Annotated in this window: 46 protein-coding genes (2 of these 46 running past the window's edge); 28 read left to right on the plus strand and 18 right to left on the minus strand. The window is 65.6% G+C overall.

All coding sequences use genetic code 11. The features are described from left to right. Positions 1-804, plus strand: partial view of an APC family permease gene (locus ACSE4D_RS16370; RefSeq protein ID WP_425119592.1) — the end only. Its footprint begins 1,101 nt before the window's first position; the window shows 804 of its 1,905 coding nt (coding positions 1,102-1,905); the start codon falls outside the window, past its left edge; the stop codon is at positions 802-804. Between the two features lie 7 nt (positions 805-811). Continuing rightward, positions 812-2,155 (plus strand): class I SAM-dependent RNA methyltransferase, encoded by a 1,344-nt coding sequence (locus ACSE4D_RS16375; RefSeq protein WP_135541242.1) that lies wholly within the window; start codon positions 812-814, stop codon positions 2,153-2,155. A 69-nt stretch (positions 2,156-2,224) separates the two neighbouring features. On the opposite strand, the gene ACSE4D_RS16380 is transcribed toward ACSE4D_RS16375, so the two are convergent. Next, on the minus strand, positions 2,225-2,419 hold the full coding sequence (locus ACSE4D_RS16380) for a hypothetical protein (protein WP_135541240.1): 195 nt from the start codon (positions 2,417-2,419) through the stop codon (positions 2,225-2,227). Between the two features lie 310 nt (positions 2,420-2,729). Between ACSE4D_RS16380 and acnA the strand changes: the two genes are divergently transcribed. Continuing rightward, positions 2,730-5,414, plus strand: a complete 2,685-nt coding sequence (acnA, locus tag ACSE4D_RS16385) for an aconitate hydratase AcnA (protein WP_436326296.1) — start codon at positions 2,730-2,732, stop codon at positions 5,412-5,414. Between the two features lie 390 nt (positions 5,415-5,804). Beyond that, positions 5,805-7,745, plus strand: a complete 1,941-nt coding sequence (gene dxs / locus ACSE4D_RS16390) for a 1-deoxy-D-xylulose-5-phosphate synthase (protein ID WP_425119591.1) — start codon at positions 5,805-5,807, stop codon at positions 7,743-7,745. Between the two features lie 104 nt (positions 7,746-7,849). Here dxs and ACSE4D_RS16395 read toward each other — a convergent pair whose 3' ends face one another. Next, positions 7,850-9,001 (minus strand): ribonuclease D, encoded by a 1,152-nt coding sequence (locus ACSE4D_RS16395; protein ID WP_240689975.1) that lies wholly within the window; start codon positions 8,999-9,001, stop codon positions 7,850-7,852. Positions 9,002-9,018: 17 nt separating this feature from the next. Next, a complete protein-coding gene (locus tag ACSE4D_RS16400) occupies positions 9,019-9,633 on the minus strand; it encodes a DUF3000 domain-containing protein (protein WP_135541232.1) in 615 nt (204 codons plus the stop codon). Positions 9,634-9,793: 160 nt separating this feature from the next. On the opposite strand from ACSE4D_RS16400, the gene hemE reads away from it, so the two are divergent. The 3 genes from hemE to hemQ are packed head-to-tail and all read left to right on the plus strand — an operon-like array spanning position 9,794 to position 13,040. Beyond that, positions 9,794-10,840: a uroporphyrinogen decarboxylase gene (gene hemE / locus ACSE4D_RS16405; RefSeq protein WP_425119590.1), complete on the plus strand. Its 1,047-nt coding sequence runs from the start codon at positions 9,794-9,796 to the stop codon at positions 10,838-10,840. A gap of 4 nt (positions 10,841-10,844) precedes the next feature. Then, the gene (gene hemG, locus ACSE4D_RS16410; protein ID WP_425119589.1) at positions 10,845-12,269 is read left to right on the plus strand and encodes a protoporphyrinogen oxidase; all 1,425 of its coding nucleotides are present in this window, start codon (positions 10,845-10,847) and stop codon (positions 12,267-12,269) included. Between the two features lie 60 nt (positions 12,270-12,329). Next, positions 12,330-13,040 (plus strand): hydrogen peroxide-dependent heme synthase, encoded by a 711-nt coding sequence (hemQ, locus tag ACSE4D_RS16415; RefSeq protein WP_135541226.1) that lies wholly within the window; start codon positions 12,330-12,332, stop codon positions 13,038-13,040. Positions 13,041-13,178: 138 nt separating this feature from the next. Here hemQ and ACSE4D_RS16420 read toward each other — a convergent pair whose 3' ends face one another. Beyond that, a complete protein-coding gene (locus ACSE4D_RS16420; protein WP_425119588.1) occupies positions 13,179-13,433 on the minus strand; it encodes a hypothetical protein in 255 nt (84 codons plus the stop codon). Between the two features lie 135 nt (positions 13,434-13,568). Here ACSE4D_RS16420 and ACSE4D_RS16425 point away from each other — a divergent pair, with 135 nt between their 5' ends. Next, positions 13,569-14,045, plus strand: coding sequence for a MarR family winged helix-turn-helix transcriptional regulator (locus ACSE4D_RS16425; protein ID WP_240689973.1), 477 nt, complete (start codon positions 13,569-13,571; stop codon positions 14,043-14,045). A gap of 2 nt (positions 14,046-14,047) precedes the next feature. Here the strand turns inward: ACSE4D_RS16425 and ACSE4D_RS16430 are convergent, their stop codons facing one another. Next, entirely contained in the window at positions 14,048-14,638 is a 591-nt protein-coding gene (locus ACSE4D_RS16430; RefSeq protein WP_436326297.1) for a GNAT family N-acetyltransferase, read from the minus strand. Further along, positions 14,631-15,062 carry a peptide-methionine (R)-S-oxide reductase MsrB gene (gene msrB / locus ACSE4D_RS16435; protein WP_135541345.1) on the minus strand — a complete coding sequence of 144 codons (432 nt, stop codon included), beginning with the start codon at positions 15,060-15,062 and terminating at the stop codon, positions 14,631-14,633. Before msrB ends, ACSE4D_RS16430 begins: the two co-directional genes overlap by 8 nt. A gap of 125 nt (positions 15,063-15,187) precedes the next feature. On the opposite strand from msrB, the gene ACSE4D_RS16440 reads away from it, so the two are divergent. Beyond that, positions 15,188-16,387 (plus strand): alpha/beta hydrolase family protein, encoded by a 1,200-nt coding sequence (locus ACSE4D_RS16440; protein WP_436326298.1) that lies wholly within the window; start codon positions 15,188-15,190, stop codon positions 16,385-16,387. Between the two features lie 55 nt (positions 16,388-16,442). On the opposite strand, the gene ACSE4D_RS16445 is transcribed toward ACSE4D_RS16440, so the two are convergent. After that, entirely contained in the window at positions 16,443-19,136 is a 2,694-nt protein-coding gene (locus tag ACSE4D_RS16445; RefSeq protein ID WP_436326299.1) for a penicillin acylase family protein, read from the minus strand. A gap of 104 nt (positions 19,137-19,240) precedes the next feature. Beyond that, positions 19,241-20,107: a DUF817 domain-containing protein gene (locus ACSE4D_RS16450; RefSeq protein WP_436326300.1), complete on the minus strand. Its 867-nt coding sequence runs from the start codon at positions 20,105-20,107 to the stop codon at positions 19,241-19,243. A gap of 148 nt (positions 20,108-20,255) precedes the next feature. On the opposite strand from ACSE4D_RS16450, the gene ACSE4D_RS16455 reads away from it, so the two are divergent. Beyond that, entirely contained in the window at positions 20,256-20,924 is a 669-nt protein-coding gene (locus ACSE4D_RS16455) for an NAD(P)-dependent oxidoreductase (protein WP_436326301.1), read from the plus strand. Between the two features lie 56 nt (positions 20,925-20,980). Here ACSE4D_RS16455 and ACSE4D_RS16460 read toward each other — a convergent pair whose 3' ends face one another. Both ACSE4D_RS16460 and ACSE4D_RS16465 read right to left on the minus strand, forming a co-directional pair. Then, a complete protein-coding gene (locus tag ACSE4D_RS16460; RefSeq protein WP_135541213.1) occupies positions 20,981-21,547 on the minus strand; it encodes a hypothetical protein in 567 nt (188 codons plus the stop codon). Positions 21,548-21,553: 6 nt separating this feature from the next. Further along, a complete protein-coding gene (locus ACSE4D_RS16465; RefSeq protein WP_436326302.1) occupies positions 21,554-22,420 on the minus strand; it encodes a L,D-transpeptidase family protein in 867 nt (288 codons plus the stop codon). Positions 22,421-22,480: 60 nt separating this feature from the next. On the opposite strand from ACSE4D_RS16465, the gene ACSE4D_RS16470 reads away from it, so the two are divergent. The 4 genes from ACSE4D_RS16470 (at position 22,481) to ACSE4D_RS16485 (ending at position 27,340) form a co-directional block, all read left to right on the plus strand. Next, complete coding sequence (locus ACSE4D_RS16470) at positions 22,481-23,695, plus strand: DUF6636 domain-containing protein (protein WP_436326303.1); 1,215 nt, start codon at positions 22,481-22,483, stop codon at positions 23,693-23,695. Between the two features lie 245 nt (positions 23,696-23,940). After that, positions 23,941-25,701 (plus strand): 2-isopropylmalate synthase, encoded by a 1,761-nt coding sequence (gene leuA / locus ACSE4D_RS16475; RefSeq protein ID WP_135541207.1) that lies wholly within the window; start codon positions 23,941-23,943, stop codon positions 25,699-25,701. Positions 25,702-25,838: 137 nt separating this feature from the next. Beyond that, positions 25,839-26,567, plus strand: coding sequence for a DNA repair protein RecO (gene recO, locus ACSE4D_RS16480; RefSeq protein ID WP_135541205.1), 729 nt, complete (start codon positions 25,839-25,841; stop codon positions 26,565-26,567). Then, positions 26,564-27,340, plus strand: coding sequence for an isoprenyl transferase (locus tag ACSE4D_RS16485; RefSeq protein WP_426937476.1), 777 nt, complete (start codon positions 26,564-26,566; stop codon positions 27,338-27,340). The genes recO and ACSE4D_RS16485 overlap by 4 nt, the downstream gene beginning before the upstream one ends. A gap of 108 nt (positions 27,341-27,448) precedes the next feature. On the opposite strand, the gene ACSE4D_RS16490 is transcribed toward ACSE4D_RS16485, so the two are convergent. After that, complete coding sequence (locus ACSE4D_RS16490) at positions 27,449-29,251, minus strand: DEAD/DEAH box helicase (RefSeq protein WP_425119576.1); 1,803 nt, start codon at positions 29,249-29,251, stop codon at positions 27,449-27,451. 360 nt (positions 29,252-29,611) lie between these two features. Here ACSE4D_RS16490 and ACSE4D_RS16495 point away from each other — a divergent pair, with 360 nt between their 5' ends. Together ACSE4D_RS16495 and ACSE4D_RS16500 are read left to right on the plus strand one after the other, a co-directional pair. Continuing rightward, positions 29,612-30,997, plus strand: a complete 1,386-nt coding sequence (locus ACSE4D_RS16495) for a glycine--tRNA ligase (RefSeq protein WP_135541199.1) — start codon at positions 29,612-29,614, stop codon at positions 30,995-30,997. Positions 30,998-31,129: 132 nt separating this feature from the next. Next, positions 31,130-32,419, plus strand: a complete 1,290-nt coding sequence (locus ACSE4D_RS16500) for a YibE/F family protein (protein WP_436326304.1) — start codon at positions 31,130-31,132, stop codon at positions 32,417-32,419. Positions 32,420-32,511: 92 nt separating this feature from the next. Here ACSE4D_RS16500 and ACSE4D_RS16505 read toward each other — a convergent pair whose 3' ends face one another. Beyond that, positions 32,512-33,903, minus strand: a complete 1,392-nt coding sequence (locus ACSE4D_RS16505; RefSeq protein ID WP_135541196.1) for an aspartate aminotransferase family protein — start codon at positions 33,901-33,903, stop codon at positions 32,512-32,514. Continuing rightward, complete coding sequence (locus ACSE4D_RS16510) at positions 33,900-34,385, minus strand: Lrp/AsnC family transcriptional regulator (RefSeq protein WP_135541194.1); 486 nt, start codon at positions 34,383-34,385, stop codon at positions 33,900-33,902. Before ACSE4D_RS16510 ends, ACSE4D_RS16505 begins: the two co-directional genes overlap by 4 nt. A gap of 218 nt (positions 34,386-34,603) precedes the next feature. Between ACSE4D_RS16510 and ACSE4D_RS16515 the strand changes: the two genes are divergently transcribed. Beyond that, on the plus strand, positions 34,604-35,932 hold the full coding sequence (locus ACSE4D_RS16515; protein ID WP_205683369.1) for a M24 family metallopeptidase: 1,329 nt from the start codon (positions 34,604-34,606) through the stop codon (positions 35,930-35,932). Positions 35,933-35,971: 39 nt separating this feature from the next. Here the strand turns inward: ACSE4D_RS16515 and ACSE4D_RS16520 are convergent, their stop codons facing one another. Next, complete coding sequence (locus tag ACSE4D_RS16520) at positions 35,972-37,357, minus strand: L-lactate permease (protein WP_436326305.1); 1,386 nt, start codon at positions 37,355-37,357, stop codon at positions 35,972-35,974. A 61-nt stretch (positions 37,358-37,418) separates the two neighbouring features. Here ACSE4D_RS16520 and ACSE4D_RS16525 point away from each other — a divergent pair, with 61 nt between their 5' ends. The 9 genes from ACSE4D_RS16525 to ACSE4D_RS16565 all read left to right on the plus strand — a co-directional run bounded on the left by ACSE4D_RS16525 (position 37,419) and on the right by ACSE4D_RS16565 (position 48,574). Beyond that, entirely contained in the window at positions 37,419-37,967 is a 549-nt protein-coding gene (locus tag ACSE4D_RS16525; RefSeq protein WP_436326306.1) for a helix-turn-helix domain-containing protein, read from the plus strand. Between the two features lie 187 nt (positions 37,968-38,154). Further along, positions 38,155-39,825 carry an ATP-binding cassette domain-containing protein gene (locus ACSE4D_RS16530; RefSeq protein ID WP_436326307.1) on the plus strand — a complete coding sequence of 557 codons (1,671 nt, stop codon included), beginning with the start codon at positions 38,155-38,157 and terminating at the stop codon, positions 39,823-39,825. Positions 39,826-39,914: 89 nt separating this feature from the next. Then, on the plus strand, positions 39,915-41,102 hold the full coding sequence (gene dusB, locus ACSE4D_RS16535; protein ID WP_135541186.1) for a tRNA dihydrouridine synthase DusB: 1,188 nt from the start codon (positions 39,915-39,917) through the stop codon (positions 41,100-41,102). Between the two features lie 2 nt (positions 41,103-41,104). Then, on the plus strand, positions 41,105-42,412 hold the full coding sequence (locus ACSE4D_RS16540) for a deoxyguanosinetriphosphate triphosphohydrolase (protein WP_436326308.1): 1,308 nt from the start codon (positions 41,105-41,107) through the stop codon (positions 42,410-42,412). Between the two features lie 3 nt (positions 42,413-42,415). Further along, a complete protein-coding gene (gene dnaG, locus ACSE4D_RS16545; protein WP_436326309.1) occupies positions 42,416-44,452 on the plus strand; it encodes a DNA primase in 2,037 nt (678 codons plus the stop codon). 108 nt (positions 44,453-44,560) lie between these two features. Beyond that, positions 44,561-45,205, plus strand: a complete 645-nt coding sequence (locus tag ACSE4D_RS16550) for a TetR/AcrR family transcriptional regulator (RefSeq protein WP_436326310.1) — start codon at positions 44,561-44,563, stop codon at positions 45,203-45,205. Between the two features lie 93 nt (positions 45,206-45,298). Next, positions 45,299-47,083: a DHA2 family efflux MFS transporter permease subunit gene (locus ACSE4D_RS16555; protein ID WP_436326311.1), complete on the plus strand. Its 1,785-nt coding sequence runs from the start codon at positions 45,299-45,301 to the stop codon at positions 47,081-47,083. Further along, positions 47,025-47,990, plus strand: coding sequence for a D-2-hydroxyacid dehydrogenase (locus tag ACSE4D_RS16560; RefSeq protein ID WP_436326312.1), 966 nt, complete (start codon positions 47,025-47,027; stop codon positions 47,988-47,990). Before ACSE4D_RS16555 ends, ACSE4D_RS16560 begins: the two co-directional genes overlap by 59 nt. Next, positions 47,987-48,574 carry a hypothetical protein gene (locus ACSE4D_RS16565; RefSeq protein ID WP_425119568.1) on the plus strand — a complete coding sequence of 196 codons (588 nt, stop codon included), beginning with the start codon at positions 47,987-47,989 and terminating at the stop codon, positions 48,572-48,574. The genes ACSE4D_RS16560 and ACSE4D_RS16565 overlap by 4 nt, the downstream gene beginning before the upstream one ends. A 290-nt stretch (positions 48,575-48,864) precedes the next feature. Here ACSE4D_RS16565 and ACSE4D_RS16570 read toward each other — a convergent pair whose 3' ends face one another. Further along, positions 48,865-50,292 carry a glyceraldehyde-3-phosphate dehydrogenase gene (locus ACSE4D_RS16570; protein ID WP_436326313.1) on the minus strand — a complete coding sequence of 476 codons (1,428 nt, stop codon included), beginning with the start codon at positions 50,290-50,292 and terminating at the stop codon, positions 48,865-48,867. Positions 50,293-50,333: 41 nt separating this feature from the next. Next, positions 50,334-51,386, minus strand: coding sequence for a YhjD/YihY/BrkB family envelope integrity protein (locus ACSE4D_RS16575; RefSeq protein ID WP_135541171.1), 1,053 nt, complete (start codon positions 51,384-51,386; stop codon positions 50,334-50,336). Positions 51,387-51,685: 299 nt separating this feature from the next. On the opposite strand from ACSE4D_RS16575, the gene ACSE4D_RS16580 reads away from it, so the two are divergent. Further along, entirely contained in the window at positions 51,686-52,321 is a 636-nt protein-coding gene (locus tag ACSE4D_RS16580; RefSeq protein ID WP_436327143.1) for a DedA family protein, read from the plus strand. Between the two features lie 42 nt (positions 52,322-52,363). On the opposite strand, the gene ACSE4D_RS16585 is transcribed toward ACSE4D_RS16580, so the two are convergent. Together ACSE4D_RS16585 and ACSE4D_RS16590 are read right to left on the minus strand one after the other, a co-directional pair. Next, a complete protein-coding gene (locus tag ACSE4D_RS16585; RefSeq protein ID WP_436326314.1) occupies positions 52,364-53,407 on the minus strand; it encodes a glutathione S-transferase family protein in 1,044 nt (347 codons plus the stop codon). A 170-nt stretch (positions 53,408-53,577) separates the two neighbouring features. Beyond that, complete coding sequence (locus ACSE4D_RS16590; protein WP_436326315.1) at positions 53,578-55,386, minus strand: AMP-dependent synthetase/ligase; 1,809 nt, start codon at positions 55,384-55,386, stop codon at positions 53,578-53,580. Positions 55,387-55,576: 190 nt separating this feature from the next. On the opposite strand from ACSE4D_RS16590, the gene leuS reads away from it, so the two are divergent. Next, positions 55,577-57,671: the 5' portion of a leucine--tRNA ligase gene (gene leuS / locus ACSE4D_RS16595; RefSeq protein ID WP_436326316.1), read on the plus strand. It continues 821 nt past the right edge of the window; 2,095 of the gene's 2,916 nt are visible here — the first part of the coding sequence; it begins with the start codon at positions 55,577-55,579; its stop codon lies off the right edge, out of view.

Genomic DNA, 57,671 nt, shown 5'->3' on the forward strand with positions numbered 1-57,671 from the left:
TCGGCGACGATGCTCATTCAGCTCTACCTCGTCGGGGTCTTCGCCAGCTTCGTCCTCGGACAGGCGGGCATGGTCCTGCACTGGCGAAAGCGGCTGCGCTTGGTCATCGACTCGAAGACCCGGATGCGGATGCACTTCAACCGGGCCGTCAACGGAGTCGGGTGCGTGCTGGCCGCCGGAGTCCTCTTCGTCGTCATCGTCTCGAAGTTCCTCGCCGGTGCCTGGTTGGCCGTGTTCGCGATGGCCGGTCTCTACCTCATCATGGGTGCCATCCACCGCCACTACTCCCGCGTGGCCCGGGAGCTCGCCCCGGACGCCGATGTGAATTCGCGGACCATCCCGTCGAACACACACGCCATCGTCGTCGTCAGCGAGATCGACAAACCCACCATGCGCGCCCTCTCCTATGCCCGAGTCACACGGTCGAGCCAGCTCGAGGCCGTCACCGTGGCCGTCGATGAGGATGCCGCAGCCGATCTGCAGAAGCGGTGGAACGCGATGGAGCTGCCGGTGCCGCTGACGGTCCTCGGCTCGCCGTACCGCGAACTCGTCCGTCCGATGCTTGCGCACATCCTCGCCATCCGCAGGCGGTCTCCGCGAGATCTCGTCATCGTCTACATCCCGCAGTTCGTCGTCGGCCGCTGGTGGGAGCATATCCTGCACAACCAGGTCGCGCTCAAGCTGCGCACCCGCCTGCTCCTCGTCCCCAACGTCGTCGTGGTCTCCGTGCCGTGGCGGCTGAGGTCGTTCTCCCGCCAATACGGCGGAGACGGCCCCGACCCCTCTCTGTACAGGCAGGCATAGAACACTCATGAGCGACACATCGGTTCCCGCCCAGGATCTCACCCTCGACATCGAGTCCCCGGCAGCCGGAGGCACCTCCATCGCCCGCCACGACGGACAGGTCGTGTTCGTCTCGGGTGCCCTGCCCGGTGAGAGGGTCCGGGCACGCACCGCCGCGGGACCGGCCGCGAGATTCCTCCGCGCCGAAGTCACCGAGGTGCTCGAAGCCTCACCCCACCGTGTCGCTGACCGTCGTGCCGCCTACCGGTTCGACGGACAGGCCGGCGGTCCGGCCGGTGCCGCCGACGAAGCAGCGACCGGCTTCGGCGGCATGGAATACGCACATGTCGACATCGCCCATTCGCGGACCCTCAAAGCCGAAGTGCTCACCGACCAGCTGGCGCGCATCGGCCACATCGATCGGCAGGTCGAGGTCCGGCCGGCACCGCACGAGACCGACGGCACCGACTGGCGCACCCGCGTCCAACTGGCCGTCGACGCCGAGGGCCGGCCGGGAATGCTCGCGTCCCGTTCACACGATGTCATTCCCGTGAACACTCCGCCGTTGGCCGCCGGAGCGCTCCACGACCTCGACATCGCAGCGCTGCGTGCACCGGGGGCACGCAGGCTCGAATTCGCTTGGTCCGGAGACCATGGAGCACTCATCGTCCGCGGGCGCCCCACCGCTGAGGTCCTCGCCGAGATCGACGCGTGGCTGCCCGCTTCCTTCTCTCTGCTCGCCGAGGCGGCCGGGCCCGATCACGGCAAGCGCAGGGGGCGCGGACGCGGCCGCAGGCGTCCTCCCGCCGAGCTCACCATCGTCCGCGGCCGCCGGAACCTCACCGAGACGGTCGCGGGACGGGACTTCACCGTCGCCGCCGACGGGTTCTGGCAGGTGCACCGGGATGCGGCCGAACTGCTCAGCGCGGAAGTCAGCGCCGCGCTGCCCGACCGAGTGAAGTCGCTCACCGACCTCTACTGCGGAGTCGGTCTGCTCGGCATCTCCGCGGCACGGGCGACGGGAGCACCGCTGTTCGGAGTCGAAGGGGTCGGACCGGCGATCGAGCACGCACGTGCGAACGCCGCCGATCTCGACGCCCGGTTCCTCACCCTCGACGTCGATCGGGCCCGCCTGCCCGAATCCGATGTCATCATCCTCGACCCGCCGCGGGCAGGGGCAGGGAAGGCGGTGACCTCGGCGCTCATCGGATCCTCGGCGCGGACTCTGGTCTATGTCTCCTGCGACCCGGCGACGCTGGCCCGCGACCTCGCGCAGCTGACCGGCGGGGGATTCGCGATCGAGAGCCTCACCGGCTTCGATCTCTTCCCGCTCACCTCACACCTGGAGACGGTCACCGTCCTCCGGAGGTGAGGTCGACGTCCCCGGCAGCGCCGCCTCGATGAGGGCCGCGGTCAGTGGTGGAGCCGCCTCGGCGAGGGATCATCCGGCCGGGGTCCGGCGGGGGAGGAGCACGAGGACGATGAGGGCGATGAACGTCGTGAGGAATCCCCACAGTCCCCACCAGCCGGCGGATCGGCCCTTCTCCCTGGCGAAGGAATTGCAGATCACGGCGAAGATGATGCCGACGAGCAGTGCGCCGAAGCCGAATCCGGCGCCGAGCGTGAACGGGTCCATGGGGGTCTCCTCGGTGCTGATGCGAGTATGCGACGATGTCCTCGACGCGGTTCTCACATTAGGCACCGCGCCACGGCGGCGTCCCTGGTGATGACCGCAGATGAGTGAGGGGAAAACCCGACCGGAGGGTTCGAACCTCCGTGTGCCACAGTGGTCAAAGCCCCTCGAATGAGATAGAATTTATCTTGACGTCAAGATACTTTTGGAAACATATGTGTCGCGTAAATCGGTGCGCGGCGCAAGGGCCTGCCCGCAGACTCGGAACGGTCCGGTTTCTTGGATGAGTATCGGATGAAACAGGAGAATCACGATGAGCAACGTCGATACGTTCAAATCGAAGAGCACCCTGACCGCGGGCGATAAGGATTATGAGATCTATCGCCTCGACAAGGTCAAGGGATCGGAAAAGCTTCCCTTCAGCCTCAAAGTGCTGCTGGAGAACCTTCTGCGCACGGAAGACGGCGCAAACATCACCTCGGAGCACATCGAGGCGCTCGGCAGCTGGGACCCCAATGCCGAGCCGGACACCGAGATCCAGTTCACCCCGGCCCGCGTGGTGATGCAGGACTTCACCGGTGTGCCCTGCATCGTCGACCTCGCCACCATGCGTGAGAAGGTCGTCGAGCTCGGCGGCAAGCCGGATCAGGTCAACCCGCTGGCTCCGGCCGAGCTGGTCATCGACCACTCGGTGCAGATCGACCGCTTCGGCACCGCCGACGCCGTCGAACTGAACATGGACATCGAATACCAGCGCAACGGTGAGCGCTACCAGTTCCTGCGCTGGGGCCAGACCGCATTCGAAGACTTCAAGGTCGTGCCTCCGGGCATGGGCATCGTCCACCAGGTCAACATCGAGCACCTGGCTCGCGTGGTCATGCCGCGCGAGGTCGACGGAGTCCTCCGGGCCTACCCGGACACCCTGGTCGGCACCGACTCGCACACCACCATGGTCAACGGCCTCGGTGTGCTCGGTTGGGGCGTAGGCGGCATCGAGGCCGAGGCAGCAATGCTCGGCCAGCCCGTGTCGATGCTCATCCCGCGCGTCGTCGGCTTCAAGCTCACCGGTGAGATCCCCTCCGGTGTGACCGCGACCGACGTCGTGCTCACGATCACCGACATGCTCCGTCAGCACGGTGCCGTCGGCAAGTTCGTCGAGTTCTACGGCAAGGGTGTGGCCGAGGTGCCGCTGGCCAACCGTGCGACGATCGGCAACATGAGCCCCGAGTTCGGTTCGACCGCCGCGATCTTCCCGATCGACGAGGTCACCATCGACTACCTCAAGCTCACCGGCCGCTCGGACGAGCAGATCCAGCTCGTCGAGGACTACGCCAAGACCCAGGGGCTGTGGCACGACCCGGAGAACGAAGTCGAGTACTCCGAGTACATCGAACTCGATCTGTCCACCGTGGTGCCCTCGATCTCCGGACCGAAGCGCCCGCAGGACCGCATCGAACTCTCCGATGCCAAGAACCAGTTCGCCAAGGACATCCACAACTACGCCGCACCCGGCGAGGAGTCGAAGTCCGTCGACGTCACCACCGGTGACGGAGACCAGTTCGAGCTGGCCAACGGCGCTGTGGCGATCGCTTCGATCACCTCGTGCACGAACACCTCGAACCCCTCGGTGATGATGGCCGCCGGCCTGCTGGCCCGCAACGCCCGCAAGCGCGGACTCAACTCCAAGCCGTGGGTCAAGACCTCGATCGCTCCGGGTTCGAAGGTCGTGACCAACTACTACGAGAAGGCCGGGCTCATCGAGGATCTCGAGGCTCTGAACTTCTACATCGTCGGCTACGGCTGCACCACCTGCATCGGCAACTCGGGTCCGCTGGACCAGGAGATCTCCGACACCATTCAGGACAACGACCTCTCGGTCACCGCTGTCCTGTCGGGTAACCGCAACTTCGAGGGCCGCATCAGCCCCGACGTGAAGATGAACTACCTCGCCTCGCCTCCGCTGGTCATCGCCTACGCGCTGGCCGGGACGATGGACTTCGACTTCGAGAACCAGCCGCTGGGCAAGGACTCCGAAGGCGTCGACGTCTACCTCAAGGACCTCTGGCCCGCGCCGGAGGAGGTCGAGTCGGTCATCGCCTCGTCGATCTCGACCGATATGTTCGACAACGAATACGGCCGGATCTTCGACGGTGACGAGCGCTGGCAGCAGCTCGACACCCCTGAGGGCAAGATCTTCGAGTGGGACGACAAGTCGACCTACGTGCGCAAGCCCACCTTCTTCGACGGCATGGGACTCGAGCCCGAGGCCGTCGAGGACATCAAGGGTGCGCGCGTGCTCGCGAAGCTCGGCGACTCGGTGACCACCGACCACATCTCGCCCGCAGGTTCCTTCAAGGCCGATACCCCGGCCGGCAAGTACCTCGTCGAGAACGGTGTCGAGCGCAAGGACTTCAACTCCTACGGCTCGCGCCGCGGCAACCACGAAGTCATGATCCGCGGAACGTTCGCGAACATCCGCCTGCAGAACCAGCTCCTCGACGGAGTCCAGGGTGGCTTCACCCGCGACTTCACGCAGGAGGGCGGACCGCAGACGACGATCTACGACGCTTCCGTCAACTACGAGGCCGCCGGCACTCCGCTCGTCGTCCTCGGCGGCAAGGAATACGGATCGGGATCCTCGCGTGACTGGGCCGCCAAGGGCACGAAGCTGCTCGGAGTCGAAGCGGTCATCACCGAGAGCTTCGAGCGCATCCACCGCTCGAACCTCATCGGCATGGGTGTGCTGCCGCTGCAGTACCCCGCCGGCGAATCGACCGAGTCGCTCGGCCTCGACGGCACCGAGACCTTCTCCATCGAAGGCATCACGGAACTCAACGAGGGCAAGACCCCCGAGACCGTGAAGGTCACCGCCGAGAAGGAAGACGGCACGAAGGTCGAATTCGACGCCGTGGTGCGCATCGACACCCCGGGTGAAGCCGACTACTACCGCAACGGCGGCATCCTGCAGTACGTTCTGCGTCAGCTGGCAACCGCCTGATCGCAGGAGATGCGCCCGGGCGCTCGGTCTCAGTGAGTCAGTGACTCGCTGCGACCGCCACGTACAGGGCAGCCTGCAGTGAACGAAGGCCGGTGGGATTCTTCCCACCGGCCTTCGTCGTCCCTGGGCGACGGGCAACGGTGGGCGGAGCATCCCTCACCGTCAGCGTCTCAACATCGTGGTGCACCGGGGCGGTGTCCCGCTGAGGGTGAGGGATGCCCTGCCGTCGGCGGGGAGAGCGGGGGCGGGCGGCGGTGCATGATGCATGGCCAGTGGGAGGAGATGGACGCGGCGCGAGGAAGTATCCGCAGTGGGGTGGGGCGCTCCGGGAGGTGCGCGATAGAATGTGGCGATTGGAGTCCGCCCGTCAACGATGATGTGAGAAGTGAGATGACCTTCCTCGAAACGATCCACTCGCCGAGCGATCTGGCCCGGCTCGACGCCGGCGAGTGCGAGGTGCTGACCAAAGAGATCCGCGACTACCTCGTGACCACGGTGGCCGGCACCGGCGGACATCTGGGCCCCAACCTCGGCGTCGTCGAACTCACCATGGGCATCCACCGAGTCTTCGACTCCCCACGGGACACCATCATCTTCGACGTCGGCCACCAGACCTATGTGCACAAACTGCTCACCGGCCGCTGCGAGGAATTCTCCACCCTGCGCCAGCGTGAGGGACTCTCCGGCTACCCGAGCCGGGCAGAGAGCGACCACGACGTCGTCGAAAACTCCCACGCCTCGGCCTCCCTGTCCTGGGCCGACGGCATCGCAAAAGCCCGTCAACTCACCGGTGAGAGGGACCGCCACGTCGTCGCCGTCATCGGCGACGGGGCGCTGACCGGAGGCATGGCCTGGGAAGCGCTCAACACGATCGCCGCCGACACGTCGACCCCGCCGAGGCGGCTGGTCATCATCGTCAACGACAACGGCCGCTCCTACGCCCCGACCGTCGGCGGATTCGCCGCCCACCTCGACGAGCTGCGCACGACCTCCGGCTACGAGAAGCTGCTGAGCTGGGGCAAAGAGACGCTGCGTCAGTCCGGTGCGCCCGGCCGCGCGGCCTACAGTGCGATCCACGGTGTCAAACGCGGACTCAAAGACATGGTCAGCCCGCCGCAGACGGGAATGTTCGACGAACTCGGCATCAAGTATCTGGGCCCTGTCGACGGCCACGATCTGTCCTCGGTCGAAAAGGCCCTGCAGCTGGCCAAACAGTACGACGGCGGCCCCGTCATCGTCCACATGATCACGCAGAAGGGGCACGGCTACGACCCGGCGGTCAACGACGACACGGACCAATTCCACTCCGTCGGCATCATCGACCCGGTCACGGGCAAGGCGACACCGTCGAAGTCGACGTCGTGGACCTCGGTGTTCGGCACCCAGATCTGCGAACTCGCCGAGGAGCGTGACGATATCGTCGCCGTCACCGCGGCCATGCTCACCCCGGTGGGACTGGCGAAATTCGCCGAGGAATTCCCTGACAGGGTCTTCGACGTCGGCATCGCCGAACAGCATGCGGTCGCCTCGGCGGCGGGCCTGTCCTACGGCGGGCTCCACCCGGTCGTATGCATCTACTCGACATTCCTCACCCGTGCCTTCGACCAGATGCTCATGGACGTCGCCCTCCACCGCCAGGGCGTCACCTTCGTCCTCGACCGCGCCGGCATCACCGGTCCCGACGGGGCCAGTCACCACGGCATCTGGGACATCGCCATGCTGCGCATCGTTCCCGGCCTCCGACTCGCCGCACCTCGGGACGCCGCTCGACTGGTCGAAGAGCTGAGCGAAGCGGTCGCCGTCACCGACGGGCCGACGGTCCTGCGCTTCCCGCGCGGCGGCGTCGGAGCCGACATCCCCGCGCTGAGGCGGCTCGGCGATGGCGTCGATGTCCTCCGTGACAGGCCCGCCGGTTCCGAACCGGATGTGCTCATCGTCTCCGTCGGTCCCTTCGCCCTGCTGGCTGAGGACGTCGCCGAGAAGCTGGCCGATCGAGGCATCACCGCCACGATCGTCGACCCCCGTTGGGTGCTGCCCGTGCCCGATTCCGTCATCGACCTCGCGGCACAGCACAGCCTCGTCGTTGTGATCGAAGACGGGGTGAAGATCGGCGGCATCGGTTCGCAGATCAGATCCGACCTGCGCGAGGCGGACTCGCGGATCGGGGTCCTCGAACTCGGGGTGCCCGACGAATTCCTGCCGCAGGGAACGCGCGAAGAGATCCTCGCACACGTGGGACTCGACGCTGACACGATCGTCTCCGACATCGTCGGCGCCCTGCCCGCCGAGGTAGCCGACCGTGCCGATCAGAGTTCCCGCCGCGCGGTGTGACGATTCCACTCAGGCAGCGGACACGGTCGATCGGAGGGCAGCGGTCGCAGTCGTCCTCAGGGAAGCGATCGCAGTTGCTTCCAGGGGAGCAGACGAGGTCGCCCTCAGGGTCGGGGGAGGCCGGCCAGGGTCGTCGAGAGCACCGGAGTGCTCAGCTCGATCTGCCAGGGGCGCGCGCCCGCCTCGGCGAGGAAGTCTGCGACATCGACGACGGGCTGAGCGGCCAGGGACTTCACCAGGGCCGGCTGGAGCAGCACATCGTGGGGGATCGTCAGCTGCTTCGACAGTTCGGCCATCGCCGCCTTCAGTGCCGCGATACGGTCCTTGAGATCGGTATGGCTGAACGGGCTGCGTCGCTGCCGTCCGCCCTCCTGCTTCGGCGGGAGCTCTTCGGCGGTGAGGCGGGAGGCCTTGCGGTAGGCGCGGAAGAGGCGGGCCGCCTCGGCACGGGAGAGTCGGCGCCACTTCGTCATGATGTCATCGCTGGACTTCACTCCGGATTGGGCGAGAGCGACGAGGTCACGGTCGCGCAGCACCTTGCTCGGGGCGATATCGGACTCGAAGGCCATGGCGTCGCGCGCCCGCCAGAGTTCGCGGACCCGGGCGATATCGCGGCGTGAACGCAGTTTCGACAGGCCGTGCGTGCGCCGCCACGGTTCGTCGAAATGCTTCGGTTCGAAGTCGAGCAGGTGCGTGAACTCCTGGCGTGCGTACTCCCAGCGATCGACCTCGAGCAGCGACTGATGGAGGATGTCACGGATCGGCAGGAGCACTTCGACGTCGAGGGCGGCATAATTCAGCCACGCCTTCGGCAGGGGCCGGGTGGACCAGTCGGCGGCCGAATGCTCTTTGGCCAGACGCACACCCAGAGTGCGTTCGGCGACCGCTGCCAGACCGAATTTCTCCCAGCCGAGGAGCCGTGCGGCCAGTTCGGTGTCGAACAGCGCCGCCGGGCGCATGCCGCGCTCCTGCAGGCACGGCAGATCCTGAGTCACCGAATGGATGACCCACTCGTCGGAGCCGAACGCGGGATTGAGGTCGCTGAGGTCTCCGAGGGTCTCGGAATCGAGGAGGAACGTGCCCGCACCCTCGCGACGCAGCTGGATGAGGAACGCCCGCTGCCCATATCTGATGCCCGAGGCCCGTTCGGCATCGATGGCGATCGGTCCATCGGCGGCAGCCAGGCTGGCGACCGAGGAGGAGAGTCCGTCCGGGGTGTCGACAACGTCGGGGACGCCGTTCGCGGGTGTTTCCAAAAGCGGTAGTTCAGATGTCATCGACGGCGCCCGGGCAGGGCAGTGACTCCTTCAGGAAGTGGTGGCAGTCCGGCGACTGTGCTGAGCAGATCGATCCAGGCTTCGAAGTGATTGCCGATCAGATCCGGCTCGTCAATCACGGGTGTCCACGAAGCGCGCAGCTCCAAGTCTATCGTGGCCGGACGATCGGCCAAGGTGCCGAAGCTCTCCGACAGCACCCGGGTCGTCGTCCCGCCGGCGGCGAGCACCTGGCAGTCGTTGGCTTCCAGGGCGTCCTCGAGCCAACTCCACGCCACGTGACCGAGCATCGTCTCATTGCCGAGTTCGTGTTCGAGCTCTGCCCGAATATAGGAGACCACCCGGAAGCGGCCTTCCCATTCCTCGGGTGCGGCCGGGTCGAAGAGGACGACGATGCGGCCGGTGGCGAGTTCGTCGATGGTCTCGCCGCTGGCCCGCAGGAAGGTCTCGTCGGCGCTGACTTCGGCACCGAGCGCATAGGAGTAGGGCGCCAGCCGTGCCGGCGCCGGAATCTCGGAGATCGACACATTGTTCGTGCTGCGTGCCTGACGCAGCACCGAAGTCACGGCCGAGAACTCCGCCGGAATGCGATTGAGAGGTGAGGTGTTGACCACACTTGACACGATAGATCAGCACACCGGGCGGGGGAATCGCCCACGCCGAGGCGCCCCCCGGAGATTCGGCTCGCGCGCACCGCGACGACGGTTAAGACGCGGTGTCTTGAAACCGGAGCGCAGTTGGTCATCGTCTGGCGAAGAATGGGAAGATGGGGTCATGACATCACCCCTGTTGGCCGCCCTGCGTTCGGAGCCGGTGCCGCACACTCCCGTCTGGTTCATGCGGCAGGCCGGCCGCTCTCTGCCCGAGTATCGGAAGCTGCGCGAAGGCACGAAGATGCTCGATGCCTGCCGCGATCCCGAGCTCGTCTCCGAGATCACCCTCCAGCCCGTGCGCCGCCACGGTGTCGATGCGGCCATCTTCTTCTCCGATATCGTCGTCCCCCTGCAGGCCGCAGGCGTCGACGTCGAAATCGTCCCCGGCGTCGGACCGGTCATCGCGCACCCGGTGCGCAGCCGCACCGACATCGACGCCCTGCCCGAACTCGACGTCGCCGACATTCCCGACATCACCGAATCGATCCAGCGGGTGACTGCCGAACTCGGCGAGGCGACCCCGCTCATCGGCTTCGCCGGAGCCCCATTCACGCTCGCCAGCTACCTCATCGAAGGCGGCCCGAGCAAGAACCATGAGAAGACGAAGTCGCTCATGGCCTCCGACCCCGAATCCTTCTCCGCACTGCTGGCGAAGCTCGCCCGCATCTCCACCACTTTCATCGACGTCCAGCTGCAGGCGGGTGCGAAGGCCTTCCAGCTCTTCGACTCCTGGGCCGGCTATCTCAGCCGTGCAGACTACGAAGACCACGTCCTCGAGCACTCCACCTCGGTGTTCTCAGCACTGGCGGCTCACGAGGTTCCCAGCATCCACTTCGGCGTCCAGACCGGTGAGCTGCTGAGCTCGATGTCGCGGGCCGGATCGACGGCCGTCGGCGTCGACTTCCGCGTCGACCTCGCCGATGCCGCCACCCGAGTCCCGTCCGGACGGGCGCTGCAGGGCAACCTCGACCCCGCACTCCTCTTCGCCCCGTGGGAAGCACTCGCTCCGCGAGTCGAGGCCATCGTGAAGAAGGGGCTGGAACTCGACGGCGGATTCGTCTTCAACCTCGGCCACGGAGTGCTGCCGGACACCGACCCCGAGGTGCCCGGTCGCATCGTCGACCTCGTGCACCGAGTCTCGGCAGAGATCCTCGGTCGCCGCAGCTGATCCGATGAAGCACATCACCGTCGTCGGGGGAGGCGTCTCCGGGCTCGTCACCGCCTACCGTCTCTCCGCCGACCACGAAGTCACGCTGCTCGAGGCGGCCGATCGCCTCGGCGGGTGCCTCAGGCCGACCACCCTCGGCGGTGCTGTGCCCATCGGCATCGACTCCGGTGCCGAAGCGAGCCTCAACCGCCGACCCGAGACCAAAGGCCTGGCCCGCGAACTCGGCCTCGACACGGTCTTCCCCTCCACCCGCCACAGCTCCCAGGTGCTCAACCGCGGGCAGCTGCATGCGATTCCGAAGCGCACCATCATGGGGGTGCCCGCCGACGCCGCAGAAGTCGAAGCCCTCATCGGCACCGAGGCGGCCGACCGTTTGGCGGCCGAAACGCTCACTGCGGCGATCGACACCGACGATGTCTCCTTGGGAGACTTCCTGTCCGCGCGCCTCGGCGATGCCGTCGTCGACTCGCTCGTCGATCCGCTCCTCGGCGGGGTCTACGCCGGCCGCTGCCGGGATCTGTCTCTGGCCGAAACGGTGCCCGCGCTCCTGCCCGCCGCGGTCGAGGGCACCTCGGTGCTCGACCTCGTCGCCGAACTCCTCGCCGCCCGCGAGGCGAACGCGAGATCCGGGACTGAGCAGGAACCGGTGTTCATGAGCTTCGAAGGCGGCATCAACCGCCTCATCCCCGCCCTGCGCGAAGCGTTCGAGACCAACGGTGGGACGGTGAGGCTTGGTGCCGGGGTCACACGAATCCGTCGTGGGGCCAGCACGTGGACGGTCTCCGGCGACGGGTTCGAGGTGGAATCCGACGGATTGGTCCTGGCCACACCGGCCCACATCAGTGCCGGGCTGCTCACCGAAACGGCTCCCGACGCTTCAGCGACTCTCGCGAGCATTCCCTACGCTTCGACAGCGCTCGTGGCAGCCTTGGTCGACCTCGACGGAACCGAGCTGGAAGGGTCGGGATTCCTCGTTCCGGCGACCGAGGACACCTTCATCAAGGCCTCGACGTTCGTGTCGAACAAATGGCCGTGGACGGCCGCACACATCCCACGCGGCACCGCGCTGGTGCGAATGAGCATCGGACGCTTCGGCGACGGACCCGAGGTCTGGTCCACGGCGTCGGATGAGGAACTCATCGACCGGGCCTTCGCCGATTGGCAGTCGATCACCTCTCGTTCGAGTGCACGGGTCCTCGCTGCCGAAGTCCAGCGGTGGAACTCCGCGCTGCCCCAGTACCTGCCCGGCCACGCCGCGCGCATCGCCGGCCTCGATGCGCAGATCGCCGAGCTGGACGGCCTCGACCTGGCCGGATCGGCATTCGCAGGAGTGGGGATCCCCGCCTGTATCGCCCGCGCCGAGGCGGTCGCACAGCGCCAGCGGACCCGGCAGGCCGACGGGCCGCGGCCGACGGATCCGAGCCACTGAACTTCACCGACTGACACTGACCCACCGATACAGAACGAACAGATCACAGAAGGAGCAGGAATGAGCGACCACACTCAGCCGACCGATGCCCAGATCGAAGAAGCGAACAGCGAGACGAGGTACATCGCCTATTCCGTCTACGCTTCGGCCGGTGAGCTCGGTGACGCCGACCGCGGCGAACTCGCCGAGGAGCTGCTGACCGGGCTCGAGCCGCTGAAGGAGCAGGGACTCGTCGTCCGCGGCATCTACGACGTCTCCGCCCTGCGCGCCGACGCCGATGTCATGTTCTGGTACCACGCGCCCACCATCGAACTCGTCCAGGCCGCCTACTCGGTGATCCGTCGCAGCCTGCTCGGCGGAGTCCTCGAACCGATCTGGTCGGTCGTGGGCATCCACCGTCCGGCCGAGTTCAACAAGGGCCACCTGCCGGCGCTGCTCGTCGACGAGGTCCCCGGAGACTACATCTGCGTCTACCCGTTCGTGAGGTCCTACGACTGGTACGTACTCGATCCCGCCGAACGGTCGAAGATGCTGCGCGACCACGGCATGGCCGCCGCCTCTTACAAGGACGTCAAGGCGAACACGATCGCGTCCTTCGCCCTCGGCGACTACGAGTGGCTGCTCGCCTTCGAAGCCCCCGAGCTGCACCGCATCGTCGACCTCATGCGCGATCTGCGCAATACCGAAGCTCGGCTGCACGTGCGCGAAGAGATCCCGTTCTACACGGGACCGCGTCGGGAGCTCGTCGACATCATCTCCGACTGGCGGTGACCGACCGCGGTCGGGAGTGGGCCCAGCCGACTTCCGACCGAACCGGGGCGCCACCGACCTCGGCCGGAGGTGACACGCTCAAGGGCCGTCGCAGATGCGGCGGCCCTTGCACGTTCGCAGCGATCAGCGGCTGCCGGGTCAGTCGGCGGTCTTCTTCACCACGTAGGAATGGCCGCTGGCGTCGGTGCGCATCTCCAGGCCCATGGCCTCGAGCTGCTTGTGGCGCAGGGTCTCATCCTCGAAATACCCACCGGGACGCGTGTTGTCGACCTGTGCGGGACCGACGATCTTGCGGAAGAAGTTGTTGAGCCAGCCGACTCCGCGCTGCGATGTGCGGTGACTGCGCGAGTGTCTGTCGGAATCGTCGGGAGAAGCCTGCGAGGCGGACGGCATAAGAGAATCCTATCGACGAGTCACCGCTGCGGCGGGCTGCTGAACAATTTCGACTGTACATCCAGTGTACCCTAATCATTAGTGCACTAATTGAAGGCCGCGCGGACGGTCGCACGGACGGCCGAAGGAGAGACGATGCTCGAGTCCGATGACGCTCAGGGACGAATGGACAATCCCCTGGCATTGGAGAGCCAGATCTGCTTCGCTCTGGCCGTGGCTTCACGCGGAGTGATCGGCGCGTACCGGTCAGTGCTCGAACCGATCCACCTCACGCACCCGCAGTACCTCGTCATGCTTGCGCTGTGGCAGCACGAGAAGCTCACGATGCGTGAGATCGCGGGACTGCTGCGTCTCGAACCGGCCACCGTCTCGCCCCTGGTCAAGAGGCTCGAGGCGCTTGACTATGTGGCGAAGATGCGCAGCGAACATGACGAGCGGATCGTCGAGGTCACACTCACACCCACAGGGCTGCGACTGCGGGAGACGGCACAGACCATTCCCGGAAAGATGATGGACAAGCTCGGCATGGACGTCGACGGAGTGCGTGATCTTCACGCGGTGATGCAGAAGATCATCGCCTCCGTCGACGCCGCCGAGGATGACGCCGGCTGAGTTCAGTCCGCGGGGCGTTCCATCGGAGTGTGTTCGATCCCGTCCTCGAGGAAGCGCGGACCGTTGGGGGCGAACCCGAAAGAACCGTAGAGACCCTCGAGATGCGACTGCGCATTCAGCGTCAGCGGCGAATTCGACCAAGCATCGACGATGTCTGCCAGCAGTCTGCGGCTCCATCCCTGACCACGTGCCTCGGGGAGAGTGACAACCCGACTGATGCTGCGGGCTCCCGGGCGCGCGGCCGGCCCGTCGGGGACATCGGCCGGCAGCAGGCGAGCATAGGCCCATGGAGCCAGGTCACGGCCGAAGGCGGCACCGTGGGTGTCGGCCATCGTCGAGGCCGGCCTCGGGTAGAAGATGTGCAGCGTCTCGGGCAGAGTGTCCACTCCGTCGGGGTCGAGGAAGACGCACTCCTGCTCGACGACGAAGGCACGGGACCTCAGCTGCAGGATCCCGTAGAGCTCCTCGGCCTGCAGCTGGGCGAATGTCCTGATGACCGGCTCGACCGCCGCGGTGGTGACAGGCTCTGTCGCCGCGGCACGGACCGGTTCAGCCGCCTCGGCGATCTGTGACTCCGTTGCCGCCTCAGCCATGGGCATCGGCGTTGTTGAGCTTGAGCGAGATCGAGTTGATGCAGTAGCGCTGGTCGGTCGGGGTGTCATACCCCTCACCTTCGAAGACGTGTCCCATATGGGAATCGCAGTTCGCGCATCGGACCTCGATGCGCTCCATGCCCATAGTGGTGTCGCGGATGTAGCGGACCCGGTCCTCGGCCAGCGGTGCGTAGAACGACGGCCACCCGCAGTGGGAGGTGAACTTCGTGTCCGAGGGGAAGAGGTCGGCCCCGCAGGCGCGACACTGATACATTCCTGCCGCGGTCTCGTCGTTGTACTCGCCGGTGAAGGGGCGTTCGGTCGCACCCTGCCTGAGCACCGCGAATTCTTCCGGGGAGAGGACGTCCTGCCAGCGGACCTCCTCGGGCGCGGTTCCCGTATTGCTGTTCGGTGCCTGTGACATCATGACCTCCAGTGATCGTCGACGGCTGCTGTTCGCATGGGCGGAGAGGATCTTCGCCCCTGCTGGGGACAACAGCGTTTGGCTCCTGCTCATTCCTTAGGCAACAATGAAGTCAGGAGGTTTACATGACCCGCGAGACGAAGTTCCCCGCCCGCCTGCTGGTGGCTGCTGTCGGAGTCGGCGCCGGACTGGGCGCGCTGATCTCCGTGGCGTCCTCGGGACTGGCCGCCTACTTCGCCCGCAGGATCGTGGTTCCGGAGAACGCGCCGGAAGAACTCGACATCCTGCACATCGACGGTTTCCCTCCGAATATGCGCATCCATCTGCCCGCCGACGAAGAGACGACGGTGCCCGGCACCTACGGCCTCTACTTCAACCAGGGCGCGGGCCACGCAGTGATCGGCGACATCGTCGAATACGATCCGCGCTCTCGCACCGTCTCACGCGAGATCCTCTCCGTGACTCGCGGAGACATCCGCCGCGCGTGGCGCGGACGCTGGACCGGCATCGTCTACCCCGATCCGGTGGCCGCGGGTGTGAACTTCGACGACATCGAGATCCGCTCCGATGCGGGTCGTCTGCCCGCCTGGCTGCTGCCCACCGATCACCCGGAACCGCAGGAGACCTGGGCGATCCTCATCCACGGTCGCGCCAGCACTCGCGCCGAGGGTCTGCGTGCGGCCCCGGTGCTCAACACTCTCGGAGTGCCTGCCATCGCCATGTCCTACCGCAACGACGCCGAGGTGCGGGTGGAGACCACCTCCCGCTACGGCCTCGGCGACACCGAATGGATCGACGTCGACGCGGCCATCGACTGCGCCGTGGCGCGCGGGGCGAAGAACGTCGTCCTCTTCGGCTGGTCGATGGGCGGGGCGATCGCTCTGCAGGCGGCTTCGCGCGGACGCAACCGGCGCTACGTCACGTCCCTCGTCCTCGACGGGCCGGTCGTCGACTGGGTGAACGTGCTCGACGGACAGGCGAAGAAGAACCTGCTGCCGACCCCGATCGCGAAACTCACCCTCGAGATGATCACTCAGCCGTGGGCACGCCCGATCACCGGACTGGAGACCCCGCTCGACCTCGACCGCATGGATTGGGTGACGCGGGCGGCCGAACTCGACGTCCCCGTCCTGCTCATCCACTCCGACGATGATGAATTCGTGCCTTCGGGCCCCTCACACGCCCTGGCTTCGGTGCGCCGGGACCTCGTGACGATGCCCACCTACAGCAAGGCCCACCACACGAAGGAATGGAACATCGACCCGGTGCGCTGGGAAGACGATGTCGCGAACTTCCTCGAGGCGAAGATCCTGCCGAAGGCCTGATCGCAGAGAGCGGCCAGCCGAGGACCGGATCCTCAGCAGAGCGTGAGCGTGCGTTTCAGGGCCTGAGCGTGAGCGTGTCTTCGGCTGCCGCAGCGACCGCCTGCTTCGAGTACGGCCAGGGACGGTTGACGTTGGCCGCCCAGTCGTTCGTCTGATCGTCGTAATGCGGGTGGAAGGCATGCCCCGAAGCACCCGTGAGGTTGATCCAATTCGACGCGTCGAAGTTCGACAGGTCGACGGTCTGACGCATCGACGGCACCCAGTTCGTCTCATAGCCGACCGAAGCATCCCACCCGGTGGCCTGGACGACGCCCGAACCGCCCGAGACCTCATAGGGTCCGCGGTTGAACAGCTTCTCGATCGGGACGATCCCCGATTCGCCGAGGCTGGCGTTGCGGATCGTCAGCCGGTGCAGGATTCCCCACCTCCAGGTCGCGGGTTCGGACCCGAGCAGATCCTCCGTCGTCGACCATGCCGATTTCATCGCCTTGCGCAGTGCTTCGTCCCGACCGTCGACGCCCTTGTCCGACCACCACTGCGATTCGGGATCCTCGAGGAGATTCGACATCACGAGGTACCAGCGTGAACCGCCGCTGGGGGAGACCCCCTTGGGCAGCTTGTCCGCGATGACCTGGTCGAGGAGGGTCGTGGAGAGCACATTGAAGTAGGCGGCACCGGCGCTGTTGGCGGCGTCCTTGCCACTCCACTCCTTGAGCATCTTCTGCGCCCGGGCGATGTCCTCATCACCATCGGCGTCGATCTTCAGCACCGCAGGCACGAGCTTCGAGGCGAACGGATTGAGGTCGTCGCCCTGAATGGCGGACATATCGACCGGCCGCAGCTTCCTGCCCTCGTTGACCGCGTCCTTGATGCGCTTGGTGATGCGCCGTGCCCGGTCGCCGTAGTCGACGTCGCGGCCCAGCTCGACGGTCTCACCGGGGGCGGCGACCGGATTGTTCGCGGTCACGATCCACCCGCGTTCGGGGTTGTACAGGCTCGGCAGGTCCTCGAAGTCGACCCATCCCTGCCAGTCCTCATCGGATTTCCATCCGCGGCGCGGCACGGTCCCGTCCGCCGTGCCACGGCGGGGGATCATCCCCGGGGCCTGGTATCCGATATTGCCGGCGACGTCGGCGTAGATGAGATTCTGGGACGGAACATCGAACAGGGAGGCCGCGTGCCGGAACTCCTTCCAGTTCGTCGCCTTGTTGATCTCGAACACCGCCGAGGCGGTCGTGCCCGGGCGCAGAGCCGTCCAGTCGAGGGCGAGACCGTAGTGCTCATCGTCGGGACCGGACTTCGGGTTCGTCGCATCGGCACCCGTGGAAGCGTCGAGGGCACGACGATAGGAGCTGTCGAGTTTGGATACGAGCGGTCCGTTGCGGGTGGAGCGGATGGTGATCTCCCGCGGGTCTTCGTTCGCGATCTTCACCGTCTCCTTGCGCACGCGCACCGGCTCATCGCCGTTGTCGTGGACGACTCGTCCGTCACGGATCTTCTCCACCACGAGGTCGGTGACATCGGCGCCGAGGTTCGTCAGCCCCCAGGCGATCGACTGGTTGTGGCCGATGACGACGCCGGGGAGGCCGGAGAAGGAGAAGCCGGAGACGTCGAAGGGACAGTCCTCAGTGACCTTCTTGCAGCGCAGACCGACCTGGTACCACACCGAGGGCATCGCCGGGGCCAGATGCGGGTCATTGGCCAGCAGCGGGGAACCGGACTTCGTATGCTCTCCGGAGATCACCCAGGAATTCGATCCGATGTCGTCGCTGTTCATGCCCAGCAGCTGCGGCAGCGAGGCGACCGTCGATCTCAGATCGAGGAGGTCATCGGTCGAGGCCGGGTCGTCGGGGATGGTGCCCCCGGCCTGCGCCTCCTCGTCGTCGGTGCCCGCCTCGCCCGAATCGACTGATGGCTTCTCGCCAGTCGGGGGAGCCTCCCCCCGCCGGCTTCCGTTCTTCGCGGCTGTGTGTCCGGCGACGCCGCCGAGGATCGTCGGGCGGGTGGCATACGGGTAGTCGGGGAACAGATCCTCGACCTGCTGCTGATCGAGTGCGGACGTCAGTACGGTGCGGTCGATCTCGTCTCCGAGGTTCGACCGGAGGTCCCAGGCCATGGCCTTGAGCCAGGCGACGCTGTCGGCAGGAGTCCACTTCTCGATCGTGGTCGCTCCCGACTGCAGCCCGAGGACGGTGTACTCGAGGGACACCTGACTGGGGGACTTGTCCTTGAGGTAGGCGTTGACTCCGTCCGCGTAGGCCTCGTAGTAGGCCCGGGTCGTCTGATCGAGTCTCTTCACTTCCTCTTCGGCGACTTCCCGCCAGCCCAGGGTGCGAATGAATGTGTCGGTGCCGAACTGGGAACTGCCGAAGAGTTCGGACAGACGCCCCGAGGTGACATGGCGGCGGAAGTCCATCTCCCAGAAACGGTCCTGAGCGTGGACGAAACCCTGAGCCGCGAACAGGTCATGGGCGGTCTCGGCTTCGATGGTGGGAACACCCGATTCGTCACGCTGGACGGTGACCGCGGCGTCGAGTCCCGGCAGGGAGATCTCACCGTCGGTGGTGGGGAAGGACCGGCGGACGAGAAAGACACCGATGACGGTCAGCAGCAGCGCGAGGACGAGGATGCCGGCGAGCACACGCACGAGTACACGGGTGCTGACTGCCAGATGCGAACCGCCGGATGGGCGGAACACCTTGAGCAATGCGCTCGATTCCTTCTCGTCCTGCGCATCGGGCGCCGCCATGAGTCTCCTTCGGCCGTCCAAGATCCTTCGGTTCACAGTATCAGTGTCGACCGTCCTGACCGGGGGTATCGACGTTTTCGACAGGAGTGTCGGTCGTGGGACGGTCAGCCGTGTGCCTCGGGCGTCTCGGTCTCAGGCGGTTTCGGTTTGTGGACGAAGGTGACGAGGACGACGGAGATCATCATGAGCAGGAACCAGGCGACGAGTTTCGTCAGCGGCACCAGTTGCCACCCGTCGTCCTGGCTCGGATACAGCCAGGCCCCGGCCGCGGTGCCGATGTTCTCAGCCAACCAGATGAAGAAGGCGACGAGGACGAAGGCCAGGAGCACCGGCATCGACAGTGTCGTGCGGTGAACGCTGAAATGCACCCGACAGCGGAAGAAGACGACGACGGTGAGAACCACGAGGAGCAGGCGGAGGTCGATGATGAAGTGATGAGTGAAGAAGTTGAGGTAGATGGCGGCGGCGATGACGGCGGTGAGCCACCTCGGCGGGTAATGGGTGAACCTCAAGTCGAACAGTCGATAGACGCGGACGAGATAGGACCCGACGGCGGCGTACATGAAGCCTGTGAACAGGGGGACGGCGCCGATGTGGAGGAACCCGCCGGGGGCGTAGTTCCACGAACCGACCGCGGTTTTGAAGATCTCCATGCCCGTACCGACGATGTGGAAGACGATGATGACGACGAGTTCGTGCCCGGTCTCCAGGCGTGCGGCGAGCATGCCGATCTGGATGATGACGGCGAGGATGACGAGGAAGTCGTTGCCGGCCAGTGCCGCGTCCTCGGGATAGAGCCAGGACGTGCCGATGATGGCGATGAGCATGAGTCCGCCGAACAGGCACGCCCACGCCTGTTTGATCCCAAAGGCGAGGAACTCCCGAATGCCGGCGGGTGCGCGAGGGAGGAGCCGGTCGGCGAAGACGTCGAGGAAGGCTTCGAGGCGGGTGAGTTCGCTGCGTGCGGCCATGAGTCCTTCGGTGGGGGAACAAGAACGGGAAGGGAATGCGGTCACCGGTGAGACGTCTACGGCAAGCCTATCGTGACGAGATCGGGACCGATCCGACCGGGAGGCGAGCCGATGGCCCCCGATGTCGGCTGCGACTTAGACTCGCATCATGCATATTCTCCTCTTCGGCGCCTCCGGTCACGTCGGCACGGGACTCGCGAAGCTGCTCAGCTCCGACCACCGCATCACCGGGATCGTGCGCCGGCCTCCCACCGCCGAGACGAGCTATCAGCCGCTGGTGGTGCCCCGGTGGGTGGACGACGCCGACAAGGTCATCAGCGAGCTCACCGACGCGAAGACACCACCGGTCGATGCCGTCGTCGCCGCGATCGGCGGGTGGTACATGGACTCACCCGTACTCGACCGCGGTCTCGCGAAGTTCGACACCGACTACGACGCCTACCTGCGCGGACACTTCACCGCCTGCGTGATCTCCGAGCGACTGGCGGCAGACCGGGGTACCGGTCGCCTCACTCATCTCGCGTTCAACGGCGTCGCCAGCGTCGAGGCCCTGCCCGGCTCCGGAGGGATCAGCGTATTCGGGGCGGCGCAGAAGATGCTCATCGAGGTCGCCGCCGCCGAATCGACGAGGGTGGACTTCCGAGAACTGCGGGTCATGGCACCCATCGGCGGCGACGACCGCAACGACCTCACCGGGGGAGTGGAGACCATCGGACTCGCCGAGGTGGCCGCAGCCGCAGCCGCGATCGTGGACGGTGCCGACCGCTTCGAGGTGAGCACGGAGATCGGCTCGGACCACGGTGGGGAGAACGGATGAGACTCGCCGCGGCCGACTGTGCTGTCTTGGGTCGGGCGCGACCGACATGTCTCGAGTCAGGCGCGGCGGTAGCGGAGGAAGACCTGATCGTCCTCGTCACGGACATCGATGAGCCGCAGATCGATCTGTGCCGGCAGACGGGAGAAATGACTGCCCTCGGTGTGGATGTACCGGGGGCTGATGCTCAGCAGCAGCTCAGCGCCCGGGTGGTGTTCGAGCAGGCGGAACGCGAGGTTCGGGCCTGACTCACAGACGATGAGCTCCTCACCGGCCGGAGTGTCCGCGCGCGTGGCCAAGGAGGCGACCACCTCGGCGATGGTGCCCGGGGTGAACTGCTGGGCACGGTAGTCCACACCGATCTCGGCCAACTGCCGGGCCAGAGGGGCCGGATCCGACTCCGTGAGCACGTGCACCGGCGTGTGCTCGAGGGCCTTGCCTGGGGCGTTGATGACCGGCAGCTGGGGATTGAGAGCGGTGCGTCGGTCGATGATGAGCGCCGAGGCGCGCCGACGCAGAGCGATGAAGTTCCGGAAATCCGTGTCGGTCGACACCCCGGTCGACCAGCCGTCCTGCGCGAACGAGCCGTTGATCGATTGGACGAGGGAGATGACGAGGCGAGGCACCGGCTGCTACTTCTTCAGCTCGGTCGCCGGGCCCATGGCGATGCGCGGGTGATCGGCGGGATCGATGGTGCGCAGGATCCACTTGAGATCGGCCTCATCGAGGGTCACACAGCCATTGGTGCCGGAATCATGATCGAGGTGGAGCCAGATTCCGCCGCCCTTGTCCCAGCCCATCGGACGGGTCTTGTCCGTGGGCGGAGTCCCCGGCTTGCGGTTGTAGTCGATGGCGATGATGTAGTCGAACACGGACTTATAGTCCGCACCATAGGCCACCGTCGCCGAGGAGGGCAGACGGCTGTCTCGCGTGTACGGCAGCTTCGTGCCCGGGTCGGCTTTGAACCCGCCCGCGTCGCTGAGAGTGAACACGCCGATGGGACTCGTCTTGTCGCCCTCATGGCGGTCCTTCAGCCAGCCGTTGCTGCCGTTGTGCGTGGTGAACGTCTTGAGCTTCTTCCACTTCTTGCCCTCGAACTCATAGAAACTCAGCGTCGACGTCTCCGAGCGCGCATCGGCCGACGTGGCGACGAGGACCTGGGACGTCTCCTCGGGGATCTGGTCCGCATACTCCTGCGCGAGCCCCGGGAGGGGAACCTCATGGGCGGGACCGTTCGACTCGGTGCTGGCCGCAGCAGAATCCGTGGTCGACCCGGAGGCGTTCGAGGCGTGACTCGCGTCGCCACCGGTCGGGGAGACCTGCGCGGGGGCCGCGAAATCGCCGATGCTCGTCTGCTGTGCCGGGGCGGCCAGAGCCGTGGAATCGACGGTCGCATCGGACTCGCCGCCGCCATCGGAATCAGCGCCGCAAGCGGTGAGCAGCAGGGCGAAGGCGAGGATCGCAGACACGCCCGCGCGCCGGTGGACACCATTGGACATGAGGCCATCATCTCATGCCACATGAGAACTCCCGGGTAGTGACTATGCGAAAATGACCTCATGAGCATTCCACCCGTGCCGAACCATCCTCCGCGCCCCGGGCGCCGGAAACCGGCCGAGGAGTCTCCGCAGTCGATCACAACGCAGTTGTTCATCGGCCAGGACGAGTCCGCGGCCGCGGATGGCTCCACCCAAGCACTGACTCCGACCGAACTGCAGAGGCTGCGGTCGATGGTCGAATCCGACGGCACCGACGCCACCGAGGTCCTCAGCCTCGAAGAGCTGCGCCAGCTCGCCGCTGCCGACGGATACGAAACCGGTGGGCTTCCGGCCGCGCCGCGCAAAGCGAACTCCGAGGACATCGCCGCTGCCGAAGCCGCCTCGGCGCCGAAGCAGTGGAACCCGCTGCCGAGCTCCGATGCACCGTCAGGACCCGAATACGAGACCGAAGCTCACCCGCAGCAGGGTCAGTGGGGACAGGAATTCGGGGCGGCCGGACACGCGGGTGCGGCTGCGCAGCCGACTGCGGCGACGCCCCCCGGCGGACCGGCGCCGTCTTCGAGCGGACCGCAGCCTGCCCCGGCCGGATACGCTCCCGCCTATGCTGCCGCGCCGGCCGATGCCGCAGGAAGCGGCTACGGACCGGGCGGGCCCGGTGGCCAGGGCGGACCTGGGGGCCCGGGCGGATACGGCGGACCCGGTGGACCCGGTGGGCCCTACGGGCAGCGGCCCGAGACGAAGAAAGTCCCCGCCTGGCTGTGGGTGCTCGCTGCGATCGCCCTGGTCCTTGCCCTCGGCATCGTCGGCTATATCGCCTGGGACGCCACCCAGGGTTCGGAAGACACCTCGGCTGCTCCCACGGATCAGCCGTCGATCGGCCAGACCGACGAACCCGAACCCACCGACTCGGGCAGCTCCGAACCCCCGGTGGCCGAGGAATCCTTCACGTCCCCGTCGGGCAACATCGCCTGCACCATCGACTCCGAACGAGCGAGGTGCATGATCAAGGACTACGACTACTCGCCTCCGGCGAAACCCGATGACTGCCGACTCGACGACTGGGGCGACATCGTCGTGGCGAACAATGAAGGGGCAGGATTCTCCTGTGTCGAAGCGCCCGAGTCCGAAGGCGCCGCACGCGTTCTCGGATACGGCGATTCGGTCTCTGCCGAGGGAATGACCTGCACCTCGACCGAAGAGGGCATGGAATGCAAGTCCGACGACTCCGGAGTCGGATTCAACGTTCGCCGCGCCTCGGTCGACTTCCTCAAGTGAGGGAATGCGACCGGGTCGGGGCCGCCTCGGTGGTCTTAGCGACCGGATCCGCGAACACGGCGACCGCCTCGGTGGTCTTAGGATGTGGACAAAGGTGTGACGGACGGCGAGGATCGGATTACGGTGGGCACGTGGCTCACAGGATCCTCCTCCTTCCTTGCCGCGACGAGTCCTGAACATACAGCACACTCGTCGCGGAGTCTTCCTATGCTGGTCAAGCGTTGAGAAACTGAGATAGAGGAATCATGAAACTGCAGAAGCCTTCTCCCATGCCGTTCGGCAAATACAAGTCCTTCCAGGACCGCATCGCCCTCGATATGCGCGATCGCACCTGGCCCGATCAGCTCATCCGCAAGGCCCCCCGCTGGCTGAGCACGGATCTGCGCGACGGCAATCAGGCCCTCATCGACCCGATGACCCCGGACCGCAAACGCAAGATGTTCGACCTCCTCGTCAAGCTCGGCTTCAAGGAGATCGAGGTCGGATTCCCCGCCGCCAGCCAGGTCGACTTCGACTTCGTCCGCGAGATCATCGAACAGGACGCGATCCCCGACGATGTCAGGATCTCCGTTCTCACACAGGCTCGTGAGGATCTCATCGAACGCACCGTCGAGTCCCTCGTCGGCGCGAAGATGCCCACCGTGCACCTCTACAACGCGACGGCTCCGGTCTTCCGCAAAGTCGTCTTCGGCTTCGACGGCGACGGCTTCGATCAGACCCGTGACATCGCGCTCCAGGGCACCCAGGCGGTGATGAAGCATGCGGAGTCGCTGCTCGGTGACGCGGACTTCGGCTACCAGTACTCGCCGGAGATCTTCGTCGACACCGAACCCGAATTCGCTCTCGACATCGTCGGCTCCGTGCTCGATGTGTGGCAGCCGGCCGCCGGGCGCGAAACCGTCGTCAACCTGCCCGCCACCGTCGAACGCGGCACCCCGAACACCTACGCCGACCAGATCGAATGGTTCTGCCGCAACATTCCCTACCGCGACGATGTCGCCGTCTCACTGCACCCGCACAACGACCGGGGCACCGGTGTCGCAGCCGCAGAACTGGGCATGATGGCCGGCGCCGACCGCATCGAAGGCTGCCTGTTCGGCAACGGGGAGCGCACCGGCAACCTCGACCTGGTGACCGTCGCGCTCAACCTCTACACCCAGGGCGTGGATCCGGAACTCGACTTCTCCGACATCGACGAGGTCATCCACACCGTCACCGAATGCAACCAGATCGGTGTCCACGAACGCCACCCCTACGGCGGCGACCTCGTGTTCACCTCGTTCTCCGGTTCGCACCAGGATGCGATCAACAAGGCCTTCGCCGATCGGGAGAAGAAGGCGAACGCCCAGGGTACACCCGTCGACCTCATGGAATGGGACATGCCCTACCTGCCGGTCGACCCGAAGGACCTCGGCCGTTCCTACGAGGCGATCATCCGCGTGAACTCGCAGTCCGGCAAGGGCGGCGTGACCTACCTGCTCAAGAGCGAGTACGGTCTTGACCTGCCGCGTCGGATGCAGGTCGAATTCTCCCGCGCCGTGCAGATGCACACCGAGGGCGGGGGCGAGGTCAACGCCGAGGAGATCCGCAAGATCTTCAACTATGAGTACCTGCCCTCGGACGATGAAGACAAGGCATGGGGCCGCTTCCAGATCGTGGGCCTGCGCACGGACTCGGGCACCGTCGGCGAATCGGGCCCGTCCGAACGCGTCGAGGTCGACCTCATCGTCGACGGTCAGGAACGCACCTACGAAGGTCACGGCAAAGGCCCGATCGATGCGCTCGTGAAGATCCTCGTCGAGAACTTCGACGTCGACATCAGACTCCAGGACTACACCGAGCACGCGATCGGCTCCGGTGCCGACGCCATGGCCGCCGCCTACGTCGAACTCGCCGTCGAGGACCGTGTCGTCTGGGGTGCGGGGCTCCACCCGAACATCACGAAGGCCTCGCTCAAAGCCGTCGTCTCGGCCGTCAACCGCGCCGCTCGGGACCGTCAGGCCTGAAACGGGTGAGCCCCGGGCCTGAGGCTGAGTCTCCGCGGCTGCGGGACTGAGCCTCCGGCGGCCTTCCGGGCCCATCTCACAGCGGTCGCAGAGCGCGGCGGGGAGGAATCCCCGCCGCGCTCTGCGATAATGGGCGGGTGCACAACTATCGTGATGAAGGCATCGTGCTCCAAGGGCACAAGCTCGGCGAAGCCGACCGCATCGTCACCGTGCTCACCCGCAGCCACGGCCTCGTGCGCGCCGTCGCCAAGGGGGTGCGTCGGACGAAATCGCGGTTCGGCTCACGACTCGAACCCTTTATGCTCATCGACGTCCAGTGCCATGTCGGGCGCAGCCTCGACATCGTCACTCAGGTCGAACTCATCGAACCCTTCGCACGGGGAATCGCCACGGACTACGATGTCTATTCGGCCGCCTCGGTGATGGCCGAAACCGCCCGCAGCATCACCGAGGTCGAACCCCAATCGCGCACCCATTTCCTCCTCCTCGTCTCCGCGATCCGCTCCCTGTGCAATCGCGAACACCCGCCGCGGCTGTCATTGGACGCCTACCTGCTGCGCGCGATGTCGGTGGCCGGATGGGCACCCAGCCTGCTCGACTGCGCACAATGCGGTCGGCCCGGACCGCACCGGGCTTTCTCCGCGTCCCTCGGCGGTGCCGTGTGCACGCACTGCCGCCCGTCCGGGGCGGCGCTGCCCGACACCGATGCGCTCGAGCACATGGCCGCGCTGCTCTCCGGTGACTGGGAACGGGCCGAGGCCTCCGACCTGCACGATCAGATCGACGGGTCGAAGCTCGTCTCCGACTGGGTGTCCTGGCACCTCGAGCGCAATATCCGATCACTGAGAGTTCTGGAGAGCACATGAGCTATCCCGCACCACCGGCCCACCCCAGCGGAGCGCGTCCTCCGCGCATCGATGCGAAGTTCGTGCCTGAGCACGTGGCCATCGTCATGGACGGCAACGGTCGGTGGGCGAATCAGCGGGGACTGCCGCGCACGGAAGGGCACAGGGCCGGCGAGGCTTCGCTGCTCGACGTCGTCCACGGAGCCATCGAGGTCGGTGTGGAGTATCTGTCCGCGTATGCGTTCTCGACGGAGAACTGGAAGCGCTCACCCGACGAGGTGCGCTTCCTCATGGGCTTCAATCGTGACGTCATCCGTCGCCGTCGCGACGAACTCAACGCCCTCGGTGTGCGGATCGTGTGGTCGGGACGGCGCGGTCGGCTGTGGCGATCGGTCATCGACGAACTCGAGTCCGCCGCCGAGATGACCAAGCACAACACTGGCCTGGTGCTGCAGTTCTGCGTGAACTACGGTGGCCGATCGGAGATCGTCGACGCGATCAATGCGATCACCGCCGAGGTGGCTGCCGGCAAACTCAAACCGGGGAAGGTCTCGGAGAAGACCATCCGGTCGCGGCTCTACGCGCCCGGAGTGCCCGATGTCGACCTGTTCATGCGCTCCTCGGGGGAGCAGCGGACCTCGAACTTCCTGCTCTGGCAGTCCGCCTACGCCGAGATGGTCTTCCAAGACGTGCTGTGGCCCGATGTCGACCGGCGCACGCTGTGGGCCGCGATCGAAGAGTACGCGCGCCGTGACCGCCGTTTCGGCGGAGCAGTCGACACTCCAACGGCCTAAGCAGCTGTCTGCGGGTGCCCGCTGGCATTCGTGAAACGTCGACGGCCCCGCAGCACACTGCTGCGGGGCCGTCGATGCACTCAGTGCGACAGGGGCGTCAGACCGGGGTCAGAAACGGTCGCGGGAGCGATCGGAGCTGCGAGCTCCGAACTTCTTCCCGCCTCGGCGATCGTTGCGGAAGTTGCGGCCGTCGCCGGGCTGCTTGTCGAAGTTGCGCTTCTTGAACGGACGCGCCGGGCGGCCCGAATCCGGACGGATGTCGATGGGGCGGCCCTGGATCTCGGTGTGGGAGAGTTTGCGCAGCACGGACGGGTCGAGGTCCTTGGGCAGGTCGACGAGAGTGTGGTTCGACCGGATGTCGATGTGGCCGATCTGCTTCGAGGTGATTCCGCCCTCGTTCGCGATCGCACCGACGACAGCACCGGGCTGGAGTCGCTCATTGCGTCCCACGGCCAGACGGTAGGTCGTCATGTTCTCATCACGGGCACGGCCGCCGCGGGCCGGACGGCCTCCGTCACGGCCGCCGTCCCGGTCCCGGCCGGGCTTGCCGCGCACCGGCTCTGGCATCGGTTCGGCCTTGAGGGTGTTCGACTCGAGCACGAGCGAGGCCAGGGCCGCGGCGATGTTCGTCGCCGGGACATCACGGGAGAGCTCGTACTGCTCGATGACGGCAGTCAGCTCGCTCAGTTCGGTCGTGGCGAGCACATCATCGATGCGTTTGGTGAACTTCTCCACCCGGGTGTTCGTCAGCTCTTCGACGCTGGGCAGAACCAGCGGTTCGACCTTCTGCTTGGTCGCCCGTTCGATGGATCCGAGCAGACGCTGCTCGCGCGGAGTGACGAAGAGGATCGCCTCGCCCGAACGTCCGGCGCGGCCGGTGCGGCCGATGCGGTGGACATAGGACTCGGTGTCATGCGGGATGTCGTAGTTGACGACGAGGGTGATGCGCTCGACGTCGAGGCCGCGTGCGGCGACGTCGGTGGCCACGAGGACGTCGACCTTGCCCGAGCGCAGCATCTCCACGGTCCGCTCACGAGCCTGCTGAGGGATGTCGCCGTTGATCGCCGAGGCCTTGAACCCGCGGGCGCGCAGCTTCTCGGCCAGTTCCTCGGTCGCCTGCTTGGTGCGCACGAACATGATGATGCCCTCGTACTCCTCGACCTCGAGGATGCGGGTCAGGGCGTCGAGCTTGTGCGAATGCTGGACCATGAAGTAACGCTGGCGGATGTTCGCGCCGGTCTGCGACTTCGAAGCGATCCGGACTTCCTGCGGATCGTTGAGGTACTTGCCGGTGATCCGGTGGATCGACGTCGGCATGGTCGCGGAGAACAGTGCCACCTGGCGGTTGTCACCGACCTGGCTGAAGATCTCCTCGATGTCCTCGGCGAAGCCCATCTTGAGCATCTCGTCGGCCTCATCGAGGATGAGGTGCTCAAGGCTGCCGAGTTTGAGCGAACCGCGCTTGAGGTGGTCGATGACGCGGCCTGGGGTGCCGACGACGATCTGCGCTCCGCGGCGTAGTCCCGCCAGCTGCGGGCCGTAGGCCTGACCGCCGTAGATCGGCAGCACGGAGAAGTCGGCCAGCTCGGTGGCATAGGAGGTGAACGCCTCGGCGACCTGGATCGCCAGCTCACGGGTCGGGGTGAGAACGAGAGCGAACGGGCCATCGGCGGCGCGCCCCGCCTCGGCGAGGTCGGACAGGGCCGGCAGCGCGAACGCGGCGGTCTTACCGGTACCGGTCTGGGCCAGACCGATGACGTCACGGCCGGACAGCAGGGCCGGGATGGTCTCGGCCTGGATCGGGGTCGGGGTCTCATAGCCCTGCGCCTCGACGGCTTTGAGCACGAGGGGATGGAGTCCGAGTTCGGAGAACTTCGGGGTGGTTTCGTCGGTTGTGGACACATCGGTCATGAGTTGTCTCTCTCACGTCGGCACACACTTGATCGCAGATGACTGTAGTGGCGATCTACCCTGCGGCCGCTTATGCAATCATCGTGAGCAATCCGGGCCGAAACCGTAATAGATCCAAGGACTCGCTTGGACAGACGCGCAAGACGTCCGTACGGAGAAAGGTTTGGGTGTACTCAAAGTCTACATGCTGCACCCTCGCCGAGGCGGCACGGAAGGGGCCGAACCGATGTGAGATCAGTCGCCTCCCGGACTCAACTCCCCGTGGAGAGCCGACGTTGAGGAGGGGCGCCGTCGACCGGTTAGGGTAGTACCTGCGAGCCACGGCAGCCGGCCGTCGGCGAACTGAATCAAGGAGAGAAAATCGTGGCACAGTCCAAGTTGGATGCCGTCATCGCCCTGGCCAAACGCAGAGGATTCGTCTTCCAGGCAGGAGAGATCTACGGCGGTTCCCGCTCGGCATGGGACTATGGTCCGTTGGGCGTCGAGCTCAAGGACAACATCAAGTCCCAGTGGTGGCAGACCTTCGTGCGCGGTCGCGAGGACGTCGTCGGCCTCGACTCCTCGATCATCCTGCCCAAGCGCGTCTGGGAGGCGTCCGGCCACGTCGAGACCTTCGTCGACCCGCTCGTCGAATGCCTCAACTGCCACAAGCGCCACCGTGAGGACCACCTGCTCGAGGCGTTCGAAGCGAAGCACAAGAAGGCCCCGGAGAACGGCATGGCCGAGATCGTCTGCCCCGACTGCGGCACCCGCGGGCAGTGGACCGAACCACAGGAGTTCTCCGGACTCGTCAAGACCTACCTCGGCCCCGTCGACTCCGAAGCCGGCCTGCATTACCTGCGTCCGGAGACGGCGCAGGGCATCTTCGTGAACTTCAACAACGTGCTCACCGCCGCCCGGAAGAAGCCGCCGTTCGGCATCGGCCAGATCGGCAAGGCCTTCCGCAACGAGATCACCCCCGGCAACTTCATCTTCCGCACCCGTGAGTTCGAGCAGATGGAGATCGAATACTTCGTCCACCCGAACGAAGCCGACGACTATTACAAGCAGTGGGTCGAAGACTGCTGGAACTGGTTCCTCGACCTCGGCATCTCCGCGGACAACGTCCGCCGCCTCGATGTGCCCGAGGACGACCGGGCCCACTACTCATCGGGCACCATCGACGTCGAATACCGCTTCGGCTTCCAAGGTTCGGAATGGGGCGAGCTCATGGGAGTGGCCAACCGCACCGACTACGATCTCGGCACCCACACCGAGCTGTCCGGAACGAAGCTGCAGTACTTCGACCAGGCCAGCGGCGACCGCTACACCCCGTATGTCATCGAACCCTCCTTCGGCCTGACGCGGTCGATGATGGCGTTCCTCGTCGAGGCCTACACCGAGGACGAGGCGCCGAACACGAAGGGCGGCGTGGACAAGCGAATCGTGCTCAAGCTCGACCCGCGGCTGGCTCCGGTCAAGGCCGCGGTGCTGCCGCTGAGCCGCAACGAGAAGCTTTCGCCGCAGGCGAAGGAGCTCGCCGCCCGACTGCGCCGTCGGTGGAACATCGACTTCGACGATGCCGGTGCCATCGGACGCCGCTACCGGCGCCAGGACGAGATCGGCACGCCGCTGTGCATCACCGTCGACTTCGACACCCTCGATGACCAGGCGGTCACGATCCGCAAGCGCGACGATATGAGCCAGGAGCGCGTGAGCATCGATCAGGTCGAGAAGTACCTGGCCGACCACCTCGCCGGAGCCTGATCTGTCTGCGGAGGGCCCGGGCGGCGGAGAAAGCTCTGCCGCCCGGGCCCTTCCCATCTGGGCTCCCCTCACCACCGGTCTCATCACTGCCTCGCCTCAAGCTTCGCCACCCAACGAAGGTCCGCCATGCATATGACTGTCCAGTCCGAGCCGAAGGCCTCGCCGCGCGTTCGCCGGATCATGATCGCCTGCCTCATCCCGCTCGTGGTCGCCACGATCGTCGGAATCGTGCTGCTGTGGCCCGGGAACCCGGACACGGATCTGCCCGGAGGCGGGCCGACGACGAACTCCGCTGAAGGCACCTCCCACACCGAGGCGACTGTCACGGCCGTCGACGCCACCGCTTGCGAGGCGGGGGAGACGGACCCGATGGTCCGCGCCGACTGCACGACCTACACCGTCGAAGCCGACGGCCGCGAAGGCAGCCTCTACGTTACTCCCGATGCCGTCAAAGCCGGCGTCGAGGTCGGTGACACGCTCAAGGTCCTCGACTTCACCGACTCACCGGACCGCGCCGAACTGGGTGCCGACTACGTCTTCATCGACTTCGACCGGAACGTGCCGATGCTGGCACTGGCGATCATCTATGCGATCGTCGTCCTCCTCGTCGCCGGTATCCGGGGCTTGAGGGCGCTGCTGGGACTCGGCTTCGCCGGTGCCGTGCTGTTCGTCTTCATGCTTCCGGCGATGCTCGACGGCAGACCTCCGCTGCTGGTGGCCCTGGTCGCAGCGAGTGCGATCATGGTCGTCGCGCTCTATCTTGCCCACGGAATCTCCGCCCGGACGTCGACGGCGCTGTTCGGCACGGTGCTCGGCATCATCATCACCGGCCTCCTCGGCGCGTGGATGACGTCGTGGGCGAATCTGGGCATCGCCTATTCGGAAGACGGGTACCTCCTCGTCGATACGACGGACCTGGCGATGACCGACATCATCGTCTGCGCGATCCTCATCACCGGTCTCGGGGTGCTCAACGATGTCACGATCACTCAGGCATCGGCGGTGTGGGAGCTGGCAACGGCGGCTCCGACCATGAAGCCGGCGCAGCTCTTCGCGCGGGCGATGCGCATCGGGCGCGACCACATCGCCTCGACGGTCTACACGATCACCTTCGCGTATGTCGGGTCGGCGCTGATGACGCTCATCATCGTCTCCGCCCATGACCAGTCGCTGTTCGACACGTTCACCCTCGGGGACATGTCCGTGGAAGTGGTGAGCATCCTCGTGTGTTCGATCGGACTGGTCGTCGCGATCCCGCTGACGACCGGACTCGGCGTCCTCGTCGTCCGTTCCGGCCTGCGTCCGCCGCGGCGCTCCGAACCGGCGGAGGAGGCGGTCGCACCCGGAACGTCGGTCAGCGGACTCGATTCGCAGGCCCCGATGACTCGCCGTGAGGCCCGTCTGCGCGACCGCGGCCGCTGAGCAGTCCTCTTCCTCCACCCTCCAGAACTACCCGACGGCGGCCCAGCAACCTCGCGCGAGGTTGCTGGGCCGCCGTCGGGTGGCAATTGGGGTCAGAGTTTGGTCCAGGCTTCGGTGAGGACGCCGCGGATGATCTGCTCCATCTCGTCGAACTCGCTCTGGCCCACCGTCAGCGGGGGCGAGAGCTGGATGACCGGGTCTCCACGGTCATCGGCACGGCAGTACAGACCGCTGTCGTACATCTTCGCGGACACGAAGTCCTTGAGGATCCGCTCGGACTCCTCTTCGGTGAACGACTCCTTGGTGTCCTTGTCCTTGACGAGTTCGATCCCGTAGAAGAATCCCTCACCGCGGACATCGCCGACGATCGGCAGGTCCTTGAGCTTCTCGAGCGTGAACTTGAACGCGGCGGCGTTCTCATGCACATGATCGTTGAGCTTCTCGGTCTCGAAGACGTCGAAGTTCGCCATGGCCGCGGCACAGGAGACGGGGTGTCCACCGAAGGTGTAGCCGTGGTAGAAGGTCTCATCCCCACCCGGGCCGAAGGGCTCGAAGAGACGATCGGAGGCGATCATCGCACCCAGCGGCGCGTAGCCGGAGGTGATGCCCTTGGCGGAGGTGATGATGTCGGGGACGTAGCCGAAGTCGTTGCAGGCGAACATGTCGCCGACGCGACCGTAGGCGCAGATCGTCTCGTCCGAGACCAGCAGCACATCGTACTCGTCGCAGATCTCACGGACCCGCTCGAAGTATCCGGGAGGCGGCGGGAAGCAGCCACCGGAGTTCTGCACAGGTTCGAGGAAGACGGCGGCAACGGAGTCGGCGCCTTCGAACTCGATGGCTTCGCCGATGCGGTCGGCGGCCCAACGGCCGAAGGCCTTCTCGTCATGGGCGAGGTGCTCGGGAGCCCGGTAGAAGTTCGTGTTCGGCACCTTGTGGGCGCCGGGCACCAGCGGAGCGAACTGCTCGCGCAGGCCCGGCAGCGAGGTCACCGACAGCGCACCGTGCGGTGTGCCGTGGTAGGCCGTGGCACGCGAGATGATCTTGTGCTTGCCCGGCTTGCCGACGAGCTTGAAGTAGTTCTTCGCCAGCTTCATCGCCGACTCGACCGAATCTCCACCGCCGGAGGTGAGGAAGACGCGGTTGAGATCGCCCGGCGCGTAGTTGGCCAGACGTTCCGAGACCTCGATGGCCTGCGGGTGGGTGTAGGACCACAGCGGCATGAACGGCAGCTTGAGCGTCTGGTCGTACATCGCCTTCGCGATCTCCTCGCGACCGTGGCCCACCTGGACGGTGAACAGGCCGGCGAGACCGTCGAGGTACTTCTTCCCCTTGTCGTCGAAGATGTGGTGGCCTTCGCCGCGTACGATGACCGGCGCTTCACCACCGTTGAACAGTGCCTGGTGTGGTGACATATGCATCCACACGTTGTTGCGGATGGCCTCCTGATAAGGAGTGCCAGCCCTGGTGACATTCTCTGTCATCGTGTCCCCCAATTGTATTTCTGCTTCTCCAGTGAGAGGTACATGAAGAGCTCCGTATCCACGACGGCATCGATCGAGCGGAGCTCTTCGTTGACGAATTCGATCAGATGCCGATCCGACTCACACACGATCTCGACGAGGAGGTCGAACGACCCCGCAGTCACGACGAGATAGTCGATCTCGTCGTAGTCGTGGAGCCGATCGGCGACCGCAGTGATGTCTCCGCGGATCTTCAGCCCCACCATCGCCTGCCGGGCGAAACCGAGACTCAGCGGGTCGGTCACGGCGACGATCTCCATGACTCCGGAGTCGATGAGCCTTGAGACCCGCTGACGCACAGCGGCCTCGGACAATCCCACGGATTTGCCGATGGCCGAATACGATTTCCTTCCGTCGTGCTGCAGTTCGACGATGATCGCCTTAGATTTCTCGTCGAGATTTCCCAGTCGGGAACCGCTGCCGTTCGGCAGGAACTGGTCCATTCTTCACCTCCGTGATGTGTGTCTCAGCCCAATCTATCACCGATTCGACTGAAATGCGCCGTGCGAGATGCGAATTTCGTCGAAAGTGAAAAAGATTGATTCTCGATTCGTCAGAAATGTCGAAAATCGCCATCGACCACCCGCAGCTCGATCGATGCCGACAACACGCGCGTCGACAGTGATTGACAGGCTGTGAGACAGGTCACCACACTGGTGTCATGAATGAGGGTGAGCTGTTCTACGGCGGCGAAGAGAATCGCCCGGATGTCTACGGTATGCGGCCCGGTGCCGAACAGGGGCAGGCAGGCCAGGAGGTCAGAGCTCGCCCGCAGCCGGTTCCCGGCGAGGTCGATACGATCGGGGCCGACGAGCTGTCGTTCAGTCCCGAGGAGTACCTCGGCCGGATCGCGTCGGTGCGCAACCGGATGGTCGATCAGGGCCTGGCCGCACTCATCGTCACCGACCCTGCGAACATCTATTACCTCACCGGTTACAACGCCTGGTCCTTCTATACCCCGCAGCTGCTCTTCGTGCCCTCGTCGGGTCCGATGACGCTGTTCATGCGCGACATGGACGCGCGCGGGGCCTCACACACCTCCTGGCTTCCGCCGGAGGACATCGTCGGCTACCCCGAGCGCTATGTGCAGCGCCCCCATATCCACCCCTTCGACTGGGTGGCGTTCGCGCTGCGCCAGCGGTGGGAGGTCGCCCGCGCCTCGACCTCACCGGTCGGAGTCGAAATGGATTCGCACTTCTTCTCTCCGCGCGCCTTCCGGGCCCTGGTCAACGGGGTGCCGGAATGGCGACTCGTCGATTCCTTCGAACTCGTCAACTGGATCCGTGCGGTGAAGTCCCCGGCCGAGATCGCGATCATGCGCAAGGCGGCGAAGGTGACCACGGCAGCCATGGACGCGGCCCTGGGCACGATCGGCGTCGGAGTCGGCCAGCACGAAGTGGCCGCAGCGATCTCCGAGGCGCAGACCCGCGGCGGTGAGGGGGTCTGGGGCGACTATCCCTCGATCGTTCCGCTCATGCCCACCGGAGAGAGCGCGGACACCCCGCATCTGAGCTGGACCGATCGGCAGTTCAAGGCCGATGAGTCCGTGAGCATCGAACTCGCCGGTGTCCACCGGCGCTACCACGTGCCCTTGGCCCGGACCGCGGTGACCGGTCGACCGAAGCAGGAGCTCGTCCGACTCGAGGGCGTCGTCGCCGAGGCGCTCACCGCGGTCCTCGACGTCGCTGCCCCCGAAGTGCCCACCGCCGAGCTCGCCCGCACCTGGAATCGTGTGCTCGCGCTGTCGGGATTGGAGAAGCCGAGCCGGTTGGGCTACTCGATCGGCATCGGATACCCGCCCGACTGGGGCGAGAGGACGATCTCGATCCGCACCGAGGATGATCAGATCCTCGAATCGGGAATGACCTTCCACCTCATCGGCGGAATGTGGATGAACGGCTACGGCATCGAACTGTCCGAACCGGTCCTCATCACCGACACCGGGTGCGAACCGTTCACGCACTTCCCCCGCGAGATCATCCGCGTCTGAGCGAGAGCCGCCCCTCCGACGACCGCACGTTCGGGGCCCTCAGGCGAAGAATTGGATCCAGAGTCCGAGGCACATGGCGTTGATTCCGGCCACGGCCAGTGCCCGACCCTGCGCCCAGCTGATATCGCGCGCCGAGGCGGGCCCGGAGGAATCGGCCATCTGCACGGCCATCGCCACCCGCGGGGGAGCGGCGAGGGCGGCCAGTGAGCCGGCCGCATTGCCGGCGGCGACGACCTGCAGTGCGGATGCCTGTGAGGCGGTGGCGACCGCGGTCAGCGTGCCGGTGAACATCGAGTTCGCCCCCGTGTTCGACCCGGTGAGCACCGCGCCGGCCGAGTTGAGCAGCGGGGTGAGCACGAGGAGGCCGGCGGGAATCGCCGCTCCGATGGCCGCGCTCATTCCCGTCGTCGTCATGATCCAGCCCATGACCATGAACGCTGCCGTTCCCACGCCGATGGGCACCCACGATCGGGCCGCCGATGCGGCGACGCTGCGTCGCCCGGCGACGGAGATCGCTGCGATGAGACAGGCCACGGCCAGCCAGAACGGGGGAGAGGCGATGATCTGGGTGAGAAGCGACGGCAGGGCCGAGTGCAGCGCCCGCGCCAGCAGCAGCCCGAGGGTCAGCGACGCATAGGGCAGCGCGGCCCGTCCCAGGCTCCGACTGAAGCCGGTGGTGCGACGACGGAGAGCGAAGAGGGCGCCCATGGCGATGATGACGATGAGCGAGCCGATGATTCCCGCCGGAGCCATGCCGACGAAGATGCTGGCACCGAGGATGCCCGCCCACATCAGCGCGGCGGCCCCGATGATGCCCAGCGCCGAGGCGGGACCCGGACGCATGATCGCGACCACCGCGATCGTGACGATGATGACCGGAATCGCGTTGAGCCATGCCGTGGCCAGGCCGAGTTCGTCGACATCGAGCCCGGCCAGCGCGGCTGCGACCGTGGTGCCCGGCCCGAGGGCGCCCCAGGGGACGGCGATGAGTCCGAGGAGTCCGAGGATCGCCGACTGCCGCAGGGTGCATCCGAGGTGGCGCAGCACCGGCACCCCGACGGTGACGCCGATGCCGAATCCTGTGACCGATTCGGCGAAGGGGACGAGGCCGAAGACGACGAGTGCGACGCCGAGCGGTCGGCTGGGGGATTGGGACCATACCCAGGAGGAGATCTGCGACATCGAACCGGCCGCCTCGAGCAGCCGGGCCAGGAGCATCCCGAAGAGCAGGATGAGTGCGACCTCGAGGATGAGCGGGAAGTAGTCGATACCGGAATCCACCCACACCGAGGCGGGGGTGGGGAAGGCGAAGGCGACGATGAGAGCGACGACGGTGCCGGCAATCGCTGATACCCAGGCTCTCTGTTTGAACAGGAGCAGGATGATGGCAACGAGGATCGGACCGAGCGCCAGCATCGCCAACATATACGCGAATTTCCTTTGAGGGATCGTATTCTACTATCCCAGAATAGATTATGATTCGACAATGGCGAAAGAAGAGGATCTCGGCGCTCGCGTGTTCGGTGCCCGCATCAGAGCTCGGCGCAAATTCAACAACCTCACGCTCAACGAGCTGGCCGTGAGGGCCGGCCTCTCGCGGGCTGCATTGTCGAAGATCGAACGAGGAGAGCAGGACACTTCGGTTTCGAATGCGATGGGTCTCTCCCGCGCCCTCGGCGTCGACGTCGGCCAGCTCCTCGCCGCCCCCGAAGTGACGATCACCCGCACCGAGGCGATCCCCACCACAACGACCTTCGGCGAGGGAATCCGGCGCCGCGATCTGCCCTCGGCGATCGAGAACATGGACGTCGTCCACTACCGCCTCGACCCGCACAGCGAAACCTCTGCCTTCGCCGCCCACCGCAGCGGCTCGCGTGAGAGCTTCTTCGTTCTGTCGGGAACCATCGAGGTCGTCACCATCGATCGCTGCACCACTCTCCACGCCGGCGACTGTGCCCAAGCCCCAGGTGACGTCCCGCACCAGCTGACGAATCCTCACGACGAGCCCGCCGAGCTCATGCTCATCATCGTCTGAGGCTCTCCGGGCCCGGCCTCGACGGTCGCCGCCGGGAGGTGCTCTTGACGCGGCGAACCGCCTCGGCGATCATTGTGCTGTCCCATTTCCGACGAAGGACATCTCCGCAGTGAAGTGAATCCTCATGCCGTGAGATGCGGGTGCCACGGGCCCGCAGCGCTTCTGCGTACACGAAATGAGGACCCTCATGCCTACAGCAATCACTGTGTCCGGACTGGACTACCGCCTCGGCGACGATACCGAGATCTTCTCCCAGCTGACCGCCACGATCCCCTCCGCACTCATCGGGCTGGTCGGTGACAACGGGATCGGCAAATCCACTTTCGCGAAACTCCTCGCCGGCCACCTGCCCGCGACCGCCGGCACGATCACCGGCGCGGACAACGCCGTCTACATCGACCAGCTGCTGCCGCATTCGGCTCAGCGCGTCGATGAAGCTCTCGGCATCGCGAAGGTCCGTTCAGCACTGCATCGTGCTCTGAACGGCGAAGCAGCGGAATCCGATTTCGCACTCATCGGCGAGGCCTGGGACATCGAAGAGCAGGCCCTGGCGGCCACGGCCGAACTCGGCCTCCACCTCGAGGCGGCCGACCTCGACCGCAGCCTCAGCCGCTTCTCCGGCGGACAGGCCGGTCGCATCGGACTGGCCCGTGCGGCGATGGTCGCAGACGAGTGGCTCATCCTCGACGAGCCGAGCAACAACCTCGACGAGGACGGGCGGCAGCTGCTGAGTGCAATGCTCACCGCACGCCGCGGTCCCACGCTCGTCATCTCCCACGACCGCACCCTGCTCGAACACATGGACGCGATCGTCGAGATGACCGATCGCCTGCGGCTCTACGGCGGCAACTTCGACGACTATGAGCAGATGGTCGCGGCCGAAGAGGAAGCGAAGCAGCAGAGAGTCATCGACGCAAAGAAGGCCCATGCGATCGAGAAGCGGCAGCGCATCGAACTCGAGACGAAACTCGCACGAGCCGGCCGAAAGGCGGCGAAGGACAAGGAGAACAAGCGCCGACCGAAGAAGGCGATGAACGGGCTGAGGAACTCCGCAGAGAAGTCCGCGGCGAAGAGGCGCGGCGACTCAGCCGCAGACGAAGCTGAGACGCTGCATTCTCTCGAGGCGGCCAAAGACATCCTGCGGCGGTCCTCGAGCGTGCGCCTCGACCTGCCGGAGACGACGGTGCACGCTTCGAAGCGGGTGCTCGAAGCCTCCTCGGCGAGATTGGAGCGACCGCAGTTGATCGTCGGACCCGAACGGATCCGGCTGACCGGACCGAACGGGGCAGGGAAATCCACTCTGCTGGCAGCGATGATCTCGGCAGCGGGCCGTGACGGGGCTTGTGCTTCGATCGCTGCGCTCTTCGGTGACCTCTCGGTCACCGTCTCGGTCCCTGTCGGCCACCTCGACCAGCAGTATCGGCTCCCGCCCGACCTCACCGTCATGGAGGCCGTGCGCGCGGGAAATCCGCATCTGAACCCGCACCGCGTCCATGAAGTGCTCGCGGCCATGGGGCTGCGCGCCGGTCGCACCGACCAGATCTGTTCGACCCTCTCCGGCGGCGAACGCTTCCGGGTCGCCCTCGCCTCCGAGCTGCTCCAGGACCCCGCCCCGCAGCTGCTCATCCTCGACGAGCCGGGCAACAATCTCGACCTGTCCTCGCTCGAGGCGCTCGTCACCGCGCTCGAGGGATTCGGCGGGGCGATGGTCGTCGTCACCCACGATGACCGGCTCGCCGCCGAACTCGCCGTGGACACCGAATGGGACGTCCGGGAATTTCTCCGTGCGGGGACCGTTGAACAGGACAGTGCCGAACCGGAAAGCGGGGGAGCAGAATCGAACTCCCGGCGAGACTGACGTCCGAACGGACACCGAAAACACGGCGTCGGAGACAGGCGAAGAGGGGCGAGAATGTGCGATTTTGACTGCATTGGGATAATGGGGTCGTGAGTGTCATCAGCCCCAGCCCAGAAACCGTGTCCCCGGCCGCCGCAGCACCGCTGCGCATCGGCCCCATCGAGCTGTCCTCGCCGGTCGTGCTCGCCCCGATGGCCGGGATCACGAACACCGCGTTCCGTCGCCTCTGTCGCGAATACGGCGCCGGCCTCTACGTGACCGAAATGGTCACCACCCGGGCCCTCGTCGAGCGCAGTCCCAAGACGATGCGCATCATCCACCACGAACCCTATGAGACCCCGCGCTCCGTGCAGCTCTACGGGGTCGACCCGGTCACCATGGGCCAGGCCGTGCGGATGCTCGTCGAGGAGGATCGGGCCGACCACATCGACCTCAACTTCGGCTGCCCCGTTCCCAAGGTCACCCGCAAGGGCGGCGGCTCCGCGCTGCCGTGGAAGCAGGACCTGTTCGAAGCCATCGTCACCACGGCCGTCAACGAGGCCTCTCGAGGGGGAATTCCCGTGACCGTGAAGATGCGCAAGGGCATCGACGCCGACCACACGACCTTCCTCGACGCTGCCGAGACCGCGCGCAACGCGGGTGTCTCCGCCGTCGCCCTGCACGGGCGCACCGCCGCCGACCTCTACTCGGGCAAGGCCGACTGGGACGCGATCGCCCGACTCAAGGACCACCTCGGCGATACGGTTCCCGTGCTCGGCAACGGCGACATCTTCGCGGCCGAGGATGCGCTGGACATGATGGCCACGACCGGTTGCGACGGCGTCGTCATCGGTCGCGGCTGCCAGGGCCGACCGTGGCTGTTCGGCGATCTCGCGAATGCCCTGAACGGCAGCGAGGAGCGTCACCGTCCCGGCCTCGCCGAGGTGGGGCAGGCAGTGTACAAGCACGGCGAATACCTTGTCGATCACTTCGAAGACGAGTTCTACGGCGTGCGGGACCTGCGCAAACACATCGCCTGGTACTTCAAGGGCTACCCGGTCGGGGGAGACCTGCGCAGCCGGCTGGCCATGGTGTCATCGCTCGAGGAGCTTGCCGGACTGCTTGCCCAGCTCGACCAAAACGCCCCCTATCCGGGGGAGGCCGCAGAGGGCTCGCGGGGTCGCACGACCCGACCGAAGAAGCCGCACCTGCCCGAAGGCTGGCTGGACTCCCGTATCTTCGACCCCAGCGGACGATCGCTGCTGTCGGAGGCCGAACTCGACATCTCTGGAGGATGAGAATGCCCTTCGACACTCACCCGCACACCTCGGTGCGGACGGGGACCGTGGCGGTCTATACGCCGTGGGACGAGGAACGGTGGGTGAGCGAACCGGCAAAGAATCCACGGCGCTCGGCCTTCCAGCGTGACCGTGCCCGCGTCCTCCATTCCTCGGGCCTGCGCCGCCTCGGTGCGAAGACGCAGGTCGTCGCGCCCGGCACCGACGACTTCGTCCGCACCCGCCTCACCCACTCTCTCGAAGTGGCTCAGGTCGGACGCGAACTCGCCCGCTACCTCGGCTGCGACCCCGATATCGTCGACACCGCGTGCCTGTCCCACGATCTCGGCCATCCGCCCTTCGGCCACCACGGGGAGACGATCCTCGACGCCCTGTGCAAGGACATCGGCGGGTTCGAAGGCAACGCCCAGACCCTGCGCCTGGTCACTCGGATCGAACCGAAGGTCATCGCCGCCGACGGCCGACCGGCAGGACTCAACCTGACCCGGACGAGCCTCGACGCGCTGACGAAGTACCCCTGGCCGCGCAGCGAGGCCACGTCCGGGCGCCGCGACTCCGGAGTGCGGAAGTTCGGCGTCTACGATGACGACACGGATGTCTTCGACTTCTACCGCTCCGGAATCGACAACGGCAGCAGATGCATCGAAGCCCAGGTCATGGACTTGGCCGATGACATCTCCTATTCCGTCCATGACGTCGAGGACGCCATCGTCGCCGGCCACCTCGAGCTTGCCGATTTCGCCTCCGAATCCCGTCGGGCCGAGCTCTTCGAGATCACCCGTCAGTGGTACCTGCCGGAGACGACGGACGCGGAGATGGACAAGGCGCTGAGCCGACTCCAGGCCGCCGCCTACTGGCCCAGCGAGACCTTCGACGGGTCCCGCCGGGCCCAGGCGAGCCTCAAGCACATGTCCAGCCAGCTCATCGGGCGGTTCGTCGGGGCAGCGGAAGCGGCGACGCGCGAGGAGTTCGGGTGGGAGCCGCTGGCCCGCTACTCGGCATCTCTCGTCGTGCCGGAGACCACCGTGGTCGAGATCGCCGTGCTCAAGGGCATGGCTACGCTGACCGTCATGGTCGTCGAGGACCGCCTGCGTCTGCATGACATCCAGGCCGCGGTGATCGGCGACCTCGCCGAGTGGTATGCGCAGAAACCGGAGAACCTCGACCCGATGTTCCGCGCCGACCACGCCGAGGCGGCCGACGATGCCGCCCGTCTGCGCGTCATCGTCGACCAGATCGCGTCCCTGACCGACCACTCCGCATGGGCCCTGTACCACCACCTCAACGCCGGGGCGGAGGATCGGCTCTAGACCATGGCCGGACTCATCAAGCGCGAGGACATCGACGAACTGCGCACCTGCACCCGCATCGACGAGGTGATCGGGGAGTTCGTCACCCTCAAGACCGCGGGCATCGGTTCGCTCAAGGGGCTGTGCCCCTTCCACGACGAGAAGACTCCCTCGTTCACCGTGCGTCCGCAGGTCGGCATGTACCACTGTTTCGGCTGCGGAGAGTCCGGCGACGTGTTCACCTTCCTGCAGAAGGTCGAGCAGCTCAGCTTCGTCGAAGCCGTCGAGACCCTGGCCGGCAAGGCCGGCATGCATCTGCGCTACGAGGATGGCAAAGGTCCGGACCGGGAGCAGGCCAGCCGGCGACAGCGATTGCTCGAGATGCACGAAGTCGCGCAGCGGTTCTTCACCCAGGCACTCGAGTCCGAGGCGGGCCGGATCGGTCGCGAATTCCTCACCGGGCGCGGCTTTCCCGCCGAATCGAGCCGAGAGTTCGGCATCGGCTTCGCCCCGAAATCTTGGGACGCACTGACCTCGCACCTCGGCCGGGCCGGCTTCACCGAGGAGGAGATCCTCGCCGGCGGGCTGGCCAGCGAAGGCGGTCGCGGCATCTACGACCGGTTCCGCGGACGTGTCATCTGGCCCATCAAGGATATGACCGCCCGGACGATCGGCTTCGGTGCCCGCCGCCTCTACGAGGACGACAAGGGCCCGAAGTACCTCAACACCCCGGAGACCGCGCTCTATCACAAGAACCAGGTCCTCTACGGCCTCGACCTGGCGAAGAAGTCGATCGCGAAGACCAAACGCGTCGTCGTCGTCGAAGGTTATACCGACGTCATGGCCGCTCACCTCGCCGGGGTCGACCAGGCCGTGGCGACCTGCGGAACAGCCTTCGGAACCGAACACGTCAAGATCATCCGGCGGCTCTTGGGCGATGATCCGACCGGACAGGTCATCTTCACCTTCGACGGCGACGCCGCCGGGCAGAAGGCCGCGCTCAAGGCCTTCGAATTCGAGAACCTCTTCACCGCGCAGACCTTCGTCGCCGTCGAAGCCGACGGGCTCGACCCCTGCGATCTGCGCATGCAGAAGGGCGACGCGGCCCTGCGCGAACTCATCGACGAATGCAAACCTCTGTTCGAGTTCGTCATCACCACAGCGATCGCCCGCTTCGACCTCGACACCGTCGAAGGCCGGATCTCCGCGGTCAAGGCCGCCGCCGAGGTGCTCACCGGAATCCGCGACCGCAACAGCCTCACCCACTACTACCGGTTCGTCGCCGGTCGCATCGGCGTCGACATCGACGAGGTGGAGGCCGCGGTGCGCACCGCACAGCGGCAGCCGAAGCAGAACCGCCAGACCGCCGAGGCACCGGCACAGCAGACGAATTTCCGCAATGGTCCGCCACCGGCACCACCCGCACCTGCCTCGGGACCGGCATCAGGGCCGGGACAGGGAGCCGGGACGGGGCCTGCATCGGGCGGGGACGCGCGCGGGGCCGGTCCCGTCTCGGCGGGGGAGATCACCGACGACCGCGGCATCGAATACGTCTACGAAGAACGTCCCGACGTCTCGAACCTCTCGGCCCCGATCAGTCCCGCACGTCTGAAGACGGAGAAGGGCGTGCTCATGGTCGCCCTGCAGCACCCGGAAGCCGTCAATGCGAAGCTCTTCGACTCGCTGTCGGCCAAGGCCTTCGAACACCCCGGCTACCGGCGGATCCAAGAGGCGATCAAGGCGGCTGGGGGACTGGGGTCGGCGGGACCCGTCCAATCGAAATGGGCCGAACGCGTCCTCGAAGCCAGCGCCGAGGATCTCAAACCCTATATCGCACAGCTGATCGTGACTCCGCTGCCGATCATCGAAGGCACCGGCATCGAGCCGTTCGCCCGCGGCATCGTCGCACGCCTGTTCGACTACGACCTCGAACGCATCGCCAAGGAGCTGCACTCACGTCTGCAACGGCAGGACACCAGCGACGGGGCGGGGCAGGCGGCGCTGCTCGGTCAGCTGCAGACCCTCGAACAGCATCGGGCCCGACTCAAACTGCTCATGTGAGCACCCGCGGTGGGAACCGCATCCCCGTGAAACTCTGCACACAGTGAAATAGTGCACAATTGCATATTTGCATTTGATGAAAGTTTGCATGAGGTGCAAAATGTACTCATGCCCATTGAAGAATCCCTGCGCTCGAAGAAGGCTCGGCTGACCCGCAGCGCCCTCCACGAGGCGGCGATCACCCGAGTCCTCGAAGACGGCCTCGCCTGTGCGACCGTGGCGACCATCGCCGCGGACGCGGGCGTGTCCACCCGCACGTTCTTCAACTACTTCGAGACGAAAGAGGACGCGATCGTCGGCCTCGGAGTCGAAGCCGGCGTCGACGAGGCCCTCGCCGATGACTACGTCCACTCACCGGCCGGCCTGGACACGCTTGCCGAGGACACGGCGCGCTTCGTCCGCGAAGCGCTGCTCATCGGCTCCGTCGATCCGGAGCTGCCGGCCAGGCGCCGTCGCCTCTTCGCGCTCTACCCGGAGCTTGTGAGCAAAAGCTTCGACCGGGCCGAAGCCCTGGAGGAGATCGTCGCCGGTCACGTCCTGGCTCGGCTGCGCCACCTCGGGCAGGAATTCTCCACCGAGGACTCGGCGTGGCGCAGCGCGCGCATGCTCACCCAACTCTGCCGCGTGCCGCTCAGCCATGCCGGACACACGATCAAGAAGACGCCCGAGGCGGTCGACGAGCGAGGCGGGACCAAGGCGATCTTCGAAGACTCCCTCGGCCTCTTCCTCAAGGTCCTCGGCCGACTGCAGTGAGAGACCGACCGAGACGAGGCACCGAGCGCAGTGAGTGACAGGACGAACGGGCCGCGAATGACGAATGAGACGACGAATCCAACGAAAGCCGTGATGAGAAGCAACCACGATATCGAATCCGAGACGATGACAGCGACACCGCAGAGAACAACCGCACCGGCGACAAACGGCGATGACACGCCGCCGATGGCCACCTCGGCGATCATCCTGCTCTTCGTGGGCCTGATGATCGCAATGTTCATGTTCTCGCTCAACCAGACGGTCCTCGCCACCGCCCTGCCGACGATCGTCGGCGAACTCGACGGCGTCGACCAGATGCTGTGGGTCTCCACCGCATTCATGCTGGCATCGACGATCATGATGCCCGTCTACGGCAAGGTCGGCGACCTGTTCGGGCGCAAACCGCTGTTCATGTTCGCAATCTGCTGCTTCCTGCTCGGTTCGGTCTTCGCCCTCATCGCGAACGAGATGTCGACCCTGATCTTCGGTCGCGTCCTCCAGGGCATCGGCGGCGGCGGAATGATGATCCTCTCGCAGTCGATCATCGCCTCCGTCGTCCCTGCCCGCGAACGCGGCAAGTACATGGGCATCATGGGCTCCGCCTTCGCTGTGTCCTCTGTGGCCGGACCGCTCATCGGCGGATGGCTGACCGAGGGCCCGGGCTGGCGCTGGGCCTTCGCCATCAACTTCCCGCTGGGCGTCATCGCACTCATCGCCGCCGCGATCTTCCTCAAGGTGCCCAAGCGCGCCAAGGGAACCGGCCCGCGGCCGAAGATCGACGTCATCGGCATGGCTCTGATCTCGATCGTCACCTCCTGCATCGTCCTCGTCTCCGCATGGGGCGGGCACGACTACGCATGGGGCTCCTGGCAGATCAACGGCCTCATCATCGGCGGTGCCATCGCCGCAGTGGCCTTCGTCTTCGTCGAGTTCAGGGTCAGCGAACCCGTCATCCCGATGAGCCTGTTCGCCAACCGCGACTTCATCCTGTGCACGATCGCCGGCCTCTTCGTCGGCATCGGCATGTTCGGTGTGCTCTCCTACATGCCGACCTACCTGCAGATGGTCCACGGCATCGACGCCACGGTCGCCGGCCTCATGATGGTGCCGATGATGGGCACGATGCTCGTGTCCTCAACGCTCGTCGGGTTCATCGTCTCCCGCACCGGCAAGTACAAGAAGTACCCGCTGACCGGCATCCTCATCATGGCCGCCTCGCTCGTGCTGCTCTCGCAGCTGAAGGCCGAGAGCTCGGCTTGGGAGACCATCGGCTGCCTGGCCCTGCTCGGCCTGGGCCTGGGACTGAGCATGCAGACCCTCGTCCTCGTCGTTCAGAACGCCTTCCCTGTGTCCATGGTCGGCACCGCGACGGCATCGAACAACTACTTCCGCCAAGTCGGAGCGACCCTGGGCATGGCGTTCATCGGTTCGGTGTTCACCCAACGGCTCATGGACAACATCAAGTCCGGAATCACCGACATCGCGAAGTCCGCTCCGCACACGCCGCTGCCGAAGGTCTCCTCGACGGGACTGACTCCGGGCATCGTCGCCGACCTGCCGGATCCGCTGCACTCGCTGATCATCAACTCCTACAATGACGCTCTCGTGCCGCTGTTCCTGTGGGTGGCTCCGCTGGCCGTGCTCGGCTTCGTCTTCCTCTGCTTCCTGCCCAACACCCCGTTGGCGCAGACGCTGTCGAACGAACCGACGAAGAGGCAGAGCCTCGACATCGCAGAATCGGCCCCCTCAGCCGATTCGGCCCCCGGTGCGGTCTCATCGGTTAGTCTGGCAGAAAGCCCACTGCTGGAGGAGACGAGGAATGACGGTACTGACGATACTCAACTCACCCGGGACAGAGATTCCCGACCTGCTCACTGAGCTGGGTGACCGCGAGGTAATCGAACTGCGCATCGCCGAGGCGGACACGCTGAGCCAGGCGCTGCCGGGCACCGATGTGCTGCTGATGTGGGACTTCTTCTCCACAGCACTCAAGGATGCCTACGGCAGCGCCGACCGGCTCCGATGGGTCCATGCCGCGGCGGCCGGAGTCGATTCCCTCCTCTTCGACGAACTCGTCGAGGCACCGGTGACGGTGACGAATGCGCGGGGGATCTTCGACCGTCCGATCGCCGAGTTCGTCCTCAGCTTCATCCTCGTGCAGGCGAAGAACTCGATCGGATCATTGGCCGACCAGGCACAGGAGACGTGGAACCGCCGATCGACCCGCGACATCGCCGGGACCAAGGCGATGATCGTGGGCACCGGATCGATCGGCCGGGGAATCGCCCAGCTGCTCACGGCCGTCGATATCGAGGTCACCGGCGCCGGCTCGCGAGCCCGCAGCGGCGATGTCGACTTCGGTGAGGTCATCGACTCCGCGACCCTGGCCGAACACGTCGCCGGATACGACTGGGTCATCGATATCGCACCCCTGACGGAGAAGACCGAACGACTCATCGGCGCCGAGGTGTTCGCCGCCATGGATGACTCCGCCGTGTTCATCAACGTCGGCCGGGGCGATACCGTCGACACCGATGCCCTCGTCGACGCCCTGCGCACCGGGCAGATCGCCGGAGCAGGACTCGATGTCTTCGACGAGGAGCCGCTGCCCGCCGGACATCCGCTGTGGACGCTCGACGATGTCATCATCACCCCGCACATGAGCGGTGACACCGACGGGTGGAGGAAGCGTCTGGCTCAGCAGTTCCACCGCCTGTTCGAACAGTATCTCGCCGGTGAGGAGTTCCCTCACACGGTGGACAAGAAACTCGGGTACGTGCGTTGAACCAGGCGGACGACCCCGCCGCCCAGCGCGCCTTCCTGGCCCGTGTGCTCGCCGAACTCATCGCCGTGCGTCGCGCCCGTCTGCTGAGCATGCTGGTCCTGGCCGCGGCGATGCTCGTCGCCGGACTCGGCGCGGCACTGCAGGCCCAAGGCGAACACATCGACGCCGTGCTCCTGTTCTCCGCGTTCAGTCTCATCATGATCGGCATCGTCTGTGCCTTGGGCGCGATCATCGCCTGGACGCGGATCAATCGAGACATCCTCGACTCGGTCGCGGCGAGCCGTCCGGCCAAGGCCCGTGCGCCGCGCACCCGCAACGCGGGAATGGCCGTGGCCATCGGCTTCGTCGTGATCGGGATCGTGTTCGCAGCGCTGCTGTGGGCACAGACACCGGTGCTGGCCGGTGCCGTCGTCATCGCGTGTCTGCTGCTCGCCGGTCTGGGGCCCATCTGGGCGAGCGAGCTCGGCGGCGCCGATGACCGGCTGGCCGTCATCCTCGACAGCGACGAGGAGCTCTCGGCTCGATTCGCTGACTTCACCCCGATCTGGCTGCACGAAGCCATGGAGTCCGACGACGCGCAGTGAACAATTCCTCCCGCTGGCTGCAATGCCTCCCGGTCCTGCGGGAGGCATTGTCGTCGACGAGAGGTTGTCTCGCTGGCAGGGGGTTGTGACGTCGACGAGAGGTTGTGACGCTGGTGGGAGGTTGTGACGCTGGCGAGGGGTTGCGGCACTTGTGGGTGGTTGTGACGCTGGCGAGGGGTTGTGACGCCGACGGGAATGACGAAGGCGCCCGGAGTCCGAAGACTCCGAGCGCCTGTCTCAGCATCTCACCAAGGAATCATCTCAGGATTCGGTGAGCCGCCTCGGCGATGTCAGGGATATGCCGGAACGTCGACGTCGGCCATCTTGGCCACGCAGCGCACGACCTGGCAGGAGTAGCCGAACTCATTGTCGTACCAGACGTAGACGACGACGCGGTCCTCGTCGACGATCGTGGCCAGTCCGTCGACGACACCGGCTCGTTTGGAGCCGACGAGGTCGGTGGAGACGAGCTCGGGGGAGGTGACGTAGTCGACCTGGTTGCGCAGCGGCGAGTGCATCGACACCTCACGGAGGAACGTGTTGAGTTCGTCGACGCTCGTGGCCTTCTCGAGGTTGAGGTTGAGGATCGCCATCGACACGTTCGGGGTGGGAACGCGGATCGCGTTGCCCGAGAGCTTCCCGGCGAGCTCCGGCAGTGCCTTGGCTACGGCCTTGGCAGCACCGGTCTCGGTGAGCACCATGTTGAGCCCGGCGGCACGTCCGCGACGCGAGCCCTTGTGGAAGTTGTCGATGAGGTTCTGGTCGTTGGTGAACGAGTGGACCGTCTCGACGTGTCCGTTGCGGACACCGAACTTGTCATTGATCGCCTTGAGCACAGGGGTGATCGCGTTCGTCGTGCACGAAGCTGCCGAGACGATGGTGTCCGAGTCGGCGATCGCGTCGTCGTTGACACCGAAGACGATGTTCTTGACATCTCCCTTGCCCGGTGCGGTGAGCAGGACTTTCGAGGCTCCGGGGCTGGCGAGGTGCTTCGACAGGCCCTCGTCATCGCGCCACTTGCCGGTGTTGTCGACGATGATCGCGTCGTTGATTCCGTAAGCGGTGTAGTCGACCTGCGAGGGATCATCGGAGTAGATGACCTGGATGAGGGTGCCGTTGGCCTGAATGGTGTTGGCCTCTTCGTCGACGACGATGCTGCCGTCGAAGGACCCGTGCACCGAATCGCGGCGCAGCAGCGACGCACGCTTGACGATGTCGTTCTCACCGCCCTTGCGCACGACGATGGCGCGCAGACGCATTCCGGTGCCGCCGGCGCGGTCGATGAGGATGCGGGCGAGCAGGCGACCGATGCGGCCGAAGCCGTAGAGTACGACGTCGCGGACTTCGCCCTGACCGGCCTGGGAATCGACGACTTCGGCCAGCTCGGCTGCGAGGAAGGCATCGACATCGGCATTCGGATCATCGAGCTTCTCGATGAGGCGGCCCAGATCGATGCGGGCCGGCGCCAGATTGAGACCGGACAGCGCCTTGACGATCCGGTGCGTGACCTGGATATCGAGGTCTTCACCGAGGAAGTGGCGGGCGTAGCGGTGGGCCTTGATCATGCCGGTCACCGACTTGTTCAGCAGCGACCGCCCGAACAGTGTCAGCAGCACGTCATTCTCGCGGTACAGGCGTCCGACGAGCGGGATGAGTTCTTCGGCGGCGGTCTGCTTCTTCGCCCAGTCGTCCAGGCGAGCCGTCGTTGCATCAGTCAAAGGTCGTGTCTCCTCGATCAGTTAGCGGATTCGAGCCAAGTCTAACGTCTCACCGAGTCGCTTTCGGACTGGTGCTCCTCGAGTCGCCGGAATCCGAGCAGAGTGAGCGCGACGATGCCCGCACCGGCCAACAGAGCACCGAGGCTCTGCGCCTGGACCTTCGGCTCCACGAAACGGTACTCGGGGCTCTCTTCCTCCTGCGGGCGGGGCGGGGTTGCGGTGCCGATCCATGCGGCGACGAAGAGGACGATGCGGGCGAAGATGTTCATCGTCAGCATGATCGCGATAATCGATCCGAACACACCGGCGGCCTTGTTCCCGGAGAAGATGTCGACGAGGACGGTAGCCAGGTTGAGCAGGATCGTGAACGCCACAGCACCGAGGAGTGAGCCTCTGGCCTTCGCCTGCTTGCCCACGGGTCGTTCGGGCAAGGTGGTGAACAGGAACATGAAAATCAGCCATGCTGCACCGAGGGTGATGACGAACGGCACGATCCTCAGCAACACTGAGCCGAAACCGCCGAGTTCGAGACTCTCACTGATCCAAGAACCCATCCCGGTGCCCACGATGGTCAGCGCCACCGTCAGAAGCAGGCCGACGATGAGCCCGAGCAGAGTGCCGACGTTCGAGATGATCTTCTGGACGAAGGATTTGTCCGGAACAGCGTCTTCGAAATCGGCGTGCAGCTGAGCACGCACGGCTGCGCCGAGATTGCCGATGAAACCCTGGCCGGTGTAGAGGGCCGCCAGAATCGCGATGATTCCGACCGACTGCCAGCTGGTGAGGAAGTTCTCGAGCTGTGCAGTGAGACTCGAATTGCCCGAGACATAGGTCTCGATCTTGTCGGTGACGACAGGCACAAGATCGGGGCGCAGAACATCGAGGACGAAACCGAGACCGGAGAAGGTGAACATCGCGATCGGCATGACGGCCAGGACGAGGAAGTAGGTGATCGCGGCACCGAACTGATTGCCCAGACGCTGACCGAAACGTTGGACCGCGCGCATGAGGTGCGCCGGGCCCGGTCTGTTGACGGCCTTGTGCCCGGCCTCGGCGACGTTGTTGCGCGAGGCCAATACTTTGGCAGGTGCCACGTGTTTGCTCCTTCGATGTCTGCCCATAGATATCTGCCCGGAAGGTGCCTTCGATTCCCGCCCGGAGGTGTCCGTTTCCACACTAGCCGTTGTGAGCGCACTGTGAGCGGCAGGCCGCGCCCTTATCTAGACTTTTGACCATGCCGATCAGCTTTTCGACTACTTCGTCTGCCGTTTTCGCCCTCACCGCGAGCGGCAGCGATCCTGCCGGTCGAACTCTTGCCGCCGGTGACGCTCTCGCCGCCGGCGGCGGCGCGGCAGACAACCTCAGCGGGTTCTCGGCATGGACGGTGGCCGTCATGGAGGCGCTCGGCCCGGTGGGCGTCGGGATCATGGTCTTCCTCGACAACATCTTCCCGCCGATCCCCAGCGAACTCGTTCTGCCCCTGGCCGGTTTCACTGCGAGCCAGGGGCAGATGAACATCGTGCTTGCGATCGTCTTCGCCACTGTGGGCTCGCTCGTCGGAGCCGTTCTGCTGTGGGCGCTGGGCAAGTGGATCGGCATCGAGCGCATTGCGTTTGTGGCGGTGAAGATGCCGTTGGTCGATGTCGACGATGTGCACAAGACCGTCGACTGGTTCGATCGCCACGGTGACAAAGCGGTCTTCTTCGGACGGATGATCCCGATCTTCAGGTCTCTGATCTCCATTCCTGCAGGCATGAGGGACATGCGCCTGCCGAAATTCGTGCTCCTGACGAGCGTGGGCAGTGCGATCTGGAACACGATCCTCATCGTCGCGGGCTTCGCACTCGGCGAGAACTGGTCCATCGTGGAGGAATACGCCGGCTACTTCCAGAATCTCGTCATCGTCGCAGTCGCCGTCTTCGTCATCGTGTGGGTCGTGTTCAAGGTCCGCAAACAGCGGCGGAAGAAGGCCGCTGGCCTCGATATGACCGAAGACGATCATATCGAGTCCGGACAGTTCGATTCCTGAGTCCGAGCTCTTAGCTCACCCAGGAATCAGCTCACACGAGTATCAACTGCCCCAGGCTGATGCCGTATGTGCAGGGGAGACCTCTTCGCCGGGCTTGACCGGTCCGGGAGCAGTCCCGTCGCCGAAGGGTGATCCACCGAACTTCCGGTCACGGCCGTGATCGCTGAGCCAGCCGGAGAGATCCGGGCCCTTGGGCACGATCTGCGTCGGGTTCACATCCTGGTGGACGATGTAGTAGTGCTGTTTGATCTGCTCGAAATCGACGGTGTCGCCGAACCCGGGCGTCTGGTACAGGTCGCGGGCGTATCCCCAGAGGTTCTCGAACGCCGTCAGCGGCTGACGATTGCACTTGAAGTGGCCGAAGTAGACGGGGTCGAAGCGAACCAGCGTGGTGAACAGTCGCACATCCGCCTCGGTGATTGTCTCACCCATGAGGAATCGTGAACGGCTGAGCCGATCTTCGACGATGTCGAGAGCATTGAACAGACGATCGAAGGCCGCCTCGTACGCGTCCTGGGAACCGGCGAAACCGCAGCGGTAGACACCGTTGTTGATCTCCGTGTAGATGTGGCGCATCACCTTGGCCATCTCTTCCCGGGACTCCTCGGGCCAGAGGTTCGGGGCACCCTCGCGGTGGTAGTCGGACCATTGGGTGGAGAAGTCCTCGGTGATCTGCGGGAAGTCGTTGGTGACGACGGCGCCGGTGGGGATGTCGACGATGGCCGGGACGGTGATTCCGCGCGGGTAGTCCGGGTAGCGGGCGAAGAAGGCCTGCTGCAGACGTTCGATGCCCAGCACCGGGTCGACTCCGCCGGGATCGAGGTCGAACGTCCACGAGCGGGCATCATGAGTGGGCCCGGGCATGCCGATGGAGATGACGTCCTCGAGGCCGAGCAGACGGCGGACGATGATCGTGCGATTCGCCCACGGACAGGCGCGGGCGGCGACGAGGCGGTACCGACCGGGTTCGACCGGCCACTGCGCATTCGGATCGTTGAGGATGCGATCGTCGATGTAGTTCGTGTCCCGGTTGAACTCCTGCCCTTCGGTCACATAAGCGGGAGTGTGATCGGTGTCTTCGGACATGTCGTGCCCCTCCGTCGGTGTCGGTGAGTTGAGACTTCTGGCTTCAGCTTACGACCTCTCGCGGCGCATCCGGCAAGTGCGGTGTGACCGCATCCGCGTGAATGCAGAGACGGCCCGGGCGCGAACTCCTCTCAGTCCTCGCCCGGGCCGCCCCTGTGAAGCGTGACTGGTCAGTCCGCGTAGAGAGCGTCGATATCGGCGGCGAAGTCCTTGCTGACCAAATGGCGCTTGACCGACTGCTTGGCCGACAGATACCCGTTCTCCTCACTGAGCTCGACGGGCAGGATCGTGAACTTCTTGATCCCCTCAGCGCGGGAGACCGTCTTGTTCACCGAGTCCACGGCCTTCTCGATCTCGGCACGGATCGCTTCGTCGGCAGCGGCCTCGCGCAGATCCATCTGCGGCAGGTCATGGTTCTTCAGCCAGGTCGGCAGCATCTCGGAATCGAGGAAGATGAGTGCGGAGACGAACTTCCGGTTGTCTCCGACGACGACCGGCTGACCGATGATCGGGTGTCGACGGAGCCGGTCTTCGAGCGGGGCCGGGGCGATGTTCTTGCCGCTGGAGGTCACGATGATCTCCTTCTTGCGGCCATTGATCGTCAGATAGCCGTCCTCGTCGAGGGATCCGAGGTCACCGGTGCCGAACCAGCCGTCGTGGAACTCCTTGGCCGTGGCCTCCGGGTTGTTCCAGTACTCACGGAAGATCGGCACGCCCTTGGCCAGGATCTCGCCATCGGGAGCGATCGCCACCGTGACTCCCGGCAGCGGTACGCCGACGGTGCCGATCTTCGACTTGTCGGGCACATTGACGGTGATGGGGGCGGTGGTTTCGGTGAGGCCGTAGCCTTCGATGACGACGATGCCCAGACCGCGGAAGAAATGGCCCAGGTGCTCGCCGACTGGGCCGCCGCCGGAGACGGCATGAGAGACGTTGTCGCCCATGACCGCGCGCAGCTTCGAGTAGACGAGCTTGTCGAAGACGGCGTGCTGGAGCTTGAGGCTCAGCGGCACCTTGCCGGTGTCGAGCGCCTTCGAGTAGGCGACGGCGACCTGTTCGGCGCGGCGGAAGATCTTCTCCTTGCCCCCGGACTGAGCGTTGGACAAGGCGGCGTTGAAGACCTTCTCGAAGACGCGAGGCACACCGAGGATGAACGACGGGCGGAAGCTGCCCATGGCGTCGGTGAGCTTGGCGAGATCCGACTGATGGGCCAGAACCGCACCGGAGCTGATGGCCAGAACCTCGATGAAGCGTGCGAACACGTGGGCCTGCGGCAGGAACAGCAGGCAGCGCATGCCTTCGGCGAAGACGTCGGGGATCTGCGACTGCGCCGACTGCACCGTCTGCACGAAATTGCCGTGAGTGAGCACGCAGCCCTTGGACTTGCCGGTGGTGCCCGAGGTGTAGATGATCGTGGCGACCGAGTCGCCCGTGGCCTGGGACCGGGCGGACTCGAGCTGTTCATCGCTGATCCCGCGCCCGGCCTCGGCGAGCTCGGCGAAGGCGTCCGCATCCCAGACACGCAGCTCCGGCTCGGGCAGGCCGGCTGCCGCCGCTGCGGTGGTCAGACGCTTCGCATGATCGCGAGTCGAGACGAGGCCATGGGCGACATCGGCGTCCTCGAGCATCCACGCCAGCTGCTCCTCGGAGGAGGTGTCGTAGAACGGCACGGAGATTCCGCCGGCGAACCACACGGCGTAGTCGCTGAGCGTCCATTCATATGACGTGGGGCCGAAGATCGCGATCCTGTCGCCGGCTTCGACTCCCATGGCGATGAGTCCCTTGGCAGCAGCGCGCACTTCGTCGAGGAACTGCTGTGCCGGGATCTCGTCCCAACCGTCACCGTTCGGTGTGGCCACGAGCGGCCGCTGCGGTCCGTCGGCCACGGTCTTGAGGAAGATATCGGTCGTCGACGAGACGGTATCGACTTCGAATCCGGCGACGGGCGTCGTCGCCTGCGGCATTGTCGTTGGGCTCATGGGTCTCCTTCGAGGACGTAAGTTACTGCCCGGTTATCCTACCGTTCGACCGGTGCACAGTGAAATCGATCACGTTTGCTGTGATAAGTCGTCACTGAACGCTCTGTGAGCAGTCTAACCAAGTCGAATCGAGGGGTGTTCAGAGTACGATGGTCGGAACCCGCTCACGTCTGTCCAGCGAAGGAAGGTAATGACGACGAACCCTGAGGAGACCGGTTTCCGCTATGATGCGGCGCTGGCCGAGAAGATCGAGAAGTCGTGGCAGCGCACATGGGAGGAATCGGGCACGTTCCACACCCCGAACCCCACCGGAGACCTCGGCGAGCTCGCCTCCCAGGACGCCTCCTCGCCCTACAGTCCGCCGACGGATCTCAGTGAGCGCGAATCCCTCTACATCATGGACATGTTCCCCTACCCCTCTGGTGTGGGGCTGCACGTCGGCCACCCGCTGGGCTATCTGGGCACCGATGTCTACGGCCGCTACCAGCGCATGCGCGGACACAATGTCATGCACGCCCTGTCGTACGACGCCTTCGGACTGCCCGCCGACCTCTACGCCGTCCAGACCGGTCAGCACCCGCGCATCACCACCGACGCGAACATCGCGAACATGACCGAACAGCTGCGTCGTCTGGGTCTGGCCCACGATGTGCGCCGCCGCTTCGCCACGACCGACGACGAGTTCGTCAAATGGACGCAGTGGATCTTCCTGCAGATCTTCAACTCCTGGTACGACCCCGAGGCGACCACCCCCGATGGCGAGCCCAAGGGAGCGGCCCGCCCGATCGAGACTCTCATCGAACAGTTCGCCTCCGGTGCCCGTTCGACCCCGGACGGGCGCGCCTGGTCCGCTCTCAGCGGGACCGAGCAGGAAGATGTCCTGCAGGGCTACCGGCTGGCCTATGTCTCCGAGTCCCCGGTCAACTGGTGCCCGGGCCTGGGCACCGTGCTGGCCAATGAGGAAGTCACGGCCGAGGGCCTGTCCGAACGCGGGAACTATCCGGTCTTCACTCGCCGGCTGCGCCAGTGGAACATGCGCATCACCGCCTACGCCGACCGTCTCATCGACGACCTCGACGGCCTCGATTGGCCGAATGCGATCCACGCCATGCAGGTCAACTGGATCGGTCGGTCGAAGGGTGCGCTGCTGCGCCTGCCCGTGGCCGGGAAAGATGACCGGCAGATCGAGGTGTACACGACCCGTCCGGACACCCTGTTCGGTGCCACCTACCTCGTTCTCAGCCCCGAACATCCGCAGGTTGCCGAGCTCACCGCCGCGGCCTGGGACGAGTCCGTACCCGCCTCTTGGCGCGGGGGAGGGGCCACCCCCGCCGAGGCGATCGCCGCCTACCAGCGCGCCGCGGCGGCCAAGACCGACGCTGACCGGCAGCAGAGCCGGGAGAAGACCGGCATCTTCACCGGCTCCTATGCGCTCAACCCGGCGACGGGGGCCGAAGTTCCGGTGTTCATCGCCGATTACGTCCTCATGGGCTACGGCACCGGGGCGATCATGGCCGTGCCGGCCGAAGACGCCCGCGACTGGGACTTCGCGAAGACGTTCGGCCTGCCCTATATCCGCACCGTGCAGCCTCCGGCCGACCACGATGAGGACACTCCCTACACCGGCACCGGTGTGATGGTGAATTCGGCGAACGCCGAGCTCGACATCAACGGGCTCGATATCGATGCGGCCAAGGCCGCGGTGACGCGGTGGCTGGCGGACAAGGGCCTGGCCACGGAGTCGACGCAGTACCGACTGCGGGACTGGCTGTTCTCCCGGCAACGCTACTGGGGCGAACCGTTCCCGATCGTCTATGACGAGAACGGCACGCCCATCGCCCTGCCCGATGAGATGCTGCCCGTGCAGCTGCCCGAGGTCGACGACTTCGCCCCGCGCACCTACGCCGCCGATGACGCCGACAGCCGTCCGGAACCCGCGCTGAGCCGCAACCAGGACTGGGCCACGGTCGAGCTCGACCTCGGCGACGGTCTCAAGACCTATCACCGCGAGACGAACACGATGCCCAACTGGGCCGGATCCTCGTGGTACCAGCTGCGCTATGCCGATCCGCACAATGACGATCGTCTCGTCGACCCGGTCAATGAGAAGTACTGGCTGGGACCGCGGAAGTCGAAGCCGCGCGGCGGTGCCGACCTCTACGTCGGCGGTCAGGAGCATGCCGTGCTCCATCTGCTCTACGCCCGGTTCTGGCACAAGATCCTCTTCGACCTCGGGCACATCTCCTCCTCGGAGCCCTTCCACCGGTTGGTCAACCAGGGATACA

The sequence above is a fragment of the Brevibacterium sp. FAM 27836 genome (assembly GCF_051351055.1).
Taxonomy (GTDB): Bacteria; Actinomycetota; Actinomycetes; order Actinomycetales; family Brevibacteriaceae; genus Brevibacterium.

Excerpts from the sequence above, each read along its gene's own strand:
- ACSE4D_RS16485 (WP_426937476.1), top strand. The coding sequence starts at position 26,564 with ATGAGCTATCCCGCACCACCGGCCCACCCCAGCGGAGCGCGTCCTCCG.
- acnA (WP_436326296.1), top strand. The coding sequence starts at position 2,730 with ATGAGCAACGTCGATACGTTCAAATCGAAGAGCACCCTGACCGCGGGC.
- ACSE4D_RS16430 (WP_436326297.1), bottom strand. The coding sequence starts at position 14,638 with ATGGCTGAGGCGGCAACGGAGTCACAGATCGCCGAGGCGGCTGAACCG.
- ACSE4D_RS16585 (WP_436326314.1), bottom strand. The coding sequence starts at position 53,407 with ATGTCCGAAGACACCGATCACACTCCCGCTTATGTGACCGAAGGGCAG.
- ACSE4D_RS16425 (WP_240689973.1), top strand. The coding sequence starts at position 13,569 with ATGCTCGAGTCCGATGACGCTCAGGGACGAATGGACAATCCCCTGGCA.
- ACSE4D_RS16505 (WP_135541196.1), bottom strand. The coding sequence starts at position 33,903 with ATGACAGAGAATGTCACCAGGGCTGGCACTCCTTATCAGGAGGCCATC.
- ACSE4D_RS16510 (WP_135541194.1), bottom strand. The coding sequence starts at position 34,385 with ATGGACCAGTTCCTGCCGAACGGCAGCGGTTCCCGACTGGGAAATCTC.
- ACSE4D_RS16580 (WP_436327143.1), top strand. The coding sequence starts at position 51,686 with ATGGAGGCGCTCGGCCCGGTGGGCGTCGGGATCATGGTCTTCCTCGAC.
- ACSE4D_RS16470 (WP_436326303.1), top strand. The coding sequence starts at position 22,481 with ATGAGCATTCCACCCGTGCCGAACCATCCTCCGCGCCCCGGGCGCCGG.
- ACSE4D_RS16440 (WP_436326298.1), top strand. The coding sequence starts at position 15,188 with ATGACCCGCGAGACGAAGTTCCCCGCCCGCCTGCTGGTGGCTGCTGTC.
- ACSE4D_RS16560 (WP_436326312.1), top strand. The coding sequence starts at position 47,025 with ATGACGGTACTGACGATACTCAACTCACCCGGGACAGAGATTCCCGAC.
- ACSE4D_RS16490 (WP_425119576.1), bottom strand. The coding sequence starts at position 29,251 with ATGACCGATGTGTCCACAACCGACGAAACCACCCCGAAGTTCTCCGAA.
- ACSE4D_RS16500 (WP_436326304.1), top strand. The coding sequence starts at position 31,130 with ATGACTGTCCAGTCCGAGCCGAAGGCCTCGCCGCGCGTTCGCCGGATC.
- ACSE4D_RS16375 (WP_135541242.1), top strand. The coding sequence starts at position 812 with ATGAGCGACACATCGGTTCCCGCCCAGGATCTCACCCTCGACATCGAG.
- ACSE4D_RS16590 (WP_436326315.1), bottom strand. The coding sequence starts at position 55,386 with ATGAGCCCAACGACAATGCCGCAGGCGACGACGCCCGTCGCCGGATTC.
- ACSE4D_RS16520 (WP_436326305.1), bottom strand. The coding sequence starts at position 37,357 with ATGTTGGCGATGCTGGCGCTCGGTCCGATCCTCGTTGCCATCATCCTG.
- ACSE4D_RS16420 (WP_425119588.1), bottom strand. The coding sequence starts at position 13,433 with ATGCCGTCCGCCTCGCAGGCTTCTCCCGACGATTCCGACAGACACTCG.
- hemG (WP_425119589.1), top strand. The coding sequence starts at position 10,845 with ATGAAGCACATCACCGTCGTCGGGGGAGGCGTCTCCGGGCTCGTCACC.
- ACSE4D_RS16530 (WP_436326307.1), top strand. The coding sequence starts at position 38,155 with ATGCCTACAGCAATCACTGTGTCCGGACTGGACTACCGCCTCGGCGAC.
- dnaG (WP_436326309.1), top strand. The coding sequence starts at position 42,416 with ATGGCCGGACTCATCAAGCGCGAGGACATCGACGAACTGCGCACCTGC.
- ACSE4D_RS16555 (WP_436326311.1), top strand. The coding sequence starts at position 45,299 with ATGAGAAGCAACCACGATATCGAATCCGAGACGATGACAGCGACACCG.
- ACSE4D_RS16450 (WP_436326300.1), bottom strand. The coding sequence starts at position 20,107 with ATGGCCGCACGCAGCGAACTCACCCGCCTCGAAGCCTTCCTCGACGTC.
- ACSE4D_RS16525 (WP_436326306.1), top strand. The coding sequence starts at position 37,419 with ATGGCGAAAGAAGAGGATCTCGGCGCTCGCGTGTTCGGTGCCCGCATC.
- ACSE4D_RS16445 (WP_436326299.1), bottom strand. The coding sequence starts at position 19,136 with ATGGCGGCGCCCGATGCGCAGGACGAGAAGGAATCGAGCGCATTGCTC.
- leuA (WP_135541207.1), top strand. The coding sequence starts at position 23,941 with ATGAAACTGCAGAAGCCTTCTCCCATGCCGTTCGGCAAATACAAGTCC.
- ACSE4D_RS16455 (WP_436326301.1), top strand. The coding sequence starts at position 20,256 with ATGCATATTCTCCTCTTCGGCGCCTCCGGTCACGTCGGCACGGGACTC.
- ACSE4D_RS16380 (WP_135541240.1), bottom strand. The coding sequence starts at position 2,419 with ATGGACCCGTTCACGCTCGGCGCCGGATTCGGCTTCGGCGCACTGCTC.
- ACSE4D_RS16515 (WP_205683369.1), top strand. The coding sequence starts at position 34,604 with ATGAATGAGGGTGAGCTGTTCTACGGCGGCGAAGAGAATCGCCCGGAT.
- dxs (WP_425119591.1), top strand. The coding sequence starts at position 5,805 with ATGACCTTCCTCGAAACGATCCACTCGCCGAGCGATCTGGCCCGGCTC.
- hemQ (WP_135541226.1), top strand. The coding sequence starts at position 12,330 with ATGAGCGACCACACTCAGCCGACCGATGCCCAGATCGAAGAAGCGAAC.
- ACSE4D_RS16465 (WP_436326302.1), bottom strand. The coding sequence starts at position 22,420 with ATGTCCAATGGTGTCCACCGGCGCGCGGGCGTGTCTGCGATCCTCGCC.
- ACSE4D_RS16540 (WP_436326308.1), top strand. The coding sequence starts at position 41,105 with ATGCCCTTCGACACTCACCCGCACACCTCGGTGCGGACGGGGACCGTG.
- ACSE4D_RS16550 (WP_436326310.1), top strand. The coding sequence starts at position 44,561 with ATGCCCATTGAAGAATCCCTGCGCTCGAAGAAGGCTCGGCTGACCCGC.
- msrB (WP_135541345.1), bottom strand. The coding sequence starts at position 15,062 with ATGTCACAGGCACCGAACAGCAATACGGGAACCGCGCCCGAGGAGGTC.
- hemE (WP_425119590.1), top strand. The coding sequence starts at position 9,794 with ATGACATCACCCCTGTTGGCCGCCCTGCGTTCGGAGCCGGTGCCGCAC.